Source organism: Micromonospora sp. DT231 (genome assembly GCF_049847025.1).
GTDB lineage: Bacteria > Actinomycetota > Actinomycetes > Mycobacteriales > Micromonosporaceae > Micromonospora.
On sequence record NZ_JBNCNO010000005.1, the window covers coordinates 172633 to 230303 of the forward strand.

The 57671-nt window shown below is 71.4% G+C and carries 46 protein-coding genes (2 of these 46 only partly in view); 14 read left to right on the forward strand and 32 right to left on the reverse strand.

Features of this window, described 5'->3' with window-relative positions; genetic code table 11:
- The 4 genes from ACPXBU_RS15160 to ACPXBU_RS15175 all read left to right on the forward strand — a co-directional run.
- On the forward strand, positions 1–121 hold the end of the coding sequence (locus ACPXBU_RS15160) for a copper chaperone PCu(A)C (protein ID WP_393361290.1). The gene continues 479 nt to the left of window position 1, outside the view; only the last 121 of its 600 coding nucleotides appear in the window; the start codon falls outside the window, past its left edge; its stop codon occupies positions 119–121.
- A 23-nt stretch (positions 122–144) separates the two neighbouring features.
- Complete coding sequence (locus ACPXBU_RS15165) at positions 145–1359, forward strand: Dyp-type peroxidase (protein WP_425758767.1); 1215 nt, start codon at positions 145–147, stop codon at positions 1357–1359.
- The gene (locus ACPXBU_RS15170) at positions 1356–1952 is read left to right on the forward strand and encodes a copper resistance CopC family protein (RefSeq protein ID WP_425758496.1); all 597 of its coding nucleotides are present in this window, start codon (positions 1356–1358) and stop codon (positions 1950–1952) included. The genes ACPXBU_RS15165 and ACPXBU_RS15170 overlap by 4 nt, the downstream gene beginning before the upstream one ends.
- 220 nt (positions 1953–2172) lie before the next feature.
- Entirely contained in the window at positions 2173–3636 is a 1464-nt protein-coding gene (locus tag ACPXBU_RS15175; RefSeq protein WP_425758497.1) for a PepSY-associated TM helix domain-containing protein, read from the forward strand.
- A gap of 9 nt (positions 3637–3645) precedes the next feature.
- Here the strand turns inward: ACPXBU_RS15175 and ACPXBU_RS15180 are convergent, their stop codons facing one another.
- The gene (locus ACPXBU_RS15180; protein WP_425758498.1) at positions 3646–4779 is read right to left on the reverse strand and encodes a cupin domain-containing protein; all 1134 of its coding nucleotides are present in this window, start codon (positions 4777–4779) and stop codon (positions 3646–3648) included.
- 13 nt (positions 4780–4792) lie between these two features.
- Entirely contained in the window at positions 4793–5053 is a 261-nt protein-coding gene (locus ACPXBU_RS15185) for a hypothetical protein (RefSeq protein ID WP_393361302.1), read from the reverse strand.
- A 199-nt stretch (positions 5054–5252) separates the two neighbouring features.
- On the opposite strand from ACPXBU_RS15185, the gene ACPXBU_RS15190 reads away from it, so the two are divergent.
- The gene (locus tag ACPXBU_RS15190; RefSeq protein WP_425758499.1) at positions 5253–6845 is read left to right on the forward strand and encodes a LuxR C-terminal-related transcriptional regulator; all 1593 of its coding nucleotides are present in this window, start codon (positions 5253–5255) and stop codon (positions 6843–6845) included.
- A complete protein-coding gene (locus ACPXBU_RS15195; protein WP_425758500.1) occupies positions 6845–7672 on the forward strand; it encodes a GNAT family N-acetyltransferase in 828 nt (275 codons plus the stop codon). The genes ACPXBU_RS15190 and ACPXBU_RS15195 overlap by 1 nt, the downstream gene beginning before the upstream one ends.
- An 8-nt stretch (positions 7673–7680) precedes the next feature.
- Here ACPXBU_RS15195 and ACPXBU_RS15200 read toward each other — a convergent pair whose 3' ends face one another.
- The gene (locus tag ACPXBU_RS15200) at positions 7681–8691 is read right to left on the reverse strand and encodes an aldo/keto reductase (RefSeq protein ID WP_425758501.1); all 1011 of its coding nucleotides are present in this window, start codon (positions 8689–8691) and stop codon (positions 7681–7683) included.
- Between the two features lie 115 nt (positions 8692–8806).
- Here ACPXBU_RS15200 and ACPXBU_RS15205 point away from each other — a divergent pair, with 115 nt between their 5' ends.
- Together ACPXBU_RS15205 and ACPXBU_RS15210 are read left to right on the forward strand one after the other, a co-directional pair.
- A complete protein-coding gene (locus ACPXBU_RS15205; RefSeq protein WP_425758502.1) occupies positions 8807–9415 on the forward strand; it encodes a TetR-like C-terminal domain-containing protein in 609 nt (202 codons plus the stop codon).
- A 155-nt stretch (positions 9416–9570) separates the two neighbouring features.
- Positions 9571–12381: an AfsR/SARP family transcriptional regulator gene (locus ACPXBU_RS15210; RefSeq protein WP_425758768.1), complete on the forward strand. Its 2811-nt coding sequence runs from the start codon at positions 9571–9573 to the stop codon at positions 12379–12381.
- A 15-nt stretch (positions 12382–12396) separates the two neighbouring features.
- On the opposite strand, the gene ACPXBU_RS15215 is transcribed toward ACPXBU_RS15210, so the two are convergent.
- From ACPXBU_RS15215 to ACPXBU_RS15265, 11 genes are all read right to left on the reverse strand, one after another.
- Positions 12397–14571 (reverse strand): peptidase domain-containing ABC transporter, encoded by a 2175-nt coding sequence (locus ACPXBU_RS15215; RefSeq protein WP_393361329.1) that lies wholly within the window; start codon positions 14569–14571, stop codon positions 12397–12399.
- Positions 14568–15062, reverse strand: coding sequence for a hypothetical protein (locus ACPXBU_RS15220; protein WP_425758503.1), 495 nt, complete (start codon positions 15060–15062; stop codon positions 14568–14570). The genes ACPXBU_RS15215 and ACPXBU_RS15220 overlap by 4 nt, the downstream gene beginning before the upstream one ends.
- Positions 15055–18393: a type 2 lanthipeptide synthetase LanM family protein gene (locus ACPXBU_RS15225; RefSeq protein ID WP_425758504.1), complete on the reverse strand. Its 3339-nt coding sequence runs from the start codon at positions 18391–18393 to the stop codon at positions 15055–15057. Before ACPXBU_RS15225 ends, ACPXBU_RS15220 begins: the two co-directional genes overlap by 8 nt.
- A 92-nt stretch (positions 18394–18485) precedes the next feature.
- Entirely contained in the window at positions 18486–18764 is a 279-nt protein-coding gene (locus tag ACPXBU_RS15230; protein WP_393361338.1) for a mersacidin/lichenicidin family type 2 lantibiotic, read from the reverse strand.
- An 89-nt stretch (positions 18765–18853) separates the two neighbouring features.
- Positions 18854–19105: a mersacidin/lichenicidin family type 2 lantibiotic gene (locus ACPXBU_RS15235; RefSeq protein WP_357177187.1), complete on the reverse strand. Its 252-nt coding sequence runs from the start codon at positions 19103–19105 to the stop codon at positions 18854–18856.
- A gap of 73 nt (positions 19106–19178) precedes the next feature.
- The gene (locus ACPXBU_RS15240; protein ID WP_425758505.1) at positions 19179–22553 is read right to left on the reverse strand and encodes a type 2 lanthipeptide synthetase LanM family protein; all 3375 of its coding nucleotides are present in this window, start codon (positions 22551–22553) and stop codon (positions 19179–19181) included.
- Positions 22554–22586: 33 nt separating this feature from the next.
- Complete coding sequence (locus ACPXBU_RS15245) at positions 22587–23411, reverse strand: AfsR/SARP family transcriptional regulator (RefSeq protein ID WP_425758506.1); 825 nt, start codon at positions 23409–23411, stop codon at positions 22587–22589.
- A 303-nt stretch (positions 23412–23714) separates the two neighbouring features.
- On the reverse strand, positions 23715–24344 hold the full coding sequence (locus ACPXBU_RS15250; RefSeq protein WP_425758507.1) for a VOC family protein: 630 nt from the start codon (positions 24342–24344) through the stop codon (positions 23715–23717).
- Positions 24345–24407: 63 nt separating this feature from the next.
- The gene (locus tag ACPXBU_RS15255; protein ID WP_425758508.1) at positions 24408–25589 is read right to left on the reverse strand and encodes an MFS transporter; all 1182 of its coding nucleotides are present in this window, start codon (positions 25587–25589) and stop codon (positions 24408–24410) included.
- A 134-nt stretch (positions 25590–25723) separates the two neighbouring features.
- Positions 25724–26608, reverse strand: coding sequence for a pyridoxal-phosphate dependent enzyme (locus tag ACPXBU_RS15260; RefSeq protein WP_425758509.1), 885 nt, complete (start codon positions 26606–26608; stop codon positions 25724–25726).
- 194 nt (positions 26609–26802) lie between these two features.
- Positions 26803–27621 carry an SAM-dependent methyltransferase gene (locus ACPXBU_RS15265; RefSeq protein WP_425758769.1) on the reverse strand — a complete coding sequence of 273 codons (819 nt, stop codon included), beginning with the start codon at positions 27619–27621 and terminating at the stop codon, positions 26803–26805.
- A gap of 228 nt (positions 27622–27849) precedes the next feature.
- On the opposite strand from ACPXBU_RS15265, the gene ACPXBU_RS15270 reads away from it, so the two are divergent.
- Together ACPXBU_RS15270 and ACPXBU_RS15275 are read left to right on the forward strand one after the other, a co-directional pair.
- Positions 27850–30642 carry a BTAD domain-containing putative transcriptional regulator gene (locus ACPXBU_RS15270; protein WP_425758510.1) on the forward strand — a complete coding sequence of 931 codons (2793 nt, stop codon included), beginning with the start codon at positions 27850–27852 and terminating at the stop codon, positions 30640–30642.
- A gap of 78 nt (positions 30643–30720) precedes the next feature.
- Complete coding sequence (locus tag ACPXBU_RS15275; protein ID WP_425758511.1) at positions 30721–32289, forward strand: alpha/beta hydrolase; 1569 nt, start codon at positions 30721–30723, stop codon at positions 32287–32289.
- 114 nt (positions 32290–32403) lie between these two features.
- Here ACPXBU_RS15275 and ACPXBU_RS15280 read toward each other — a convergent pair whose 3' ends face one another.
- Positions 32404–33570 carry a hypothetical protein gene (locus ACPXBU_RS15280; protein ID WP_425758512.1) on the reverse strand — a complete coding sequence of 389 codons (1167 nt, stop codon included), beginning with the start codon at positions 33568–33570 and terminating at the stop codon, positions 32404–32406.
- Positions 33567–34079 (reverse strand): SigE family RNA polymerase sigma factor, encoded by a 513-nt coding sequence (locus tag ACPXBU_RS15285; RefSeq protein WP_425758513.1) that lies wholly within the window; start codon positions 34077–34079, stop codon positions 33567–33569. The genes ACPXBU_RS15280 and ACPXBU_RS15285 overlap by 4 nt, the downstream gene beginning before the upstream one ends.
- 205 nt (positions 34080–34284) lie before the next feature.
- Between ACPXBU_RS15285 and ACPXBU_RS15290 the strand changes: the two genes are divergently transcribed.
- Entirely contained in the window at positions 34285–35208 is a 924-nt protein-coding gene (locus ACPXBU_RS15290; RefSeq protein ID WP_425758514.1) for a hypothetical protein, read from the forward strand.
- A gap of 46 nt (positions 35209–35254) precedes the next feature.
- Here ACPXBU_RS15290 and ACPXBU_RS15295 read toward each other — a convergent pair whose 3' ends face one another.
- The 6 genes from ACPXBU_RS15295 to ACPXBU_RS15320 form a co-directional block, all read right to left on the reverse strand.
- Complete coding sequence (locus ACPXBU_RS15295) at positions 35255–36982, reverse strand: IlvD/Edd family dehydratase (protein WP_425758515.1); 1728 nt, start codon at positions 36980–36982, stop codon at positions 35255–35257.
- Positions 36983–37043: 61 nt separating this feature from the next.
- A complete protein-coding gene (locus ACPXBU_RS15300; protein WP_393361377.1) occupies positions 37044–37928 on the reverse strand; it encodes a carbohydrate ABC transporter permease in 885 nt (294 codons plus the stop codon).
- Positions 37928–38869, reverse strand: coding sequence for a carbohydrate ABC transporter permease (locus ACPXBU_RS15305; protein ID WP_425758516.1), 942 nt, complete (start codon positions 38867–38869; stop codon positions 37928–37930). Before ACPXBU_RS15305 ends, ACPXBU_RS15300 begins: the two co-directional genes overlap by 1 nt.
- Before the next feature lie 79 nt (positions 38870–38948).
- Positions 38949–40256 (reverse strand): ABC transporter substrate-binding protein, encoded by a 1308-nt coding sequence (locus tag ACPXBU_RS15310; RefSeq protein ID WP_425758517.1) that lies wholly within the window; start codon positions 40254–40256, stop codon positions 38949–38951.
- Positions 40257–40392: 136 nt separating this feature from the next.
- Positions 40393–42576, reverse strand: a complete 2184-nt coding sequence (locus ACPXBU_RS15315) for an alpha/beta hydrolase (RefSeq protein ID WP_425758518.1) — start codon at positions 42574–42576, stop codon at positions 40393–40395.
- 154 nt (positions 42577–42730) lie between these two features.
- Entirely contained in the window at positions 42731–43747 is a 1017-nt protein-coding gene (locus tag ACPXBU_RS15320) for a LacI family DNA-binding transcriptional regulator (RefSeq protein WP_425758519.1), read from the reverse strand.
- A 691-nt stretch (positions 43748–44438) separates the two neighbouring features.
- Here ACPXBU_RS15320 and ACPXBU_RS15325 point away from each other — a divergent pair.
- Positions 44439–45962: an alpha-N-arabinofuranosidase gene (locus ACPXBU_RS15325; RefSeq protein WP_425758520.1), complete on the forward strand. Its 1524-nt coding sequence runs from the start codon at positions 44439–44441 to the stop codon at positions 45960–45962.
- Between the two features lie 95 nt (positions 45963–46057).
- Here the strand turns inward: ACPXBU_RS15325 and ACPXBU_RS15330 are convergent, their stop codons facing one another.
- The 7 genes from ACPXBU_RS15330 to ACPXBU_RS15360 all read right to left on the reverse strand — a co-directional run bounded on the left by ACPXBU_RS15330 (position 46058) and on the right by ACPXBU_RS15360 (position 54728).
- Complete coding sequence (locus tag ACPXBU_RS15330) at positions 46058–47632, reverse strand: alpha/beta hydrolase-fold protein (protein WP_425758521.1); 1575 nt, start codon at positions 47630–47632, stop codon at positions 46058–46060.
- Between the two features lie 87 nt (positions 47633–47719).
- Positions 47720–49231: an aldehyde dehydrogenase (NADP(+)) gene (locus ACPXBU_RS15335; RefSeq protein ID WP_425758770.1), complete on the reverse strand. Its 1512-nt coding sequence runs from the start codon at positions 49229–49231 to the stop codon at positions 47720–47722.
- Positions 49232–49233: 2 nt separating this feature from the next.
- Positions 49234–50445, reverse strand: a complete 1212-nt coding sequence (locus ACPXBU_RS15340) for a fumarylacetoacetate hydrolase family protein (RefSeq protein ID WP_393361398.1) — start codon at positions 50443–50445, stop codon at positions 49234–49236.
- Entirely contained in the window at positions 50442–51623 is a 1182-nt protein-coding gene (locus tag ACPXBU_RS15345; protein ID WP_393361401.1) for a mandelate racemase/muconate lactonizing enzyme family protein, read from the reverse strand. The genes ACPXBU_RS15340 and ACPXBU_RS15345 overlap by 4 nt, the downstream gene beginning before the upstream one ends.
- An 8-nt stretch (positions 51624–51631) precedes the next feature.
- Positions 51632–52462, reverse strand: coding sequence for a carbohydrate ABC transporter permease (locus tag ACPXBU_RS15350; RefSeq protein ID WP_357369443.1), 831 nt, complete (start codon positions 52460–52462; stop codon positions 51632–51634).
- Positions 52459–53406, reverse strand: coding sequence for a carbohydrate ABC transporter permease (locus ACPXBU_RS15355; protein WP_425758522.1), 948 nt, complete (start codon positions 53404–53406; stop codon positions 52459–52461). Before ACPXBU_RS15355 ends, ACPXBU_RS15350 begins: the two co-directional genes overlap by 4 nt.
- A gap of 74 nt (positions 53407–53480) precedes the next feature.
- Positions 53481–54728: an ABC transporter substrate-binding protein gene (locus ACPXBU_RS15360; protein ID WP_425758523.1), complete on the reverse strand. Its 1248-nt coding sequence runs from the start codon at positions 54726–54728 to the stop codon at positions 53481–53483.
- Between the two features lie 164 nt (positions 54729–54892).
- On the opposite strand from ACPXBU_RS15360, the gene ACPXBU_RS15365 reads away from it, so the two are divergent.
- Positions 54893–55681, forward strand: a complete 789-nt coding sequence (locus ACPXBU_RS15365) for an IclR family transcriptional regulator (protein ID WP_425758524.1) — start codon at positions 54893–54895, stop codon at positions 55679–55681.
- Between the two features lie 24 nt (positions 55682–55705).
- Here ACPXBU_RS15365 and ACPXBU_RS15370 read toward each other — a convergent pair whose 3' ends face one another.
- From ACPXBU_RS15370 to ACPXBU_RS15380, 3 genes are all read right to left on the reverse strand, one after another.
- Positions 55706–56191, reverse strand: coding sequence for a GNAT family N-acetyltransferase (locus ACPXBU_RS15370; protein WP_425758525.1), 486 nt, complete (start codon positions 56189–56191; stop codon positions 55706–55708).
- 165 nt (positions 56192–56356) lie between these two features.
- Positions 56357–56602, reverse strand: coding sequence for a flavin reductase (locus tag ACPXBU_RS15375; protein ID WP_425758526.1), 246 nt, complete (start codon positions 56600–56602; stop codon positions 56357–56359).
- Positions 56602–56883 carry a hypothetical protein gene (locus ACPXBU_RS15380; protein WP_425758771.1) on the reverse strand — a complete coding sequence of 94 codons (282 nt, stop codon included), beginning with the start codon at positions 56881–56883 and terminating at the stop codon, positions 56602–56604. The genes ACPXBU_RS15375 and ACPXBU_RS15380 overlap by 1 nt, the downstream gene beginning before the upstream one ends.
- A 315-nt stretch (positions 56884–57198) precedes the next feature.
- Here ACPXBU_RS15380 and ACPXBU_RS15385 point away from each other — a divergent pair, with 315 nt between their 5' ends.
- Positions 57199–57671, forward strand: the 5' portion of a protein-coding gene (locus ACPXBU_RS15385; RefSeq protein ID WP_393361420.1) for a DUF5753 domain-containing protein. It continues 295 nt past the right edge of the window; only the first 473 of its 768 coding nucleotides appear in the window; the start codon lies at positions 57199–57201; its stop codon lies off the right edge, out of view.

Sequence of the window (57671 nt, forward strand, 5' to 3'; positions counted from 1 at the left end):
GCAGTTCAGCGCGGTGGCCAAGCCGTTCACCGGCGCGCAGGAGAGCTACGCCCCCGGGCACGGCGAGCCCATGCCCGGGATGAGCGCCACGCCGGGGATGAGCATGAGCCCGGCGTCGTGACCGAGACGTCACAGGTCCGGCCGGTGAGCAGGCGTGGCCTGCTCACCGGCGGGGCTCTCGCCGTCGGCGGCGCCGTGGCCGGCGGGGCCACGATCGCCGCGACCCGCGCCGGGCAGCCCGGACCGCAGTCGATGACCGCCGCCGAGACGACGCTCGCGGTGAGCGTGGGCGGCCTGGTCGAGCCGTTTCACGGTGCCCGGCAGGCCGGGGTCGCCACCGAACCGCAGGCGCACGCGGCGTTCGTCGCGCTGACCCTGCGGGCCGGCACCGACCGGGCCGCGCTGGGTCGGATGCTGCGGCTGCTCACCGACGACGCCGCCCGACTCACCCAGGGCCAACCCGCGTTGGCCGACACCGAGGCCGAACTCGGGCTGCTGCCGGCACGGCTGACCGTGACCTTCGGCTTCGGGCCCGGCCTGTACCGGGCCGCCGGTGTCGACGATCGGCGGCCGGCCTCGGTCCGCGACCTGCCCCCGTTCCGCGTCGATCGGCTCCAACCGGCCTGGTCCGGGGGTGACCTGCTGGTGCAGATCTGCGCGGACGACGCGGTCACCGTCGCCCACGCCCAACGAGTCCTGGTCAAGGACAGCCGGCCCTTCGCCGTCGTCCGATGGGTCCAGCAGGGCTTCCGGCGCAGCCCCGGCGTCGAGCCGGGCGGCCACACGCAGCGCAACCTGTTCGGCCAGCTCGACGGCACGGCGAACCCGCGGCCCGGCACCCCGTTGGACACCGCCCTCTGGGTGCCGGACGGCCCGGCGTGGCTTCGCGACAGCACCACACTCGTGGTGCGACGCATCAGCATGAACATGGAGACCTGGGACCTGCTCGGCCGCACCGATCGCGAACTCGCCATCGGGCGGCGGCTCGACACCGGCGCACCCCTCACCGGCACCGCCGAACACGACGAGCCCGACTTCGCCGCCACCGGCCCCGACGGGCTCACCGTCATCCCCGACTTCTCCCACCTCACCCGGGCCCGGGTCACCGACGACCGGCTGAAGATCCTGCGCCGGCCCTACAACTACGACGGTGCGCCGACGGCCGAGGGCCACGCCGACAGCGGGTTGATCTTCACCTCGTACCAGGCCGACATCGCCCGGCAGTACCTGCCGATCCAACGCCGGCTGGCCGACCGGGACCTGCTCAACGAATGGACCACACCGATCGGGTCCGCCGTCTTCGCCATCCCACCCGGATGCGCGCCGGATGGCTGGATCGGCGAGCAGGTGCTCGGATGACCCCGCCGACTTCAGACTCCACGAGGCCCGTGCCGCCGCCCCGCTCCACCGCCGTCCGGCTCGGCGCGGCGGCGCTCGCCGTCCTCGTGGCGCTGTTCATTCCGGCCGCCCCGGCCTGGGCGCACAACTCGCTCACGTCGTCGACGCCGGCCCGGGACGCGACCCTCCCGAGCGCTCCGACCGAGGTCACCCTCGAATTCATGCAGCGGCTCGACCCCACGTTCACCACGATCGTGCTCACCGACGCCGCCAAGCGGAGGATCACCACCGGCGAGCCGGTGGTCGCCGGGGCGACGAGCACGGTCCAGGTGACCGACACACTGCCGAACGGCAAATACACGGTCGCCTACCGGGTCGTCTCCGCCGACGGGCATCCGGTGCAGGGGTCGTACCCGTTCACGGTGGCCGACCCCGCGTCCAGTGCCGCGCCGGTCCCCGACGCCGGTACGCCGGCGGCAACCCCGTCCGCCGCCGCCGCGGTGGAGACCGACGGCGGCCCGGGTGTCGGCATGCTCGTCGCGGGCGCCGCGCTCGCCGTCCTCGTCGTGGTGGCGGCCGGGCTGCTGTGGCGGCGGCGGGCCGCCCGCCGCTGAGCCGACCCGCTCTCGCTGAGCCGACCCGCTCTCGCGCGGTCCCGGCGCCGCGCCGCGACGCCGGGCGCTGACCTCGGCGGATCGACCTTCCACATCGCCGGGAACCGGCGGCGCCGGCGAGCCGACTACCAGACCAGAGCCGACGCGACACACCACCGGGCGACCAGACCAGTACGGGAGACGCCCTCGGGTGCATCCCGACTCTTCCGATCGGATCACCATGTCTCTTACCGAGTTGTCCGGCACGCCGACGCCAGCATCCGCGGAACCCGAGAAACCCGCCCGGCCGGCCCGGCGCCCGTCGCCGTTCGGCGCGCTGCTGCTGCGGCTGCACTTCTACGCCGGCCTCCTCGTCGCCCCGTTCCTGGTGGTCGCCGCGCTGACCGGCCTGGCCTACACCACCACCCCGCAACTCGACTCGATCCTCTACGGCGACAAGCTGACCGTCGCCCAGGTGGGTGACCGTCAGCTCCCGCTGGCCGAGCAGGTGGGGGCCGCCCGAAACGCGCACCCCGCCGGCAGTATCACCGCCGTGCAGCCCGGCGACGGCGATCGGACCACAAAAGTGGTGTTCTCCCTGCCGGAGCTCGGCGAGAACCAGCACACCGTCTACGTCAACCCGTACACCGCCGAGTCCCAGGGGCAGCTCACCACCTGGTTCGGCTCGACGCCGGCCGCGACGTGGCTGGACGACCTGCACCGCCACCTGCACCTGGGCACGGTGGGCGAGCACTACTCCGAGCTGGCCGCGAGCTGGCTGTGGGTGTTGGCGCTCGGCGGGGTGATCCTCTGGTGGCGTCGGCGCGGCGCGGCCCGGGCCACCGCCCGGCACCTGCTCGTGCCGGACCTGTCCACGGGCAGGGGTGTTCGCCGCACCCGGGGTTGGCACGCCACCACAGGTGTCTGGCTGGCCGTCGGTCTGCTCTTCCTGTCGGCCACCGGCCTGACCTGGTCGCGCTACGCGGGCGCGAATTTCGCCTCCGGTCTCGACGCGCTCGATGCCCGCACGCCGGAGATCTCCACAAGCCTCACCGCCGTCCCCGCCGAGCCGGGCGGTGGTCACCACCACGGTGACGCCGGGGAGGGCGGGACAGTCGAGTCGGCGGCCTTCGATCGGGTCCTGACCGTCGCACGCGACGCGGGACTCTCCGGGCCGGTCGAGATCATCCCGGCGGCGGAGCCGGGTTTGGCCTGGACCGTCACGCAGATCGACAACACCTGGCCGGTCGCCAAGGACCGCATAGCCGTCGACCCGGCCGCCAGCACGGTGACCGCCCGCAGTGACTTCGCCGACTGGCCCCTGCTGGCCCAACTCAGCGGCCTGGGCATCCAGGCCCACATGGGACTGCTCTTCGGCCTGGCCAACCAGATCCTGCTCGCCGCGCTGGCCCTCGGGCTGCTCTGCGTCATCGTCTGGGGTTACCGCATGTGGTGGCAACGCCGACCCACCCGCACCGACCGACGCACCCTCGCCGGCACCCCGCCGGCCCGTGGCGGCGTACGGGGCCTGCCGCTCTGGGCGCTGCTGATCGGCGTACCGGTGACCGTGGCGATCGGCTGGGCGCTCCCCCTGTTCGGGCTCACCCTGCTCGCCTTCCTCGTCATCGACGTCGTCGCCGGCGCGGTGTCCCGACGCCGACGACCCGTCCAGGCGCCCGTCTCGCCGGCACCCGTCGGGAGGTGATCCGCCGGGTCAGAGCACCACCTGTTTGCTGGTCGGCAACTCGTCGACAATCGACTTCGGCACGTTTATCGTGTCCGCGATGATCTCGTGGGGTGTGTTGGCCATCCACTGCATCACCGAGATGTCCTCGAAGCGCGGATGCCGGAACATCTCCAGGAACACCAACGGCTCGTCACCGGTGTTCTCGATGTAGTGCCCGTACGCGAACGGCACGTAGCCGACGTCGCCGGCCTGGAAGTCGAACGTCCGGGCGGCTGCCTGCGAGGCGAAGACTCCCATCCGGCCGGTCCCGGAGATGTAGTACTGCCACTCGTCGGTGGTCGGATGCCAGTGCAACTCGCGCATCCCACCGGGCTCGACCTCGACGAGGGCGGCAGCGGTGGTCACGGACGCGGCGAAGTTCGTCGAGTCGGTGACCCGGACCGTCCCGCCCCGGAAACGCTGCGGCGTCTGTGCCGTCATCCGGTGTTTGAAGCTGCGCGGGATGTCGCCGGTGGGGCTGATCACCCGGTCCTGTTGCAAGGACGGTGGGACGTCGCCCTGGAAGATGTACTTCTCCCGTTCGGGCAGGTTCTCCATCTGCTCCATGGTCCAGCCGAAGTTCTTCGCGAGGACGTGCCGAGGTGTGTGGGCGAAGAAGTCGCTGAGCAGGAACGTGTTGTTCTCCGAGAAGGCGCCGTCGTTGAAGACCAGGAGGAACTGCGCGCCGTCGGCGAGCGCCTGGATGTTGTGCGGCACGCCCTGCGGAAAGAACCACAGGTCACCGGCCTTGACGTCCTCGATGAAGTTGCGTCCCTCGTGGTCGACCGCGCTGATCCGGCAACTGCCGCTGAGCATGTACGCCCACTCCGACTGCTGATGCCAGTGGATCTCCCGGTACGCGCCCGGCTCCAGGCCGAACTGGACGCCTGCCAACTGCGTGGCGATGGGCAGGTCGCGAGTGGTGACCTCGCGGGTCCAGCCACCCTTCTCCACCCGGGTGTGCGCCTGCGAGAACGAGAACTTGAGGTTGGGCACCAGCCGGCTGTCGGTCGTGGGCGGCACCAGCAGATCGGGGTTCTGCCGCTCGACCTCGACGTTACGGCCCGCGAAGGGCGGCGCCCCCTGGTCGCCGCGGCGCGGCTGAGGATCGCTGTTCGCCATGATCGCTGTCTCCTTACTCCGGTTGGCCCGGACTGGGCGCGGAAAGGGATCCACCTCGTAGGCGTGGCCGGGACGGCAGCCCCAGGAAGGCGCGCACCGCCGGCCAGCCGTACGTCACCGCGATCGCGGCGGGAACCGCTGCCGCGGTCGCCGCCAGCACCAGGCGGGTCCACGGCGGAGCGTGACCACCCGCCCCGGTGGTGGCGAAGAGGACGAGAGCCAGCAGTACGACCCGGAGTCGGTACCGGCCGGGCAGCTCAGTCGATGGGGTCATACAGTCGATGATCGAGGCCCAGCCGTCGCCGTCGCATCCCGTGATCGCGCCATTACCGCAGGTCAGATAGGGGACGGCGTGGGCCATCAAGCGCAATCGGGCCGGTTCGTCGATCTGGTCGCCCGCTCCGGACGCCGTGGCTAGGCTCGGTCGCAGGACGGCATGTCGACGCGCCGGGTAACCACCGGGGAGAACGCCATTGTCCGAATCATCCCTCGACGCCGGAACATCTCCGGCTGACGACCTCGCCCACGCCGAGCACCGACGGCGTTCGCTGTTCGCCGCGGCGGACCAACTCCGGTTCGCCGGAGGCGGGACGGCGGCACCGCACGCCGTGGCGGCCGAGACTGGCGAGCACCGGCACGGCGAGCGCCGTCGGGCCCAGGTGCTCGGGCACCTGACCCGGCTCGCGGCGCGGGAGCAGCCGTCGATCGCCCTCGCCGGCCTGCGGGAGGCGCTCGACCAGGGCCTGGACGACCGGAGCCGGAGCACACTGCTCGCCATGGTCGCCGCGATCGCGGCGCGCACCGGCCATCCGGACGCCGATGCCCTGCTCCGCGACGCGGGCACCGCGCACGCCGCCGCGGGCGACGATTCGTCCGCTCGCCACCTCGCGCTCGCTCGGGCCGCTCGCTCGCTGTCGCACGGCGATCTACCGGGCGCGGACGCCGTGTTGGCGGCCCTGGACCCCGATGCCTGGGTGGCACGACCGGACGCCACGTCGATCCGGGGCGAACGCATCCTCGTCCATCTCGGCCTGGGCCGGCACCAGGACGCGCGGAGCGCGACGGCGGCGGACGAGGCGGCCTCCCCCGACACCCCGACGAGCGGCAGACTGACCGCCCTGGACTGCCTACGGATGGTCGCGGTGGGAGAGCTGCCCGAGGCTGGCGCGCTGGCGGTCACGGCGCTCGGGTCGGGCTCGACGGATCTCGGCGCGGAGGTGCGTGCCCTGCTGGTCGCGGTGGTCGCCGAGGTCCACTACCGCCGCGGCGACCACGACGCCGCCCGCGCCGTCCTGCGCGGATGCCTGCGGGAGGGACGATGGCCCGACAGTACGATGTGGACTCCGGCGTTCTGTGTCGCGGTCCGCGACCCGGCTCTCCGCGAGCCGGCGCGCCTGCTCGACAGAGTGGTCGCTGACCTGCACCGGTCGGTGCGGTCGCTGTTGCCCGTGCCACAGTTCGGCCCTCGACTGGTGCGCGCGGCGATGGTCGTCGGCGACGACCGGGCTGCCCGCCGGGTCACCGAACTGGTCGAGCTGGTGGCCACCCGTACCCCGGTTCCGCTGTGGCACGCGCTGGCCGCGCAGACCAGGGGTCTGCGCGATCGCGACCCGGACGCGCTGCGCTCGGCTGTCGACGGGCTGCGGACCACCGCCGCCCGACCGGCGCTGGCCGACGCGTTGCTCGACCTCGCGAACAGCCCTCGACTACGCCCGACCGAGGCGTGGGACGCCGCGCACGAGGCGGCAGCCCTCTACGCCCGGATCGGCGCGCCGGGCGACCAGGCGACAGCCGACCGGCGGTGTGTCGAACTCGCCGCCACCCCGCGGCACCGGCCGCCGGTCGACGGTCCGCCGCGGACCGGTGTCGGCGCGCTCACCCCGGCCGAGGAGCGGGTGGCCGAGGTGCTGGCGGGCGGCGCCACGAAGAAGGAGGCGGCCGGCACCCTCTTCGTCTCCTTCCACACGGTGGACACCCAACTCCGGTCCATCTACCAGAAGCTGGGTATCCACAACCGGATGCAGTTGGTGCGGGCCTGGGATCGGTACAGGGCGAGGATCGGCTGATGACCGACACGACCGACCTGACCCCGCTCGCCGAGGGCGTGGAGTGCGAGTTCATGTACGCCTACGAGTCGCGGGCGCCCGAGCCCGCGTACACCGATCTCGGGGTCGTCACCGCGCGCATCGGCGGCGGTGTCGCCCTCGCGATGCGCAACGACCCCTCCGGCGGGTACTGGAGCAAGGCGCTCGGCTTCGGCGTCACCGAGCCGTTCACCGTGCGGGTCCTGGATCGCGTCCTCGACTTCTACCGGGAGCAGGGCGTCGACCAGGCCGTCCTCCAGCTCGTCCCGGCGGTGCTGCCCGACGGCTTCGACGAGATCGCCGCGGCGCGCGGGCTCGAAGCGGGCAGCACCTGGGTCAAGCTCGCCGCCCGGGCGGGCGACGTCGCCGCGGCGCAGACCCGCCTGCGGGTCGGCCCGGTGCCGGGGGCCGAGGCGCGGCGCTGGGCCGACGTGCTGCTCGCCGGCTTCGGCATGCCGGCCGGTGGGCTCACCGACATGCTGGCCGCGACCGTCGGCGAGCCGGCCTGGAGGCCACACGCGGCGTGGGACGGCGACGAGGTCGTGGCCGGCGGCAACCTGTTCCTGCACGGCGAGTCGGCCTCGCTCAACGCCGCCGCGACGGCGCCCGGTCACCGCGGCCTCGGTGCGCAGTCGGCGTTGATCGCCGCCCGCGCCCGAGCCGCGGCGGAGGCCGGATGCCGGTGGCTGTTCGCCGAGACCGGGAAACCCGCACCCGGTACGCGGAACCCGTCGCTGGACAACCTGCGCCGGGCCGGGCTGGTGCCGCTCTACGAGCGCCGCAACTGGGTCTGGCGGTCAACTCCCTGACGTCGCCGTCACTTCTCGCTGTCGAGCAGGTCCATCATCGGCGCGGCGTACCGCTGGCCGGAGGCGGCGCCGGCCGGCACGGCACGCTCGATCTCGTCCAGCGCCTCCCGGTCCAGCACCAGGTGGGCGGCGGCCAGCGACTCGGTCAGCCGGTCTCGCCGCCGCGCACCGACAAGCGGCACGATCTGCTCGCCCTGCGCCGCCACCCAGGCGATCGCCACCTGGCTGGTGGTCGCGCCCAGCCGCTGCGCGACCCGGCCCAGCGCGTCCACGAGGCGCAGGTTCGCGGTCAGGTGTTCGCCCTGGAAACGGGGGCTGTTCGCCCGGAAGTCCGTGCCGGTCAGCTCGCGGTCGGCCGACCAGTGCCCGCTGAGCAGACCTCGGGACAGCACCCCGTACGCGGTCAGCCCGATGCCCAGCTCCCGCAACGCCGGCAGGATCGCGGCCTCCGGGCCACGGGACAGCAGCGAGTACTCGATCTGGACGTCACTGATCGGCGCGACCGCCGCCGCCCGGCGGATGGTGTCCGCGCCCATCTCGGAGAGCCCGATGTGCCGGATGTAGCCGGCCTGCCGCATCTCCAGCAGCGCGCCCACGGTCTCCTCGATCGGCACCTGCGGGTTCAACCGGGAGGGCCGGTAGATGTCGATGTGGTCGGTGCCCAACCGGCGCAGCGAGTACGCCAACCGGTCCTTCACCGCCGCCGCCGACACGTCGTACGGTGCTGCCTGGAACCCGCCGTCAGGTGTCCGGCGCGCACCGAACTTCACACTGAGCACCACCTCGTCCCGCCGGCGCTCGCGCAGCACCCGACCGATCAGCATCTCGTTGTGGCCCGAGCCGTAGAAGTCGGCGGTGTCGACCAGGTTCACGCCGGCGTCGATCGCCGCGTGCAGCGTCGCCAGGCTCTCCGCCTCGTCGGATGGTCCGTACAGGTCCGACATGCCCATCGCGCCCAGCCCGATGATCGACACCTCCGGCCCGGAGGCACCCAGCCGTCGCCGTGGTAGAGCCGTCATGGTCCTCGTCTCCTTCGGTCGCGGTAGCGGCGCGTTCCCCGGTCGGGCACCGCTGTGTACGCTGTGTCCATATAAGCATCCTGTAGACACGCTGTCCATATAACCGGGAGGACCAGTGGCCCAGCTCACGCCGGACGCCCCCACCCCACCGCGCCGTGGTCGCGGCCGTCGCCCCGCCGACCAGGTACGCGCGGAGATCCTCACGGCGGCCGGCGCTCTCCTGCTGGCCGAGGGCATGGCCGGTTTCACCATCGAGAAGGTCGCGGCCCAGGCGGGGGCCAGCCGGATGACGATCTACAAGTGGTGGCCGTCCAGGGGAGCGCTCGCCCTGGACGGCTACTTCACAGTGGTCGCGCCCACGCTTGCCTTTCCCGACACCGCGAACATCGTCGCCGACCTGACCAACCAGCTCGTCGCCTTCGTCCACCTCGTGCGGGACACCTCCGCCGGGCGGGTCATCAGCCAACTCATCGGCCAGGCGCAGACCGACCCGGAGCTGGCCGCCGCCTACCGGGAGCGCTACTCCGGCCCCCGGCGCGCGCTCGCCGTGGAGACCCTCACCAGAGCCATGACCCGCGGGCAGCTCCGCGCCGACATCGACCCGGAATCCGTCGTCGACCAGCTCTGGGGCGCCTGCTACCACCGGCTCCTGGTCCCCGACCTGCCGCTGACCGAGGACTTCGCCCGCACCCTCGTCGACAACCTCGTACGCGGGCTGCGCTGACCGGCGACCTCCCGGACCGCGCCGACCGGTCGACGGTTACCGCCGGAGCCCACCCGGCCAAATATGAAGACCATGTTCAATCGGTGCTAACGTCATTGATCGATGCTTATACGATCGCCAGTCTCGGGCGGCCGGCACCGCGGGCTGAGGTGACGATGCTCCTCCACTTCGACCTGCTCGGGCCGCTGACGGTGTCACGGGACGGCCGACCGGTCGCCCTCGGATCGACGAAACAGCAGGTGGTGCTGGCCGCTCTGCTGCTCCGCCCCGGCGAGGCGATCTCCGCCCACGAGCTGATGACGATGGTGTGGGGCGACCAGCCCCCCGCCTCGGCCGCCGCGAACCTGCGCAGCTACCTGCGGGGGCTGCGCCAGGCACTCGACCGCGCTCCGGACGAGAGCCGTCGAATCCTCACCACACCTGGCGGCTACCTGCTTCGCGTCGAGCCGGACGAGCGGGACCTGGACCGGTTCGACGCGGCGGCGGAACGCGGACGGGCGGCGCTGGCAGCCGGTGACCCGGCGGCGGCGCAGCCGGAACTGGCCGTCGCGCTCGGCATGTGGCGGGGGTCCGTCTTCGCCGGGCTGCCCCTGCCCCGGCTCCTCACCAGCCGGGTCGCGCGGATCACCGAGCGGCGGCTGCTGACCGAGGAGGACCACGCCGCGGCGCGGCTCGCGCTCGGCGAGGCGGCCCAGGTGATCCCCCGGCTGCGCGCGCTACTCGACCGTCACCCGCTGCGCCAGCGGGCCTGGGCCCAGCTCATGACAGGTCTCTACGAGATCGGCGACATCTCCGGGGCGTTGGCGGCGTTTCAGCAGGCCAGACGGGCGCTGGCCGAGGAGACCGGCATGGACCCCGGCCCCGAGCTGACGCGGCTGCACGACGACATCCTGCACCACCGTCTCGGGCAGCGGTCCACGACGACCGGGCCGGCGGACGACGCGGCACCGGGCCGCCCTCGGCAACTGCCACTCGCCCTGCCCGGCTTCGTCGGGCGCAGCGCCGAGCTCGACCTGCTCGACGCGGCCCTCGGCGCCCGGCCCGAGCGGGCCGCCACCGTGGACATCGTCACCATCAGCGGCATGGCCGGCGTGGGCAAGACGACGCTCGCGCTGCACTGGGCCCATCGGGCTGTCGACCGCTTCCCCGACGGCCAGTTGTACGTCAACCTCCGCGGCTACGACGACGCGGACGCGGTCTCCCCCGCCGACGCCCTTGTCGACTTCCTCGATGCGCTCGGCGTGCCGGTCGGCCGTATCCCCAGCAGTGTCGACGCTCGGGCCGGGCTGTACCGCAGCCTGCTGGCCTCGCGCCGGATGCTCGTCGTGCTCGACAACTCGCGCGACGCCGACCAGGTACGGCCGTTGCTGCCCGGCGTGGGCCAGTGCGCGGTCCTGGTGACCAGCCGCGACCAGCTCAGCAGCCTCGCCGTGGCCCAGGGCGCCCGACCGCTGACGCTCGAGGTGCTGACGGCCGCCGAGTCGACGAGGCTGCTCCGCACCCGGCTGGGCGCCGACCGGGTGGCCGCGGAACCGGCGGCGACCAGCGAGATGATCGAATCGACGGGCCGCCTCCCGCTCGCTTTGTCCATCGTGGCGGCCCGGTTGACCGCCCGGCCCACCTTCCCGATCGACGCCGTCGCGGCCCAACTACGCCCGTCCGAATCCCGGTTGGAGCAACTGGCCGACGGAGACGTCCGCCGGGTCTTCTCCTGGTCGTACCGGACGTTGAGCACCGAGGCAGCCCGCCTCCTGCGCCTGCTCGGCCTGCACCCGGGCCCCGACCTCACCGGAGACGCCGCCGCCGCGCTGCTCGGCCGCCCCCGCACGGCCGTCACGCCGCTCCTGCAGGAGCTGACCCGTCTGCACCTGTTGACCGAGCACCTCCCCCAGCGGTACGCCCTGCACGACCTGCTCCGGTCGTACGCGGCCGAACTGGCCCAGGCATCCGACCTGGCCGAGGAGCGACAGGCCGCCGCACGCCGGATGTACGACCACTACCTGCACAGCGCGCACCCCGGCGCGGTGTTGCTCCAGCCGACCTGGGCACCCATCGACCTGGAACCACCGATGCCGGCGAACGTGCACGTGCCGATGCCCGACCGCGTCGTCGCGGCGGCCTGGTTCCACGCCGAGCACCCCGTCCTGCTGCGGGTGCTGCGGCAGGCCGCGGACACCGGCTTCGAGCGGTACGCCTGCCAGCTCGCCTGGACCCTGGCCGCGTACCTCTCGCCCCGGGGCATGTTCCAGGAGCAGCTCGCGGCCCAGCAGGCGGCGCTCGCGGCGGCGCAGCGCATCGGCGACGTCCGGGCGCAGGCGCTGGCCAGCCGGATGCTCGCCCGCGCGCTCATGCGGCTCGGCGACGAGCACGCGGCCGAGCAGCACGTGCGGCGGGCGCTCGAGCTGTACGAGCAACTCGAGGACCTGGACAGCCTGGCGCTGATCCTGCGCCAGTACACCGAGCACTGCACCCAGTACGGCCGGCTGGACGAGGCGCTCAAGCACAGCGCGGAGGCGCTCCGGGTCTCGCAGCTCATCGGCAACAGGTACGCCGAGGCCCGCGCGCTGAACGTCAAGGGTTACCTGCACGCCCTGACCGGTGACTACCACCAGGCCGTCGTCGACTGCGCCGAGGCGCTCACCCAACAGGAGGCGATCGACGATCGCGTCGGGCAGGCCGCGACGTTGGACAGTCTGGGCTTCGCGTACCACCGGCTCGGTGACCCGGCCCGGGCGGCGGTCTGTTACGAGCAGTCCGTCCAGCGCTTCCAGGAGTCGGCCAACCGGTATCACGAGGGGCTGACCCTCGTCCGGCTCGGCGAGGCGCGGGAGGCGATGGCCGACCCTCCCGCCGCCGCCGAGGCCTGGCAGCGGGCGATACGGATCTACGACGACCTGGGCAACCCCGCCGCCGAGGTGGTGCGGCAGCTCCTGGCGCGTGTCGCGCCCGGCCCTCCGGGTCGGTGAACGGGCGACCTCCGGCTACAGCGGCCGGGCCGTCTGGAGCTGGTCGCGGATCAGCGCCTCGTAGTAGCGCCCGTGCGCGATCAACTCCTCGTGCGTGCCCTGCTCCACCAGGGCGCCCTCCTCCATCACGCCGATCAGGTCCGCGTTGAGCACGGTGCTCAACCGGTGCGCGATGACGATCCGGGTGCACGACAGCGCGGAGAGGACCTCGTCCACCCGACGCTCGGTGACCACGTCCAGGTGGCTGGTCGCCTCGTCGAGCAGCAGCAGCGGCGGGTTGTGCACGAGGGCGCGGGCGAGGGCGAGCCGTTGCCGTTGGCCGCCGGACAGCCCACCGCCGCCCTCGGTGAGACGTGTCTCGTACGCCATCGGCATCGCCATGATCTCGTCGTGGATCTGGGCGCGACTGGCGGCGAGGACGACCTCGTCGTAGGTCGCCGACGGGTGGCCGAGGGAGATGTTGTCGCGGACGGATCCGGCGAACAGGGCCGGCTCCTGGTTGACCATGCCACACCAGCGGCGCAGCTCGCGGAAGTCGAGGTCCTGCAGGAGACGCCCGTCGAAGCGGACCTCGCCCTCGCTGGGCACGTACAACCCGATGATCGTCTTGGCGAGTGTCGTCTTGCCCGAACCGGTCCGCCCGACGAGCGCCACCTTCGCGCCGGCCGGAATGGACAGGTCGACCCCGCGTACGGCCCAGGCGGCGTTGGCGCTGTAGCGCATGCCGACCCCGCTCAGCGTCACCTGCCCGGAGATGTCGCCCGGCGGCTGGGAGGTGGAGCGGTCCTGCTCGGCGGCCTCGTCCAGGACGTCCCGGATCCGTTCCAGGTGGGTGCCGACGGTCTGTAGTTGGCGGGCCGTGTTGACGAGTCCCATCAGCGGGGTGAGCACGGCCGCGGCGAGGGCGTTGAGCGCCAGCATGGTGCCCAGCGACATCGCGCCGGCGACGACCTGGTGTGCGCCGACCCACAGCAGGAGCAGCGGCGAACCCATCCGGAACACCCCGAGCATCGCCTCCAACCCGGTCTCCAACTGACGGCGGTGCAGCGAGGCGAACTGCCGGGTCTGGAACAGCCCGGACCAGCGGCCGAGGACCTGCTGCTCGGCGCCCATCGCCTTGACCGTCTCGGCCCCGGCCAGCACCTCGACCGCGTAGTTCTGCTCCTCGGCCTGCGCGGCGATGTCCCGGTGCGTACGTTCCCGCATGGCCCGGTACGTCGCCACGATCGCGCCGAGTTGCAGCAGACCCAGGCCCAGCACCAGCCAGGCGTAGAGCGGCGCGATCGCCAGGAGCATGCCGACGTAGACGACGACGAACAGTCCGTCGAGGACGAGCGACATCGTCTGGCTGGTGACCATGTCGCGGATGACGGTGTTGCTGGACATCCGCATCAGCAGGTCACCGCTGCTGCGCAGTTGGAAGTAGGAGTACGGGAGGGCGAGCAGGTGGTCGAAGAAGCGCCGCATCATGGTGTCGTCCATGCGGGCGTGCAACACGTTGAGGACGGCGCCTCGGGCGTAGGTGCCCACGCCCTGGGTGGCCAACAGCAGGAGCATGCCGAGGCCGAGGACGGTCAGGGCTTCGACCTGCCCCTTGCCGATCACCGTGTCGACCGCGAACTTGGTGATCAGTGCGGGCAGCAACACCGCCAACTGCAGCAGCAGCGAGACGACCAGGACCAGGGCGAGCAGCGGACGGGAGAAGGTCAGCATGCTGCGGGCGAATCGCAGCGAGGCCAGCCGCCCCGGTCGGGGACGTCGCTCGAAGTCCTCGCCCGGGGTGAGTTCGATGGCGATGCCGGTGAACCCCTCGCCGAACTCGTCGCGGCTCAGCCGCCGCCGGCCCATCCCCGGGTCGACGACGACCGCGCCGCGTCGGTCCCACCGTTCCAGCACCACGTAGTGCCGGAAGTTCCAGTGCACGATCGCGGGCAGCCGCAGCTGTGACAGAGCCTCGAGATCGACGCTGACCCCGCGGGCCCGCATGCCCGTCCTGCGGGCGAGTTGGGCCATCTGCAGGGCGGTGGCGCCGTCGCGGCCGATGCCCAACTGCTCCCGGCACTCGGCCACGGAGGTCCACCGCCGGTAGGCGCTGAAGACCATGGCCAGGCACGCGGCACCGCATTCGGTGGCGCTCATCTGGAGCATGATCGGCACCCGGCGGCCCGGTCGCGGCCAGCTCACCGTCATCGCAGGACCCCCTCGATGCCGGGCACCAGCTCCAGCAGGGTGGGTCTGGCGACCACCAGACTGAGCCGGCCGAAGGCCTGCTCCGCGCCGCCGGAGAGCAGGACGACGGTGACCGGCCGGGCCACCTCCGCCGGGAGGTTCCAGCGCCGGGCGGCGGCGTCGTCCACGACGACCTCGGCCCGGACCACCCGCAGGGTCGCGCGCCCGCCCTCCTGCACGAGCGCGACCTCGGCGCCCTGCGCGGGCTCGGGATCGAGGCGCCCGGCGAACATGGAGACCAGATTCGACCCGTCGGCACCGATCAGGACGCCGTCGACAGTGCGCGGCACCCGCATGACCGCCGCGAAGCCCAGGCCGATCAGCAGCAGTACGGCGAGCGCGACAAGTGGCCGTCGGGAGGACCGGATCGGGCTCCGCGCCGGGCCGTCGTGCATACCACCGCGGTAGGTGGCCAACGCCTGCGGGCGGTACGGCCACACCTGCTCAGCCACGCCCGTCACCACCCACCACGGCAACCGGAGGCTCGACGAGCAGGATCGACGGGACCCGGTCCGGCAACGCCAGGCGGAGCAGGTTGTAGCCGATGCCGGCGATGCCGCTCATCAGGCCGGGAGTCTCCACGCCGAGGGGAACCCCGCACAGCCACCCGTCCCGGTCGATGTAGTCGAGGATGCTGGCGGCCACCAGCTCGGCCTGCCGGGCGGCGTCCTCGTCACCGCGGACCCGTGCGGCGGCCAGCAGGGCCTCGACGTTTCCGAGGTCGCCGTGGCAGATGCTGTGGTTGCCGGTGCCCGTGATGACCTCGCCGGTCAGGCCGAAGCGCAGCATGCCGGTGCTGGCGTCGCGGAGGTCGCGGTCGAGCAGGTCGTGGTCGTCGACGTAGCCGGCCAGATCGGCGCGGGCGAGCGCGATGCCGGGCCCGCCGTGGCACCAGGCGACCATCGAGTACCGCTCCGGCGTGGTGTCCCGCAGGTCGAGCCAGCACATGTGCTCCGGGTCGAAGGCGGAGCGCTCGTAGCGCACCGCGCCCTCCACCAACGGCAGGTGGTCACGGTTGCCGAGCGCCCGGTCCAGCCGGGCCAGGGCGACGGCGATGCCGGACCCGCCGTGCGAGAAACCCGCGAGCGGTCGACTCGGGTTCACCGCGCCCGCCCAGCCGATCCCGTCGCCGGCCGGCTCCGCCCGGTCCGCCAGGATCCGGGCGAACGTGCGGGCCGCGTCGAGCACCGGCTCCGACGGCCGCGCCGCGTGCAGCGCCAGGAGCGCGAGGATCGCTCCGGCCGCGCCGCTGATCACGTCGTACGCCTCGTCCTGCGGCGCGAGGTGCAGCAGGACGGGCACGACGCGTTCGGCGGCGTCCACCAGGTCGTCGCGCTGCCACAGGGCGCCCAGGTGGCTCAACGCGTACAGCGGCCCACCCAGCTCGTTGAAGGCCCCGACGGTGAAGTTCTCCAGGCTCTCCGTCGGCGTCTCGTCGAGCAGGTCGATCTGACGCACCAGCATGCCGGCGGCGACCTCGGCCGCGCCGCGGAAGCGCTGCTCGCCGCTGACCTCGCCGAGGTAGCCGAGGAACAACGCGATTCCGGACAGCCCGCTGTAGAGGTCGATCCCGACCGGGCCCAACTGCCAGATCTTGTCGGCCACCAGGGTGTGCCCGAGCCAGGCGATCGAGTCCTCGCCGGTGTCGGCCGACAGCAGCAGCCGGTCGCCGGCGGCGCACGCGGCGGCGACGAACCGGTCCGTGCCGGCGGGAGCGGTGGCGGCGGTGACCTGGTACTCCGACCACTGCCCCTGACTCTCCACACCCATCGTCAGCGCCGCGAGCGAGCTGCGCAGGATCCAGGTCTGCTGGGCCAGGTGCGCGTCGGAGAGGGCGCCGATGCGCTGCCGGGACCGCTCCAGGCCGCTTGTGGGCAGCACCCCGGCGACCACCGAGCCGTCTCCGGCCACGAAGTCGTGCGAGGCGGGCGTCGTGCTGAAGAAGGGGATGTCGCCGCGGCTCAACTGTGCCTGCTCGGCGGTGGCGATCCGGGCCTCGGCACCGGGCCACTCCTCCTGCAGCCAGAGGAAGCTGAAGAACCGCTCCCGGTCCAGCGCGTTGCGCAGCAGGTCGGGGTGGCGGCTTTCCTGCAGCAGCTTGCCGTAGGTGCGGGTGGCGCGCAGGATCACGCGTACCTCGTCGGCGGCGAACGCGGCGACCGGCCCGTCCGGTGCCAGGAGCGCGTCGCGGTGGCGGTGCAGCAGCCGGTAGGTCTGCTCGAACCCGGTCATGATGTCGGCGCTGAAGTCGAGCGTGTGGTGCGTCGCGTCGCTCAGGCTGGGGAGGTTCTGCCCGCCGCCCATCTCGATCCGTTTGCGGACCAGGCGCATCTCGTCGGTGCCGGACTCCTCCCAGGTGGCGACCGGGGTGGGCGTGAGCTGCCCGGCGGTGCCGGCGAGGCCGCTGAAATCGACGCCGCCGATGCCGTCGTCGTCCTGGTAGATGATGGGCCGGGGCAGGAGCCCGACCTCCAGGACCGACTCCCGCATCGTCCGGAACGACTCCGCCGAGACGCCGATCTGCTGGTCGGTCTGCTCACCCTGCGGGTGGAAGAGGGCTTCGAGGTCGACGAGCATCGGGTGCTCGCCGGCGGCGATGATGTTCTCCAGGTGGAAGTCGACGGCCGCGAGGCTGTGCAGCAACGCCAGGTAGCTGCCCTGCCGGGTGTAGAAGCGGCGCAGCGCGTCGTGGTCGGCGCAGGGCCCGGCGGTGACGAACTCCGACCAGCCGTAGTCACCGCGGTCGAGCACCCACATGGTACGCAGCGACGGTTGCGCGCCGCGCGCGTTGAGCCACTCCAGCAGGAGCTGGAAGTGCAGCTCCACCTGCAGGCCCCGGGGCTTGTAGACGGCGCGGGCGCCGTTGGCGAAGCGGACGAACCCGACCGAGCGGCCACCGCGGTGCGAGTCGCCGGCACCGAACGACACATCCGTCACGGTGCCCAGCTCCGCCGGGTCGCCCAGCCTGGCGGCCAACGCGGTCGCGTCCGCGGTGAGGCGCTCGGCGAACTCGACCCGGGCGTCCACCCAGTTGTCGACGAGGATCGTCGCGTCCCGGGCCAGCACCGGGTACTCCATCAGGACGTCGAGTGTGTACTTCGGGTCGCGCAGCCGCCGGGCGAAGTCCTGGAAGCGCTGCTGCGAGGTCTCCCCCGCCAACTGCCCCTGCATCCGCAGGACGTTGAGTTCCAGCACGAGCACCCGCCCGACGAGCAGGTTGATCGCCCCGTAGGGCGGCTCGCAGAGCTGGTCGGCGAGCAGGTCGGCGTCGACGTGTGACCCCGGCGTACGCGCGCAGGCCGCGTGCACCGCCTCGCGTACCCGGCGCACACCGTCGTCCACGAGCGGCCGCACCAGCTCGACGAACGCCGCGTGCGGGTGCGGCTCGTGGTGGTGGTCGTGCTCGTGGTCGTGGTCGTGCCCGTGGTGGTCACTGTCGCCGGTCCCGCCCGGCCGGTGGTCGCGCCAGGCGCGCTCGATGGTGCGCACGTAGTCCGGGATGTCGGCGAATCGGCCGCGGACCGTCTCCGGCGTCTCGCCGAGCACCCCGCTCAACGTCGGCTCGTCGAGGCCGAGGGCGTCGAGCCAGCTCTCGAACAGGTCGGTGTCACCGGCGAAGACCGGCTCGTTCTTCCACCGATCGAGCCGGAGCCGCCCCCGGTCCTCGTCCACCGCGCCGGTCGGCGCCGCACCGCCGAGCCTCTCCGGCAGGGAGTACGCCAGGTACCAGCAGGGGTTCGAAACGTCCACCGGGTCGTGGCCGGGCAGGTGCGACTGCGTCATCGGGGGTGCTCTCTCTCGCGCAGCGGTCGGGTCTCGCGGGGACGGTGCCCGGACACCTCAGGCGTCCGGGCACCGCCGGTCCAGCGGGTGGATCAGGCGGTGCACAGGCCGCAGGTCGACTGCGTCTGGCAGGTGCCACAGGTGGTTCCGCCGCACGTCGCGCCACAGGAACCGCACGGGGTCTCCCGGGCGGTGAAGCCGCCACAGCAGCCGAGGGTCCAGATGCCCTCGGTGCGTGCGCCGGCGATGTGCGCGAGGACGTCGTCACCGAGTTCGACCACGCCGCAGGGGTGCTCCGGGAGCGCGGCCAACTGCTCGGCGGAAAGGCTCGCCCGGTACTCGGGGTCCTTCCAGGCTTGCACAATGTCCATGAAGGGCTCTCCTCAGGGGATTGGGGATGCGCTGGCGAGTGGGCGCAGGTGTGGAGGACGGAGCGCGTCCGCTCGCCGGGGTGGAGCGGTCAGCCGCAGCAGCCGACGGTGAACGCCGCGCAGGTGCCGTTGCAGAAGGTGCCGTTGAAGGAGAAGCAGCCGGCGGCCCCGGTGACCACGGTGATCGTGGGAGTCGGGGTCCACGTGCCGCCGTCGGCCCCGTCGAGCTCCTGGTCGTTCAGCTCGACGAAGCCGGCCGGGTTCGCCGGCAGGCTGGCACGCTCCTCGTCGCTGAGTGACGCCCGGTAGACCGGGTCCTTCCACGCCCTGATGTAGTCCATGTGAAGCTCCGATCTATAGGTGCTGGGGTGTGCTACGTGGATGGGCCTCCACGGGCGGAACCGTAGGTCCGCGCTATGGCAGATCGATGGCAGCGCGATGGTCGGTCGGCGGTTCCAGCAGCAGCACCGACGGCACAGCCGCCGGATCGGCCCACCGCAGGAGCGCGTAGCCGATGCCGGCCAGGCCGCTCATCAGCCCCGGTGTCTCCACGCCCCGGGGCACACCGCACCGCCAGTCGCGGTTCTCGATGTCCGCGACGGCGGCCGCCGCGATCGCGGCGGCACGCTGGGCCGCCCCGTCGTCCCCGAGGGCTCGTGCGGCGGCCAGCGCCGCCTCGGCGTTGCCGAGGTCCCCGTGGCAGATCGAGTGGTTGTGCAGCAGGTTGCTCGGTTCGAGCGTCGCCGTCAGCGCGCGCCGCAGGTCGTCGCGCAGCAGCGCGCCGTCGGTGGCGTAGCCCAGCAGTTCGGCACGTGCCATCGCGACGCCGGCCGCGCCGTGGCACCAGGCGACCATGGAGTCGCCCTGCGGCGTGTCCGGGCGGAGGTCGCGCCAGTTGCCGGTCGCCTCGTCGTACACCGTGCGCTCGTAGCGCAGCGCCGCGTCCACCGTGTCGCGGTGTTCACGCGTCCCGGCGTACCGGTCCCAGCGGGCCAGGGCGGTCGCGATGCCCGACGCCCCGTGGGAGAACCCCGCCAGCGGCGCCTCGGTGTAGAGGGTGCCGCACCACCCGACCCCGTCGCCCACCGGCTGCGCGCCGGTGCGCGCGTGCCGGGCCAGCGTACGGGCGCCGTCGAGCAGGCTCGGGTTGTCGGTGACCCGGTGCAGCGACAGCAGGGCGAGCAGGCCACCGGCGCTGCCGTTGATGATGTCGTACTCGCGGCTGTCGGTGGCGTGCCTGACCATCGACGCGGCCAGGCCCACGGCGGTGTCGACCAGGTCGGCGCGGTCCAGGACTGCGGTGAGGTGGCTCAGGGCGTACACCGAGCCGCCCAGGTGGTCGAAACCGCCGATGCCCGCGGTCCCGGCCGGGCCGGCGAGCCAGCTCTGCGCCTCGCGGAGCATCATCGTGGCGGCCCGGTCGGCGGCCCGCCGGTAGACCGCGTCGCCGGTGACGCTCGCCAGCCGGGCGAGGAACAGGGCGATGCCGCTGATGCCGTTGTAGAGGTCCATGGCGCTCGGGCCGAGCACCCACACCTTGTCGGCGATCAGGCTCAGACCCAGCCAGCAGATCCGGTCGTCCTCGGCGAGCGCGGTCGCCAACAATCGATCCCCGATGATCCGCGCCGCGTCGACGAAGCGCTCAGGCGTGACGGTCGCGGACGCAACCGTCGCGGGCGCAGCCGTCGCGGGCACGGAAGGCGCGGACGCAACCGTCGCGGGCACGAAAGGCGCGGGCACGACGGGCGCGGGCACGACCGGCGGCGGCAGCACCGCGCCCGGCCGGCTCGGTGCACGCCACCGCGACGGATCCCCCATGATCAGCGCGGTGAGGGAGGCTTCGATGATCCAGCTCTGCTGGGCCAGGTGATCCTCGGACATGCCCGCCAGGCGGTCGCGCACCGCGTCCAGGCCGCTCTGGCGCAGCACGCCCGGCAACACGGTGCCGTCGCCCCCGGTGAGGTCGGTCGACGACGGCGTGGTCACGAAGATCGGCACGTCACCGGCGTACATCTGGGCCAGCTCCGCGGCGATCAGGGCGTCGCGGTGCTCGCGGTGCTCGTGCCCCGTCCACAGGTTCTCGAAGTACCGGTCCCGGTCCAACGCGTCCCGCAGCAGGTCCGGGTGCTGCGCCTCGGCGAGCAGCCGAACGTACGACTCGGTGGCGCGCAGGACCACCCGCACCTCGTCGTGCGCGAACGCGGCCAACGGGCCGGACGGCGCCAGCAACTCGTCCCGGTGTCGCAGCAGGATCCGGTAGAGCGTGCGGTATCCGTCGCCGATCTCGGACGCGAACTCCGTCACGTCCAGGCGCTGCTCGCCCAGGGTGGGGAGGTTCCCCGAGCCGGGCAGCGGCACCCGTCGCCGGTCCAGGCGCATCTCGTCGGTGCCGAACCCGTTCCAGACCGTGACCGGCCGAGCCGTCAACTGTCCGCCGGCCCCGGACATCCCGCTCATGTCGAACTGGTTGACCTGGTTACCCTCGGTCCAGACCACGGGCGCGGGCAGCAGCCCCACCGTGAGGACGGACCTGCTCATCAGCTCGACGCCGACGCTCTGCAGGTAGCCCGCCTGGTCGCCGACCGGCCGTTCCCACTGCCAGTGGTGCAGCATCGCCTCCAGATCGATGAGCATCGGGTGCTCACCGGAGGCGATCACGTTCTCCAGGTGGAAGTCCGTCGCGCCGAGGGTCTGTAGCAGGGCCAGCAGCGCGCCCTGCCGCTGATAGAACCGGTCGAGGGCGTCCCGGTCGGCGCAGGGTCCACTCTCGACGAACTCGGTCCACCCGTACACCTCGCGGTCGAGCACCCAGAACGTCCGCAGCGTGGGGTGCGCGCCGCGCTCGTTGAGCCAGGCCAACAGGTGTTGGAAGTGGCCGTCGACCTGGAGACGCCGGGGTTTGTACATCACCCGCGCGCCGGTCGCGAAGCGGACGACCGCCACCGAGCGTCCACCCCGGTGGTTGTCGCCCGCCCCGAAGCTGACCTCGGCCAGGTCCCCGAGCGCGTCCGGCCCGCCGCACCTGTCGGCCAGGTCGGCGTAGTCGGCGACGAGGCGCTCGGCGAACTCCAGGCGGCTGGCCTCCCAGTTGTCGACGACCCGCACCAGGTCCCGGGCCAGCACCGGATATTCGCGCAGCAGCCGCAGCGCGTGCTGCGGCTGCCCCAACCGGTGCAGGAAGTCGTGGAAGCGCTCGTGCGGGCTGCTCCCGGACAGCTCGCCCAGGATCCGCAGGACGTTGAGCTCCAACGCCATCGTCCGGGCCACGAGCATGTTGACGGTGTCGATCGGGCCCGGACCCAGCCGCGTGATCAGCGCCTCGGCCGACAGGTGCGGGTGGCCGTCGACAAGCGCCGCCACCAGCGCGCCCGTCCGTTCCACCGCGGCGGCGATCAGTGGCGCGACGAGCACCGCGAATCCCGCGGCCCCATCGTGTCCCGCCGTGCCGTGGCCGGGTGCCACCGCGGCGGCCGGATCTCGCCGCGCGGCCTCGACCAGCCGGCGGGCGTAGTCCGGCGCGCTGTCGAACCGGGCGCGAACCGCCTCGGGTGGCTCGCCCAGGATCCGGATCAGACCGGCCTCGTCGAGCCCGTGCTCGGCCAGCCGCCGCGGGATCAGGTCGGGCCGCCTCGCGTGGACCGGCTCGTTCTGCCACATCTTCAGCCGGGCCCGGCCGAGATCCTCGTCGGCGGGGCCGGTCGGCACCGCGCCGGTCAGCCGCTCCCGCAGGGAGTGACCCAGAAACCATCCGGCGTCCCCCGGCCGCACCGGGGCAAGGCCGTCGTCCATCTGCTCCGCCTCACCGCGCGGCGTCGCCGCGCATCACGTGGTGGTGGCCGCCCGTGCCCGGGCGGGTCCTTCGGGAAGAGGGCCGGGCGCCGCAGGCGGGCCCAGGTCGCCGCGCAACATCGAGGTGTACGCGGCGAGCAGCGCGGGGGTCGGCTCGACGCCCAACTCGGTCGCCAGGCGGGTACGGAACGCGCCGTACACGTCCATCGCCTCGCCCTGCCTGCCGGTCTGGTACAGGGCGGTCATCAGCATGATCGTCAGCCGTTCCCGCAGGGGATACTCCGTCTGCAACGCGATGAGCGCGGGGATCGCCCGGTGGCAGTCGCCCAGCCGCAGGTGCAGCTCCAGTCGGTGTTCCAGGCAGACGACGCGGCGTTCGAGCAGGTGCTGGCGCCGGCTCTCCGCGTACGGACCGGTCAGGCCCGCCAACGGTTCGCCCGCCCAACTCCGCTCGGCCTGGGCCAGGAGCGCCACGGCCCCGGCGAGGTCGCCGGCCGTCTCGGCGGCAGCCGCCCGTTCCACCGCCTCGTCGAAGTCCGCGACGTCGGTCCGGGCCGAACCGAGGCGCAGCCGGTAGCCGATCCGGGAGCTGTCGATCGAGGGGCCGTCGTGGCCGACGCACGCCGCCTGGAGTGTGCGTCGCAGTCGATAGATGTACGGCGGAATCAGCTTCGTGCCGGTCGCCGGGGCCCGGCCGCCCCAGACTCCCTGCAGGATCGACGCCGGTGTGACCACGCGGTCCGCGTTGAACAGCAGGATCGCGAAGACCGCCTGTTGCCGGACGGGCCCGAGGTCGAGCCACTCGCTGCCCACCTCGGCGTGCAGCGGGCCCAGGGCGAGAAACCGTACCCGCGTCACGGCATCGCACCGCCCGCACCAGGACTCGTCATCGAGGTCTCCTCCCTACCGGCGGCCGGGGAACCGCGCACAGGCGACGAGGCACGGCACGCCGCCGGAGTCGGCTCTGAGGCCGGCGGTGCCGCTTGGATCGAAGAAGATCATCGTGTCGGGGGGATGGTAGGGCGCTCGGCGTACAACCCGCGTACATCGCCCGTACGAACCGCGCGCAGCGGGAGGCACCCGCTCACCGCGCAGCGGAGACGGTGCTGCCGGTGAGTCGTCACGAGGACTCACCGGCAGCGGGCTGGGCCTACCGCGGGCTCACTCGGGCGGCGTGGCCCCGGACTGCTCGCTCACCAGGTACGCCGCGTACCAGTCGGGCCAGTTGTCGTCATGCTCGCCCGTACGTTTCTCGTGCTCGCCGTGCGCGGCGGCCGCGCGCCGCAGCGCGCTCGCCAGGTCGCTCGCGGAGCCGAACGACGTGAGACCGCCCTCGATGCGCCCGGGAAGCCTGGTGGTGATCTCCTGCATCAGCCAGGTGTTGCCGTCCGGATCACGCAGCGTGGCGCGCGAGACGTAGCTGCGCCGCTCGGGGTCCAGCCCGTCGACCGGTCCGTCCGGGGTGACGTGGAAGACGTCGCCGACCTCGACGCCCGCGGAGACCAGGGCGTCGTGGGCCGCCTCGATGTCGGAGACGATCAGGTACGCCGAGGCCGAGCCGGGCGCCGCCGACGTGAGCCCGGCGCCGAACTGCACCGAGCAGTCGGAGCCGTGCGGGGTGAGTTGGACGATGCCGGGCGGCGTCTGGTCGAGCCGCCACCCGAGGCGCTCGTAGAACGCCTTCGCCCGGTCGACATCCGACACCGGGATGACGATCACCTCAAGCTTCAGGTCCAGGCTCTCGACGCGCGAGGTCGTGCTCGCGTCGCCCTGGGCAACCTTCGGGCTCATCGCCGCCCCCTTCCTGATCAGCACGCTACTGGTTGGGCCCCTGCTCGACCCGGCTTTCCGGCATCAGCCCGGCGTGGTCCTGGTGGCCCCGCGCAGCCCCAGCAGGGCGACCAGGGCGAGGAGGATGACGGCGACGGAGTACTCGTCCGCGGTCCGCGGCAGGCCGCCGGCGTAGACCACGAGGAAGCCGGCGATCACGGTGGGGAGACCGAAGCCGACGTAGCAGACGACGTAGAGCACGGACAGCACGCTGGCGCGTTGGTGCGCCTCGACAAGTGGCAGGACCGTCTTGAGGCTGCCCTGGAAGCCGCTGCCGAAGCCGACACCCCCGAGCGCGAGGCCGACGAAGAAGACCGGGATGGACTGCGCCGTGACCGCCACCAACGTGACGATCATGCCGAGGATGAGCGTGACGATCCCGGTCAGGATCACGGTTCGGGCGGCGGTGTCGCGCTGGAGCAGAACGGCGACCGAGCCGAAGACGGCGAAGACGAAGAGGACCAGACCGCCGACCACGATCGACGTGTTCATGAGGCTGCGGACCAGCGCCGGGCCGAGCGCGCCGAAGAACCCGGCGAGCGCCCAGACCGCGAACAGCACCGGGATGACGACCAGGACCGGTTGGCGCACCGAGCGGGGCAGTGTGATGTCCGGCCGCAGGCTGCGTCGGGCTCCGGCCATCGGCGTGACCGTCTCCGGCATCAGCGCGACCCCGACGGCCTGGATCAGCAGGATCACGAGCAGCACGACGTACACCAGTCGCGTCGGCGCGGGCAGGAACTGGATGAGCAGCGCCGAGAGCAGGGCTCCGCTTCCGGTCCCGATACCGGGTGCGATCGAGTTCGCGAGCGTGCCCCGGGCACGGTCGATGTCGAGCATGGCGGCGCCCACGGCGCCGGTGGCGGCACCGGCGGCCAACCCCTGGACGAGACGGGCGACCAGCAGGGCGGGAACGCCGTTGGCGACGATGAAGACGACAAGCGCGAGCATCTGCACCGCGATCGCGACGGCCAGGACCGGCCGCCGACCGACGTGGTCGGACAACCTACCGAACGTGAGCAGCGATACCAGCACCGCGAGCGCGTAGACGGCGAACACCACTGTGGTCGTGACCGGGGAGAAGTGCCAGCGTTCCTGGTACACACCGTAGAGCGGGGTCGGTGCCGCCGACGCGGCCAGGAACGAGACGAGGATCGACGCCAGCAGCACCAGGGAGACGGACGGTGCGAGTCGAGCCCGTCCCATCGCGGCATGTCGATGCTCCTCGGCGGCGTGGAAAGCGGTCAGCCTGGGCGTTCCGCCGGCCCCTGGGGCCACGACGGCCTACCCGGTTGACGCCGGCACATGCCAGCTCAGCCGGGTGCCGCCGCTCGTTGCCCCTACAGCTCCGGGTGGCCGAAGAGTCCCGGCAGCCCCCCGCTGTGCAGGAAGACGACCTTGTCGCCGCGCGGGAAGCTGCCGGCCAGCAACGCCGCCATCGCCCGACCGGTGTACGTCGGATCCAGGAAGACGCCCTCCTCGCGCGCGGTCGTCTCCAGCGCCGCCCGAGCGCCGTCGGTGAGCGTGCGGTACCCGGTGCCCACCTGGGAACCGTCGATCCGCAGCGCGTCCGGCTCGACCTCGCCGTCGAGCAGCCCGGCGACTGTCGTCCGAGGGTCCGGCAGGGCACCGACGTCCACGCCGACCACCCGCTCGGCACCCAACTCCCGCACCAGGCCGGCCATCGTGCCACCCGAGCCGAGCGCCACCACGACGTCGGTCCCGTCGAGGTCCGGCGCCTGGGCCCGCAACTCCCGAGCACAGTCCACGTAGCCGTGGACCGACGCGGGCGAGGTGCCGCCGAACGGGATGAGGTAGGCCGATCGTCGCTCCGCCTCGGCCGCCACCACCTCGGCGAGCGGACGATCATCACTCCAGACGATCTCCGCGCCGGCGAGCCCGTCGAGCAGCAGGTTGCCTCGCCGGCTCTCCGGACGCGAGCCGGCGAGCACCAGCACGCAGGAGAGGCCGAGCCGCGCGGCCGCCGCCGCGGTGAGCCGCGCGTGGTTGCTCTGCTGCGCACCCGAGGTGACAAGCGTCGTGGCGCCGGCGGCGATCGCCTGGGCGCAGGTGTATTCCAACTTGCGGATCTTGTTGCCGCCTCCCCCGAGGCCGCCGAGGTCGTCGCGCTTGAACCAGAGCTCGGCCAACCCCAGCCGGGCCGCGAGCCGGGGCGCGGCCTCCAGGGGTGTCGGCCACGTGCCGAGGGAAACGGGAGTGATCACCCGTGCAGCTAATCACCCCCAAGCCTCGGTCGCTGCTGACCTTCACGAAGCGTGACGGTGACAACTGCCCGGAGTAGCCTGCCAGTGGCGGCCGGCCCGGATAGAGGCCAGCGGGCCGCCAATCGGGTCCTCTACCCCCGAAGGCAGGCTCACTCCCCGCCCGGACTCGACGACCTCGCGGGCGTCCGAGAGTGCTAGCGCTTGCGGCCCACCCCGCCGAAGGCGTCGATGTCGGCGGGCGTGTCGACCCCGTTGTCGGGTCGCCACTGCGGGCACGGCACGACGCCCGGCTCCACCAGCTCCAGGCCGTCGAAGAAGCCGGCGATCTGGTCCGGCGAGCGAAGCGTGTACGGAACCGCCCCGCTGTCGTTGTAGTCGTCCTGCGCCTGCTGTATCTCGGCGCTGATCAGGCTCGTGCCGTCGTTGAGGGAGAGGTAGCTGCCGCCGGGCAGCGACGCCAGCAACTGCCGCGTGATCGCGCGGGCCGCCTCGTAGTCGGGCACGTGGCCCAGCACCCCGCTGAGGATGAGGCCGATCGGTTGCCCGAAGTCGAGCGTCTTGCCGGCCTCGGCGACGACCGCGGCCGGGTCGTGCAGGTCGCCGTCGATGTACGCGGTCCTGCCCTCGGCCGTGCCGACGAGCAACGCACGGGCGTGGGCCAACACCAGTGGATCGCTGTCCACGTAGACGATCCGCGCGTCCGGTGCGATCCGCTGCGCCACCTCGTGGGTGTTGTCGGCCGTCGGCAACCCCGTGCCGACGTCGAGGAACTGCCGGACGCCCGCCTCGCCGGCGAGAAACATGATCGAGCGGACCAGGAACTGCCGGGAGGCGCGGGCGACGTCGACGACGCCGGGGAAGACCTGCCGGTACTGGTCGCCGGCTTCGCGGTCGACCGCGAAGTTGTCCTTGCCGCCGAGCCAGTAGTTCCAGATCCGGGCCGAATGCGGCACCGACGTGTCGATCTTCTGCACCGCTCCGGCCTCGGGCCGGTCGGTCGCCTGCGAGTCCATGGTCACGACGAATCCCTCTTCCGAATCGCGGGCGCGATGTCGTAGCGGGGACAGCCTCGTCGAGGACACGGTCGCCCCGCGACCGTGCCACCGTATATAAGGCAACGAATCGATGCCACCCCGAGGCGGCGCCACACGGGAGCGGCCGCACCCGTCGCCGGTCGACATCGGGCGGAGGTCAGGCCGTACGGTGGGGTGATGGCCCGGCGTGACGGGGGGAGGCCAGCGATGCGATATCACCTGCTCGGGTCGGTCGAGGTGTGCTCCCCTGCCGGGCAACGGCTGGCGCTCGGCACGCCGATGCAGGTGCGCCTACTGGCCGTCCTGCTGTCGCAGCCGGGCAGCGCGTGGTCCATCGACCAACTCGTCGACGAGCTGTGGCAGGGCCGTCCGCCGAAGACGGCAGCCGGCAACGTGAAGACCTACGTCTGGGCGTTACGCCGCGCGTTGCGGTCCCCGGGCGCACCGGACCCCGCCATCGAGGCCGGAGCCACCGGTTATCGTCTCGTCCTCGAGGAACAGACGTTGGACAGCGTCGCCTTCGACGACCTGGCCCAGCGCGGCTATCACGCGTTGCGGCAGGACCGCTGCGCGGATGCCCTGCGGGCGTTCGAGGCGGCGCTGGCGCTGTGGCGGGGCGAACCGTTCGCGGGCCTCCCCGGCACGGGCGTGTTGCTCGCCGTCCGGACCCGGCTCGAGGAGCAGCGGTCGAGTCTGTTGGAGGAGGTCGCGGACCTCCACCTGCGCGCCGGCCGGCACAACGAGCTGATCGAGCCGCTCCGCAGGCAGATCGACGGGGATCCGCTGCGCGAGCGCCCCTGGGGGCAACTCATGGTGGCCCTGGCCCGGGCCGGACGGCGGGCGGACGCGCTGACGACGTACCGGCGGCTACGCCGACTCCTGGCCGAGGAGGTGGGAGTCGAGCCCGGCGCCGATCTGCAACGGCTGCACACGAGCATCCTGCGGGCCGACCGGGAGGTGTCCACCTCCGGGGCACGGCCGCCGGAGGGACAGCCGCCACGGATCGTTCCCCGGCAGTTGCCCGCCCCGCCGACGTTGTTCACCGGCCGGACCCGCGAGCTGGCCCGACTCACGACGCTGCTGCTCGACGACGCCGACCCGGCCGGCACCGTCGTCGTCACCGGCACCGGCGGCGTCGGGAAGACCTGGCTGGCGCTGCGCTGGGCGCACGACAGCCTGCACCACTATCCGGACGGCCAACTCCACGTCGACCTGGGCGGTTTCGGCACGGCGACACGGGAGGCCGCACCGTCCGCCGTCGTCGTCCGGTCGTTGCTGCCCGCCCTGGGCGTCAAACCCCTGGAGATACCCGCCGAACCGGCGGCCCAGTTCGCCCTGTACCGGAGCCTGACCGCGGACCGACGGCTGCTCGTGCTGCTCGACAACGCGCGCGACGCCGAACAGGTCCGGCCGCTGCTTCCCGGGTCCCGCCGGTGCGGCGTGATCGTGACGAGCCGCCACACGCTGCCCGGCCTGGTCGCCGCCGAGGGCGCCCACACCGTCGCACTGGACCTGCCCAGCACCTCCGAAGCACGCCAGTTGCTCGTGCGGCGGCTGGGTGCGCGGGCCGCCGCCCAGCCGGCCGCCGTGGACGAGCTGGTCAGCCGTACCGCGCGGTTGCCCCTCGCGCTGTCCATCGTGGCGGCGCGGGCCGCCGCCCGCCCCACGTTCCCACTCCAGGCCATCGCGGATGATCTGGCCGCGCCCAGGGGCGGGCTCACGGCCCTGGCCACCGACGACGCCGCCACCGACCTGCGTACGGTGCTCTCCTGGTCGTACCGTCTGCTCGGTCCGGACGCGGCCCGGCTGTTCCGGCAGCTCAGCCTGCACCCCACGGCGGACCTCAGCGCGGCGGCGGCGGCCAGCCTCGCCGGGGAGCCGCCGCACCGGATCCGGCCGGCGCTCGACGAGCTGACCCGCGCGAACCTGCTGTCCGAGCAGTCCCCCGGCCGCTTCCGCTGTCACGATCTGCTCCGGGCCTACGGCGAGGAGTTGACGGACACCCACGACTCCGCGGCCGGCCGCAGAGCCGCCCGCACGCGCGTGTTCGACCACTACCTGCGCGCCGTCCGTGCCGCGGCGAGCCTTGTCGATGCCAGCCACCAGCCGACCGATCCGCTGCCCGCCGACGTGGCGCCGCCGGCGTTCACCGACCACCGGTCGGCGCTGGCCTGGTTCACCATCGAGCAGGAGGTGCTGCTGGCCGCCGTCGACGAAGCGGGCGCCCACCGCTTCGACGCCCACGCGGGGCAGCTCGCCCAGGCCCTCACCCCCCTGCTCAGCCGGTTGTCGCGGTGGCACGACCTGAGCGTCGTACAGACGGTCGCGGTCGCCGTCGCCCGACGCCGGGGCGAGCCGCGCGCCGAGGCGGTGGCGCACCGGGACCTCGCGCTGGCACACCTCCAGCTCCGCCGGTACGCTGCCGCCCGCCGCCACCTGCGCAGCGCGATGGCGCGGTACGACACGATCGGTGACCGGCCCGGGCAGGCGAGCATCCACCTGTACCTCGCCTGGGTGTACGACATCGAGGGCAACCCGCGGGAATCGCTGGCGCACGCCGAGGCGGCGCTGGCGCTGTCCAGCGACGGCGACGACAAACGCGGCGCGGCCGCCGCGCTCAACGCGATCGGGTGGGGCCACGCCCGGCTGGACGAGCACGTCCGCGCCATCGCCTACTGTGAGCAGGCGCTGGCACTCCACGCCGAGGTGCAGGACCGGGTGGGCGAGGCCCACACCTGGGACAGTCTCGGCTTCGCCCATCAGGGTCTCGGGGCGCACCCGACTGCGGCGGACTGCTATCGACGTGCCCTCGCGCTGTATTCCGACGCTCAGGACCAGTGCGGACGGGCCGAGACACTCGTGCGGCTCGGCGACAGCCATCGGGCGGTGGGTGACCACGACACGTCGGTAGACCTCTGGGGCCAGGCGCTGGCGATCTTCGACCGGCTCGGTCACCCGGACGCCGAGGAGCTGTCCGAGCGGTTGGCGACCGCGCGCTGAGCGTCGCCCGTGGACCGCATCCGGACCGGCATGGATCCGGCATGGATCGGTCGTCGGCAGGCTGGGCGAATGCTGACCATGAAGAGACCAATCCTCTGGCGACGCGGCGGGGTCGACAATCGACGCCCACCACGTGTCCGTCGCCTGTCGGCCGCCGCCGCGGTCCTCGTCGCCCTGTCGCTGAACGCCCCACCGGCGTTCGCGGTCGCCACGCCCGCGTCGTCCGGCGGCACCGGCCCGGCCACCGGTTCGGTCGTCGGCAGCACCACCGGCGGGTGGAACGGCCGCATCGACTGGCGGGTGTGCGCGGACCCCGCCGACGATCCGGGTACGCGATGCGGGACCCTGCGCCTGCCTGTCGACTGGGCGCGGCCGGGAGGGGAGACCTTCGAGCTGGCCCTGGCCCGCCGTCCCGCCGCCGACCCGGCCGCCCGCATCGGCGCCCTGGTCTTCAACCCCGGTGGCCCCGGCCTGTCCGGGGTGGACGTGGCGCTGACGGCCGCCGGCCAGCTCGGGCCGGACGTGCTGCGCCGCTTCGACATCATCGGCTTCGACCCCAGGGGTACGGTCCGTAGCGCGCCGGTGCGCTGCTCGTCGGCGTTGCTGGCCCGGCACCCCTCCCTGGCGCCCGCCACCGCGGTGGAGTTCGAGCGACTCCGCGCCTACAACCGTCAGTTGCGCGAGGACTGCCGCGCGCAGAGTGGCCCACTGTTCGACCACCTCGACAGCGTGAGCGTCGCCCGCGACACGGACGCCATCCGGGCGGCACTCGGTGAGCGCCAGCTCAGCTTCTACGAGTGGTCCTACGGCACCCTGATCGGGCAGGCCTACGCCGAGCTGTTTCCCGACCGCGTCCGCGCACTGGCCATGGACAGCGTGATGGACCACAGCCAGGGGGTCCGGGAGTACTTCCGCGGCGGGGCAGCCAGTAACGAGGCCCTGTTCCACGAGTTCGTGAGCTGGTGCGAACGGACCCCGAGCTGCGCGCTGCACGGCCGCGACGTGCCGGCGCTGTACGACCGACTGATGCGCCGCGCCGACGCCGGCACGCTCGTCGACGCGGGCACCGGCGACACGCTCACCTGGTTCGAGCTCGGGTTCGCGACGTTCGTCAACTTCTTCGACGCGACCTGGACGGACCTCGCGAACATGCTTCTCGCGTTGGAGCGGGGCGAGCCCGCCGCACTCGCGTCCCCGATGGTGCCGGCCGAGGGCGAGGGCCTGACCGAGTACGCGCTACCCGCGTTCTGCCAGGACTGGTCGCTGCCCGTCGACGGGTTCGCCGAGTGGAACCGGTATCTCGGGCTGTCCCGTGCCGAGGCGCCGCACCTGCGGGCCTCCCCGCTGGCCGTCCGCTTCGCCGCGATCTGCCTGGGCTGGACGGCGGTCAACCCGCAACATCCGCTGCGGGTGCGGACGAGCACTCCGGTGCTCCTGCTCAACGGGCGCTACGATCCGGCCACCCCGTACGACGGGGCGCAGCGGGTGGCGCGCCAACTCGGCGCGTACGGCCGCCTCCTCACCTACGAGGGGTCGGGCCACGCCAGCTACCCACGCACGGAGTGCACCCGCAGGAGCGTCGACAGGTACCTTGTCGATCGAGTCCTGCCGCCGGTCGGCGCGAGCTGTCCGGCCGCCCCGGCCTGACACGTCGGGTCGTCCGGGCGAGTGTCGCCGACGACGTGACACCAGGGTCGGCGTCGAGGCTGCGGGCCTCGGCGCCGACCCGGTGTTCGCGGGGGCGGGTCGTCTGCGCGGGCCTCAGGCGCAGCGCCACACCAGCGGCCGGTGCTCCTCGTTCTCGTAGACAGAACCGACCACGGTCCGGCCGTCGTCACTGATCCCGTTGGCCGAGTACGTGCCCGCCTCGGTCGAGGAGACCTCGGGCCGTCCCGGCAACCGGAGCGACGTGCCGTCCGCCGCGACGATCACCGGCGCGCCGTCGTCGACCAGCAGGTCGCCGTTGCCGGCGATCCCGTTCGCCGACGGGTACGGCAGCAGGCTCGCCGCCCCGGTCGTGAGGTTCCACCGCACCGGCAGCATCTGCACGCTCCCGCCCTGCTTGGCGCCGGGGACCATGCCGACCGCCCAGGTGCCGTGTGCGGAGTCGACCGAGGCGTGCTGGGAGCCCTCCGGCAGCGCCATCACGGCCCCGGCACCCTGCGGCGTCCACCGGTAGGGCACGTCGCCCATCGTGCCGACGACAGTGCCGTCCTCGGTGATCCCGGTCGCCGTGGATCCCGGCCGGCCGAGGAACCGGTACTGCTTCGGGCGGTTCACGGACCACAGCACGGCACGGTGCGAGTCGTTGGCTCCCCGGGCGGTGCCGACGATGTCACCCCGGCCGTTCACCGCGTGCACCAGGACCCCGTCGTAGCCGGGCGGGGTGGTCAGGAAGGCCAGCGTCCCACCCCGGTATACCCAGCCGGTGCCGTCGCCGTTGGTGCCGACCACGTACCCGTCGGCGTTGACCGCGGCCCCGTGCTCGGCGGCGGCCGGCAGGACCGCGGCCCGGCCGTCGGTCCACAGCACGACCCGCCCGTCCTCGTTGCCCGTGCCGATGTCACCGACGATGTGCCGCCCGGTGGGGTCGACACCTGTCGCCACCGCCACCGGACCGTTCATCGGCCGCGGCAGCACGGACGCCGCGCAGGTGGGCGACCTGGCCGGCGTGGTCGACACGGACACGGTCGGGGACGCCGCGAGGGCCGGCGGGACCGGAGCGGGCTCGTCGGCGGCCCCGCCGAACTGGACGGTGCCCACGGCGCCGAGCCCCGCCAGCACCGTCACCGTGGCGAAGGCGCCGGCCCGGCGGCGCTGTCGGCGACGCCGGCCGTCGCGGATCGCGCGGTCCAGGTCGACGCGCGGCTCGGGGACCGGCGCCGATCGCAGCAGCGCGGCGATGCGCTCGTCGTCCAACGTGGTCATCTCGAATTCCCTCCGGCCATCTCGGTGACGTCGAGCACCTGGCGGATCGCCGCGAGCGCCCGAGCCGTCTGCGACTTCACGTTGCCTTCGGAGCAGCCCATCGCGGCGGCCGTGTCGGCAAGCGACAGGTCGCCCAGGAACCGCAGGACCAGCACGGTGCGCTGGCCGCGGGGCAGGTGGGCGAGCGCGGCGACCAGGCTGTCCCGCTCGGCCACCTCGTCGTGCGGCAGGACCTGGCGCTCCGGCTCGGGCGTCGACCCCAACAACCGGACCTTCGACCAGCTCAACCGCTTCTCGTCGACGAGCTTGTGGACGAGCATCCGGTGCACGTACGCGTCGACGTTGTCGGCTCGGCTGACCTTGCGCCAGTGCACGTACAACGCCGTGATCGTCTGCTGCACCACGTCGTCGGCCAGATGGGCATCGCCGCACATCAGGAACGCGGTCCGATGCAGGCTCGGCAGTCGCGCGGACACGTACTCCACGAACTCCCGCTCGGCATCAATCATCGAGGCTCCCTCCTCCACACGCTCGACGGGTTCGGACGACCGCCGGGTTGCGTCCGGGCCGAGGTGCGGCGGGATGCCAGGTCAGCGGCGGTGACCGTAGCAGCGCGTGTGGCCATCGGCGTAAGGCTCGGCTCCCCCTGGCGAGGGAGCACCCTCCCCTGTCGGCGGGGTTCTCCCCCGCCGTGGCAGCGGCAGGATCGGACGCATGGCGACATCACTCGCCCGCAGGACGGGCCACGGCCTGACGTACGCGGTGCTCGGCTGGGCTGTGGCATACGGGGGCGTGCGTCTGGCCTGGGCCGTCGGCGAGACGCCGGAGTTCCGGCAGTTCGGCTCGGACCTGCTGGTGTTCACCGGTTGGCGGTCGGTGGCGTTGTGTCTCGCCGCCGCCGTCGTGGCGGTCGCGCTGGATCGGGTGCCGACGTGGCGGCCGGTGCTCGCGGGAGCCGCCTGGGCGGTCACCGGGGCGCTTGTCGCGGCCGCCGCGATCCTGCTGCCGGAGCTTGTGGGTTTCCTGCTGTTCACGGTCGGCCCGCACTTCGACCCGACGGCGTTCGCCAGCCGGCTGGGTTGTGTGACCGGAGCGGCCCTGCTCGGCCTGGCCACCGCCCGCTATCAGCGGCGCACCCGGGGCGACTGCCCGCAGTGCTGCCGGACCGTCCGGCCCGGTCACCGACGCGCGGCGCCCGCGCGGTGGGCACGCTGGGCCGCGTACGTGGCGGTGGCCGGTCTCGGGACGCGCTTCGCGGCACAGGGCATGGTGGGCGGCCTCGCCCAGAACGCCGCCGTGATCGGGCTGGAGGTCGGCCTGTTGCTGGCGGGAGGGCTGTTGCCGCTGGCGCTCGTCCACCGCTGGGGTGAGGTCTGGCCGGGGTGGGTGCCGCTGCTCGCCGGCCGCACGATCCCCCGTCTGCTGCTGCTGGTGCCCGGCTTCGGGCTGGGGGCGGGCATCGTGGCGTACTTCGGCATGGGACTTGTGCAGTTGGTGTCCGGCTCGGCCAGCGAGTTCTCCGACACGTTCCTCTGGGTGGCGATGTCGGCGTACTGGGTCCTGGGGCTCGGTCTCGTCGTGGCGTCCGGCGACTACCACCTGCGTACCCGCGGGGCGTGTGCGGCCTGCGGACGGTGACGGGAGCCCCGGCCGCGCGCCGGGGCTCCCGTTTCGCCTGGAACGGTCAGTGCGAGTGGCGGGGTACGGCGCTGCCGCTGCCACCGACCAGAAAGTCGAGGTCCGCGCCCTGGTCGGCCTGGAGAACGTGCTCGCTGTAGAGCCGTGACCACCCCCGGTCGGCCGTGCGCGGCGGCGGCTGCCAGGCGGCCCGGCGTTGGGTGAGTGTCGCGTCGTCGACCAGGAGGTCCAGTCGCCGCGTCGGGACGTCGACGCGGACCAGGTCGCCGGTGCGCACCAGCGCGAGCGGACCACCCACGGCGGCCTCCGGTGCCACGTGCAGGACACAGGTGCCGTACCCGGTGCCGCTCATCCGGGCGTCGGAGATCCGCACCATGTCCGTGATGCCGGCGGCGAGCAGCCGTCGTGGCATGGGCACGTTGCCCACCTCCGGGAAACCGGGATAGCCGCGTGGGCCGGCGTTGCGGACCACGATCACCGTGTCCGGGGTGACGTCGAGGTCGGGATCGTCGGCGGCGACGACGTAGTCCTCGATCCGGTCGAAGACGAGCGCCGGCCCGGTGTGTTGGAGAAGGTGCGCGGAGGCGGCGGAGACCTTCAGCACGGCCCCGGACGGCGCGAGTGACCCGCGCAGCACCACGGTGCCCGAGCCGGCGGGTTGGAACGGCTCCGCCAGGGTGCCGATGACCTGCCGGTTCCAACACCGCACGCCGCTGATGTTGTCGGCGACGCTCTTGCCGCTGACGGTGACGTGGTCCATGTTGAGCAGGGCGGCGATCTCGTTCATCACCGCGGGAACGCCGCCGGCGTAGGCGAAGTCCTCCATCAGGTACGCCCCGGACGGCATCAGGTTGACGAGCATGGGCACGTCGGCGGTGAGGGTGTCGAAGTCCTCCAGGGTCAGCGGGACGCCGAGGCGTCCGGCGATCGCCAGCAGGTGGACGACGGCGTTCGTGGAACCGCCGATCGCGGCGTTCACCCGGATCGCGTTCTCGAACGCCTCCCGGGTCAGCACCGTGGACAACCGTTGGTCCTGCGCGACCATGTCGACGATCCGGCGGCCGGCGGCCTGCGCGAGCGCGTATCTGCGCGAGTCGACAGCCGGCACGGCCGCCGCTCCCGGCAGTTGCACGCCGAGCGCCTCGGTCACGCAGGCCATCGTGGAGGCGGTGCCCATGGTCATGCAGTGGCCCCGGCTGCGGGACATGCCGACCTCCGCCTCCGCGCAGTCGGCCGCGGTCATCCGGCCGGCGCGCTGCTCCTCGGTGAAGCGCCAGACGACGGTCCCCGACCCGATGTCCTGACCCCGGAACTTGCCGTTCAGCATCGGACCGCCGGTGATCATCAGGGTGGGCAGGTCGACGCTCGCCGCGCCCATCAGCAGGCCGGGGGTGGTCTTGTCGCAGCCGGAGAGCAGCACCACTCCGTCGAGGGGGTTGGCGCGGACCGACTCCTCCAACTCCATGGCCAGCAGGTTGCGGTAGAGCATTGTCGTGGGCCGCATCAGGGGCTCGCCCAGGCTCATGGCGGGGAACTCCAGCGGCAGGCCGCCGCTCTCCCACACGCCGCGCTTCACCGATTCGGCCAGGTCGCGCAGGTGGGCGTTGCAGGGTGTCAGCTCCGACCAGGTGGTGGCGATGCCGATGACCGGACGACCGTCGAAGACGTCGTCCGCGAAACCCTGGTTGCGCATCCAGGAGCGATGGATGAACCCGTTGCGGCCCTCCGCACCGAACCACTGCCCGCTGCGCAGCGGACGATCCGTCGTCGACATCAGCTCACCTTCCTGTCATCCGTGCGGCCGCGTGGGGTGCGCGGCGATCGAGGGGTGGCACCTACCGGAGGCCGCCGACGGACAGGCCGCCGCGCCAGTGCCGTTGCAGGCTGAAGAACGCGATGATCAGTGGGATCACGGAGACCAGCGAGCCCAGGATGATGAGGCTCCACAGCGAGGTGCCTCCGGAGTTGTTGGCGGAGGCGATGCCCTGCCAGAGGCCGAGGCCGACGGTCACCGGGAACAGCCGGTTGTCGGAGAGCATGGCCAGTGGCAGGAAGTAGTTGTTCCAGGACGCCACGGCCGACAGCAGGAGCACGGTGACCACCGCGGGGCGCATCAGCGGGAGGGCGATCTGGACGAAGGTGCGCACCTCCCCCGCGCCGTCGACACGCGCCGCGTCCAGCAGCTCGTCGGGTACGGCGTCGCGCGCGTACACGTGCATCAGGTAGACGCCGAACGGATTGAGCAGCGACGGGAGGATCACCGCCCAGACCGTGTTGGTCAGGCCCAGCCGGGAGAACATGATGAAGGTCGGGATGACCAGGGCGGTCGCGGGCACCATCAACGCGCCGAGCACGACGGCGAAGCTGAAGCGCCGGGCGGCGAAACGGTACTTGGCGAAGCCGTAGCCGGCCATCACCGACAGGACCGTGGCGCCGATTCCGCCGGCTATCGCGTACAACGTGGAGTTGAGGATCCACCGCAGGTAGATGCCGCCGTCGTAGGTGAAGAGCTGCCGGAGGTTGCCGACATAGTCGATCTGGTCGGAGAACCACATGGTGTTGCCGCCGCCGAACAGGCCCGGCGCGTCCTTGGAGCTGTTGACGACGACCCACCAGAAGGGTACGAGGAAGTAGATCACCATGAAGCCGAGGAGGATCTGCAGAGGCAGGTAGCGCTGCGGTCGGCGGGGGCCGGCGCTGACGCTTGTGCGGTTGGCCATCAGAGGAAGCTCCTCCGCTTGCGGGTGAAGAACAGGAACGCGTACACGCAGATGAACACGATGCCGCCGAGGGCGAACGAGATCGCCGATCCGTAGTTGAAGTTGGCGAGCGCGAATGCCTGCTGGTACGCGTACATGTTGGGGGTGAAGTCCGTCCCGATCGTGCCGGCGGCGAGGTACCGCAGGATCTGCGGTTCGTTGAAGAACTGCAGGGTGCCGATGAGCGCGAAGACCAGGATGAGGATCAGCGCGGGCGCGATCAGCGGGATCTTGATCCGCAGCGCGACCTGCCATCGCCCGGCGCCGTCCATCCGGGCGGCCTCGTAGAGCGTCGGGTCGACGCCCTGCAACGCCGCGTACAGGATGATCATGTAGTAGCCGACCCACTGCCAGGTCACGACGTTGAGCAGGCCGTAGAAGATCAGGTTGCTGCTCAGGAAGTCGGGTGCGGTCGCGCCGAACAACCCGAAGATGTCGGTGAGCGGGCCGAAGCCCTTGCTGTAGAGGAACCCCCACATCACCGCGCCGATCACCGTGGGGATCGCGTACGGCAGGAAGATCATGAGGCGGGAGAAGCGCGCGAACAGGGACGTCACCGAATCCAGGATGAGCGCCATCGCCAGCGCGATGGCGATCTGCACCGGGATGGCGACAAGGGAGAAGCGGATGACGAACCACGCCCCGGACAGGAAGCTCGGGTCGGTGAACGCCTTCACGTAGTTGTCGAAGAGGACGAAGCTGGTGCCGCCGATCAGCTTCTTCTGAAAGAGGCTGAGGTAGAGCGCGTAGCCCAGCGGCGCGATGAGGAACGCCAGGAAGACGATCGCGAACGGCCCGACGAAGAGCCACCCCATCAGGTGTTCGCGGAGGTGCACCTTGCCACGGATCTTGCGCTTCTCGGTGCGGGTACGCGGTGTGCGCTGCTCGGTCAGGAGTGTCATCTTTGGTCTCCGGGACGTGGACGCTGCGGGAGTCGCGGGTGGGCCGGCCGTCGAGCGGCGGCACGGCCCACCCGTCCGGTCACTGAACGGTGAAGCCCTGCTCCTTGGCGTACTTCGCCACGTCCTCCTGGAGCCTGTCGGCGGCCTGCGAACCGGTGACGGAGCCCTTGATGATCTCGCTGATCTGCTTGGTCATGGCATCGAGGTAGTACTGACCGAAGGGTGCGTAGGCCACGCCCTTGTAGGCCTGGGCGGCGGGAAGGTAGACCTCCTTGTTCGCCTGCTGGCCGTCGAAGAACGCCACCTTCAGGTCGACGAACGCGGGATCCTTGAGCGCCGTGAGGTTCAGCGGGAAGATGATCTGGTTGGTCCAGCCGTCGGTGAGCGACTCCTTGTCGGCGTAGAGGCCGTAGGCGACCTTCGCCGCCAACTCCGGCTTCTTCGCCTGCTTGGTCACCGAGAAGGCCGACCCGCCCCAGTTGACCTGCACCGGGTTGTTCGCGTCCCACTGCGGCAGCGGCGCCACCGCGAACTTGCCGGTGTCCTGACCCTTGCCGACGCCCGCGCCGGTGAGATAGCCCGGCGCCCACGCCGCCGAGATGTACGTCGCGTAGTTGCCGTTGATCACGCCGGAGATGTACTCCGGGACGAACTGGTCCTGCGTCCCGACCAGGCCCTTCTTGGCGAGGCCACCCCAGTAGTCCAGCACGTCCTTGGACGCCTGGTCGTTGAGCTTCACGCCGATCGACTTCGGCTGCGCCGGATCGAAGGTGAAGGGCACGGCGCCCTTCTGGATCTGCAGCGCCATCAGGACCGCCGGGACGTTCGCGCCGAAGTCCCCGAACAGCGGGCCACCGGCGTCCTTCACCTTCTGCGCGGCCTGCTCGTACTCGGCCCAGGTCTTCGGTGGGGTGATCTTGTACTTGTCGAAGACGTCCTTCCGGTAGATCATGCCCATCGGGCCACCGTCGACCGGGACGCCGTAGACCGCGTCGCCGACCGACACGTCCTTCCAGGCGCCCTCGCCGTAGTTGGCCTTGACCGCGTCGAAGCCGTACTTCTTGATGTCGACGAGCGCGCCCTGGATCTGGAAGGTCGGGATCCGGTCCGCCTCGACCATGATCACGTCGGGCGCGCCGGTGCCCGCCGAGATGGCCGTCTGGAACTTGTCGTACTCGTCGCCGCCCTGCCCGACGTTCGTCCAGCAGACCTGCACGTCGTCGTGCTGCTTGTTGAAGTTGTCGACGACGAGCTGGGTGTTGGGGTACCAACCCCACATCGTCACCACCGGCACGTCCTTCTTGGTGATGGTGTTCGTGCAGTTGCTCGCGTCGCTACCCCCCTCGTCGGAGGAACAGCCGACGAGCCCGGCCCCGGCCGCGAGCATGGTTACCGTGGCGAGTATTCGTTTCGTCCTCAAAGACGTTCTTCCCTTCGGCGATGGCGGTGCGACAGTTTCCTGCTCGGCGGGCGCCACCGGGGCAGGAGGCCCTCCCCCGGGTGACGCCGCCGAAGACGTGCTCCTAGCGCTTGAACAGCCGCGGCGCCAGGTCGATGAGGTTCTTCTGCCACACGTCCCAGCCGTGCGGCCCGGGGGTCACCCCGTCGAACTCGTAGCGGATACCGAGGTTGTCGAGCGTGGTCAGGGACGCCATGAAGCTCGGGTAGACGAAGTCGGTCTGGTCGCCGACGTACAGGCGCAGCATCTTCGTGCCGCTGTTGATCGCCTCGACGTCGACGCCGGTGCCGCTGCCGAACCCGGCCGAGAGCGCCGCGACGTAGGCGAACTCGCCCGGGTAGGCCCGCAGCACGCCCAGCGCCTGCCCACCGCCCATCGACAACCCGGCGATGGCCTGCTGGGACGACTCACTGGAGATGTGGTAGCGGGCGCGGGCCGCCGGCACGATGTTCTCCAACAACTCCCGGTTGAAGTTGGACGAGTTGCCGTTGCCCATCACGACGACCATGGGCGTCAGGTCACCGTCGAGGAACTGGTGGTCGAGGATCTGCTTGGCGCGCCCCATCTCGACCCAGTCGGTGTAGTTCTGACCGCCGCCGTGCTGGAGGTAGAGAACGGGGTACGGCTCGGCCCGATCCGGGTCGTACCCGGGTGGTGTCCACACCAGAGCCGCGCGGTCCTGGCCGGCCACCGTGCTGGGATAGGTCATGCTCTCGACGGTCCCGCCCCGCCCGGCGGGCACGTCGGTCAGCAGACGGGCGCCCGGCCCGGGGACGAGGAAGGTGCTCCACGTCGGTTCCGTGGTCACAGTGGTCGGGTTCGAGGTGTCCTTGACCGCGACCCGGTCCACGATCAGCCGGTAGTAGTAGAACCAGGGCTTCAGGGGGCCCACCGTCGCCCGCCACCGGTCACCGTCGCGGCTCAGCGGCACGCGCAGCCAACTGCCGCCCGGCGCGATGTTCGCCCACACGATGACGTGCTGGGCGTCGGTGAAGTCCGGGCCGGTCTCGAACGTGACGAACCCGTCCTTGGTGACGAAGGGCGTCGGCGTGGTGCCGGCCGGCGGCGGAGCGAACTCCCCCCTCAGCGGCCGGTGACCGGGGCTCGGACCGTGGTCCGACACGGGCTGGAACAGCCGCGGCGCGAAGTCGACGAGATTGTCCTGCCACGTCGTCCAGTTCGCGCCGCCGTCCGGGTCGACCCCGTCGAACTCGAACCTGACGTCGGCTCGGTCCAACGCCCTCATCAGTCGATAGGTGGTGTTGTACGCGGGATCCGTCACGTTCCCCGTGTAGAGCCGCAGCATCTTCACGGTGCGGTTGACAGTCGTGGCGTCCTTGCGGTCGATCCGGGGGACCGACCGGCCCGAGAACCAGCCGACGTGGCCGAACTGACCGGGCTTGGCCAACGCCGCCCCGACCGCCGTCGTCGCGCCGTCGGACACTCCCGCGATCGCCTGGTGCGCCGGATCGCGGAGGATCCGGTAGCTGTCGGCGACCGCCTTCCGGAGATCCTTCAACTCCCTGCCGTCCGCGCCGTTGGCATCGTTGATCACGACCACCATCGGCGTGATGACGCCCTCGGCCGAGAGGTTGTCGAGAATCTGCCTGGTGCGGCCGAGGTCGAGCCAGTCGGTGGCGGTCGCGCCGTCGCCCGACTGGAGGTAGAGCACCGGGTAACCCTTCGGACCCTTGGCCGCGTACCCCGGTGGTGTCCACACCAGGGCCGACCGCTGCCCGCTCCTGGTCCGGTAGCTGAGAGTCTCCACTGTGCCGCCGCTGCCCGGCGGCGCGTCGGCCAGCCACCGCGCCGAGTCACCCGCGACGAGGAAGGTGCTCAGGAGCGGATCGGACGCCACGGTTGTGCTGTTCGTCGGGTCCTTGAGGCTCAAGGTGTCGTCGGCGGTGAGCTGGTACTGGTAGAGCCCCGGCTTGAGCGGGCCGAGGATGCCCGACCAGACGTCGCCGCGCCGGGTCAGCCCGAACTCCGCCCAGGCCGCGGAGGGGCCGAGGTTGCCTTCGACGACGACCTGCGACACCGAGCCCAGGCGCTCCTGGACGTACGCGGCCGGGACGGTGAACGAGGCGTAGCGGTCCGGGGAGACCTGCAGCCACGGTGTTTCCGCCGCCGCCGCCGGTTGCGGCACGAACAGGACGGCCGCGGCCGCCAGGACTCCGGCGGTGAGGACCGCCGAGAGCCGACGCACGCCCGGTCGGCGTAGACGCCAGTGGTACGTTGCGGTTGTCACGCTCCACTCCTTTCCTGCGCCGACAGCGGATGCGACCCGCGGCCGGCTCAACTCGTCGGCGGATCTCGCCGTGGGGCTGCGTACACACCTCCTTCGCGGTCCTGCCACCACCGCACCCGAGCGGATCGCGCGGCGCGCCTGGTGTCTGTCACGCTCATGCCGTGCCTCGTGGTGGCGCGCTCGAGCCGCGGACGACGAGGTTTGTCGGCAGCACGACCTGGCGCGGCCCCTCCCACTCGCCGGTCACCAGCGACTTCAACATGCGCGCGGCCTCGTACCCGAGCTGGTACATCGACTGGTCCACGGTGGTCAGGCCCGGCTCGGTCAGCGCCGACTCCGGGATGTTGTCGAACCCGACGACGGACAGGTCCCCGGGGACCGAGAGCCCCAACTCCGCGGCGACCTCCAGCACCTTGAGCGCCATCCCGTCGCTCGCCGCGAAGATCGCCGTCGGCGGGTCCGTCCGGTCCAACAACGCACGCGCCAACGGGGTGGCCGACTCGGGGTTGAAATCCCCCTCGCCGATGAGCGTCGGATCGACCGGGATGCCGGCGTCGGCAAGCGCCGCCCGGTAGCCCTCCTCCCGCGACCACGCCGCCGCCAGGCTGGAGCGGCCCGCGATGAACCCGATGCGCCGGTGACCCAGACCCAGCAGGTGCTCGACCGCAGTGGTGGCGCCCGCGAGGTTGTCGGCCGTCACCGAGGGCGCCGTCGAGCCGCGCACCGGGTCGATGGCCACGATCGGCGTACGGCTCTGCACCTCGCCCCACGGCGTGACGACGATGCAGCCGTCGGTGAGGGTGCCGGACAGGCGGGTGACGTGCCGCTTCTCCCACCCCTCCGAATACGATCCGTAGAGGTCGCTGTTGGCGTAGATGATCAGGTCGAAGCCGGAGCGGCTCAACGCCTTCATCGCCCCCTTGAGCACCTCGGCCGTGTACGACTGGAAGCTGTGCGTCACGAGGCCCAGGACGTTCGTGCGGCTGCGCCGGAGGCTGCTGGCCACCAGACTCGACTCGTAGCCGAGTTGCTCGATGGCCGAGCGGACCTGAGCGATCGTGCGGGCACTGACGCCGTAGTGTCCGTTGACCACCCGCGAGACGGTGGCTGTGGAAACACCGGCAACCCGCGCGACATCACTCATTGTGGCCGGCGCATTGACCTCAATCATGCCGCTCCCTCTGGACTGCAATCGTTATCGGTTACGTTTCCAGGGTGTTGCCAACGTAACCGACAGGGGTTTCGAGCACAAGACCTCCGCGCCTTGCACGACGCCTGGAACACCGTCCTACCAGGACAGTTGGACGGACGCGGCGAGCCGCCGGAGACGCGCACGGATAAGCAGACACCTGTCACTCTCGGTGCCCGAGGAGAACTGCCGATATCTGCGGTGAGCGGCCGGCAGAACGGGGCGCAAAGGACCGTCGGATTCCATTTCACACCACAGCACGGAATGCGCTTGACCCGATAACCGACACAATGCGCGGCGGCCGGGACGCACCCACGCCCGTCGCGTTCGGCCGGGCGTCGCCGGCTCGGCGGCGGCGGCCACCCGGATCGTCGAACATTGATCGCAGGCGGCTGTTCCCTACCGTAAACGTAATCGGTAACGTTTACATAGATCGAGAACGTAGTCCACCACCACCGCGATGTCCAGACCGCACACGGACCCCACCACCCTCGGTTCCGCGCCGCGGCAGCGATCCCCGGCGTCGGGACCTCGCACGAAGGGAGCCCGTCCTGAACCCCCACCTCGACACGACGCCGGCGCACCTGGCCGGCGCCGGACGTCCACTCCCCGACCGTTACGCCTCGCCGGACCGGCCTGCCGCGATCGGGCCGACGCACACCGGGGAGGCGTCGTGAACACCGCACACCTGAGCCTGGACCCGCGTCGACGCGTGGCCCCGGTGCCACCCCGGCTCTTCGGCTCGTTCGTGGAGCACCTCGGTCGCAGTGTCTACACGGGCATCTACGAGCCGGGACACCCGACGGCCGATGCCGACGGCTTCCGGGGCGACGTCCTGGCTCTCGTCCGGGAGCTGGGCGTGACGACGATCCGCTATCCGGGTGGCAACTTCGTCTCCTCCTACCGGTGGGAGGACGGCGTCGGGCCCGTCGACAAGCGACCGGCGCGCCTCGACCTCGCCTGGCACAGCCTGGAGACGAACGCGTTCGGGCTGGACGAGTTCATGCGCTGGCTCGGCAAGGCCGACGTCGAACCGATCATGGCGGTCAACCTCGGCACACGCGGCACCGCCGAGGCTGTCGACCTGCTGGAGTACGCCAATCACCGCGGCGGCAGTCACCTCGCCGACAGGCGTCGCGCCAACGGGGCGACCGACCCGTACGGCATCCGGCTGTGGTGCCTGGGCAACGAGATGGACGGCCCGTGGCAGGTGGGCCAGCGGAGCGCGACCGAGTACGGGCGCCTCGCGGCGCAGACCGCGAAGGCCATGCGCCGCTTCGATCCCGATCTCGAACTCGTCGCCTGCGGCTCGTCACACCTCGGCATGCCCACGTTCGGCAGTTGGGAACGCGACGTGCTCACCGAGGCGTACGACGACGTCGACCTGATCTCGCTGCACGCCTACTACCAGCCGGTCGACGACGACCTGCCCAGCTTCCTCGCCTCCGCCGAGGACATGGACAGATACATCGACGCCGTCACCGCCATCGCCGACTCGGTCGGGGCGATCCGCCGCTCCACCAAGAAGATCATGATCGCGTTCGACGAGTGGAACGTCTGGTACCAGTCCGCCACCCCGTCCACCCCGCCCAGCGGCGAGGACTGGCCGGTCGCGCCGCGGCTGTTGGAGGATCACTACAGCGTGGCCGACGCCGTCGTCGTCGGTGGCCTGCTGATCAGCCTGCTCCGGCACAGCGACCGGGTGACGGCGGCCTGCCAGGCCCAGTTGGTGAACGTCATCGCACCGATCATGACCGAGCCCGGCGGATCGGCCTGGCGGCAGACCATCTTCCACCCGTTCGCCCGCACCGCCCGGCACGCCCGGGGAGCGGTGCTCGACGTGCTCCGCCACGGCAGCACGACGACCACCGACCGCTACGGCGCGGTGGCGGCCGTCGACGCGGTCTCCACCTGGGACGACAGCACCGGAGAGATGACCGTGTTCCTCGTCAACCGCGTCACCGACACCCCGGCCGAGGTGACCGTCGACGTCAGCGGCGCCCACCTGACCGGGATCGTCGAGTGCGTCACCGTCGGCGGCACCGACCTGGACGCCAAGAACACCGCCGACGGCCCGGACCACGCCGCACCGCGACCGAACGACACCGCGCAGAGCGACGCTGCCACCGTCCGGCTGACGCTGCCGCCCGCGTCCTGGACCATGCTGCGGATGCGTGCCGAGCAAGCGACCCCGTGACCGGCTGAGCCGGACGCGCCCCGGCCGCCACTCCTGTCAGCAGGGGTGGCGGCCGGGGTCTTTCCCACCGCACCGGGGAGGCGTCGAGCCCGGTGTTACCGGACGTCGACCGGTGCGCTCCGCGAGGCGTTGAAAAGCTTGTCACCCCGATAGTGGGCGACCACCGGAGCATCGAGTCCACCGCGGACGGTCTTCGTCAGGCGGGCGACACCGTTGTGCACCGGGGCCGACCCGAGGCGGGTGTCACCCGCGTAAAAGTCGACGCGGCCGGAGGGCGCCCTGGTGGTGGTGCTGACGGCGGCGACCGTCGCGGTGGCGGTGACCCTGGTGTGGTGCGAGGCGCCGGCGGGTGCCGACCTGACGTCGAGGCCGGTCGTGGTGGCGCGGAACGTCAGGGTACGCAGGTAGTGGTCCAGCAGCGGACGCCAGACGTGCCAGGTGTGCACGCCCGGCACGTTGTACTCGTCGAGGTCGACGCCGGCAGCCCGCAGGGCCGCCGCGTTGCGCTGCGAGTTCTCGGCGATGTTGCCCAGGCGGTCCTGGAGACCGGTGCCGATCATGATGCCGCCGGCCACCGCCCTCATCCGGTCGACCTGTGCCGGGGTGGCGGCCGGCCCGCCCGCGCTCCAGGCCGCGTGGTAGCCGAACAGGTCGGTGTGGTCGTACATGAGGGTGTAGGCCCGGCTGCCACCCGCCGAGAAGCCGACGAAGGCGCGGTCCTGCGCGCGGGTGGAGACGCGGTAGTTCTGCTCGACGAACGGGAAGATGTTGTTCCGCAGCTCGTCGACGTAGCCCTCGTTGCCGCCGGGCAGGCCGTTGAAGTCGGTGGACACGATCACCATCGGCTCCACGGCGCGATCTCGGATCGCGTTCTCCAGGATCAGGTGGGCCACGCCCTGCATCGTCCAGGCGGTCGAGTGGTCACCGCTGCCGTGACTCAGATACAGGGTCGGGTACGGCGTGGCCCGGTGGGGGTCGTAGCCGTGCGGCAGGTAGACGACGATGTCGTGCACGCCGGGCGGGTTCGTCGACAGCGGCGAGGTGTACCGCCGCGACTCCAACCGGCCGATCCTGGCCACCGGCGCCTGGTAGCCGGTGTCGTACGTCGGGAACCTCCTGCTGGCCGGGACGTAGATCGTGCTGCGAACGGCGCCCGGCGCGCCCGGGTACTGCGGCTGGATCTGCCACCGGTTCGCCGGGTCGTCGTGCAGGGCGCAGCCGGTGGCCAGCTCGTTGGCGCAGTCGTGGGTGAACGCGTAGCGGAACGTGCCGGCGGGCAGCGGCGTGGTGATGGTCCACACCCCGTCGGAACCCTTGCGCAGGGGCAGGATGTGCCACGGGGTCGCCGCGACGTCGCCGGGCTGCCACTCGGCGGGTGGCCGGGCGTCGCCGCAGTCCTGGCAGGAGATGCTCTCCGGCCGGGAGTAGAACCAGTCGCCGTAGATGTGGACCTGCTGGACGTCCTCGGGCGCCCGGTACCGGAAGGTGACCTCGTACCCGGTCGGTGGTGTGTCGGTGCGGGTGACGGTCGGGCCCAGCCGCGCCGGTGGCGCGGCCGACGCCGCCGGGGCGACGACAGTCGTGGCCGCGACGGCGACGGCGGCGAGCAGTGCGAGCAGCGGCCGGCGCCTCGGCGGCGTCGGCAGGGGACGGGGGACTGCGACGGGCATGTTCCTACTCCCTCTTCGGCGTGTGGCAGACCGCGGCGAGCGGCCGGCCGACGATTCGACGGGTGTGGTGAACGAATACCGGCGCGGCTATTCCACCGCTGGCTCCAACCTCCCGTCGACTCGCCGGGGAATGGCGGTATAGCCGTCCTGTAGTTCCTCGGGAAGGATCCAGACCGGGGCGTCCTGCCAGGCCAGCGGGCGCAGGAAGCGCCGGATCGAGGTGGCGCCGACGGAGGTGTGCACGGCGTTCGTCGAGGGCCAGGGCCCGCCGTGGTGCTGGGCCCACGACACTCGGACGCCGGTGGGGTAGCCGTCGAAGACGATGCGACCCGATCGGCCGGCGAACCCGTCGACAAGCCGGCGTACGGCGTCGGCGTCGTCGTCCGGTCCACTGTGGATCGAGCCGGTCAGCGACGGTGGGACGGTCGCCAACACCGCGTCGAGGTCGGCGACGTCGTCGTAGCGGACCACGACCAGGAGCGGGCCGAAGCACTCGTCGGTGAGCGCGGCGGTGAGGCCCGACAGATCGACCTCCAGGAGCGTCGGCGCGACGCGGAAACCCGCCTCGGCGTCGATCTTCGGCCGCGCCGAGACACGAGCGCCGGCCTGCTCGAACGCCGACGCCTGCTGCTCGTACGCGGCCCGGATGCGGTCGTTGAGCAGGACCGCACCGTCGGTGGCGGCGACCCTCTCCCGCAACGAGTCGACCAGGCGCGCACCGCTCGGATCGGACGGGACGAAGGCCAGCCCGGGCTTCGTGCACAGTTGGCCGCCGGAGTTGGTGAAGGAGGCGAACAACCCCTCGGCGATCTGCTCCCCCCGGTCGGCTGCCGCGCCGGGCAGGACGACGATCGGGTTCACGCTGCTCAGCTCGGCGTACAGGGGGATGGGGTCAGGTCGCTCGTCGATGGCCGCCTGGATGCCACGGGCGGCGCCGACGGAGCCCGTCAACGCGGCGGCACGGATCGCGGGGTGGCGTACCAGTGAGCGGCCGGCCTGCTCGCCGTACACGGTCGCGATCACACCGTCGGGCCCGCCCAGGTCGCGAACGGCCGCCGCGATGGCCTCGGCCGAGGCGTGTGAGGTCAACGGGTGCGACGGGTGGGCCTTCAGGACCGTGGGACATCCCGCGGCGAGCGCCGCGGCGGTGTCCCCTCCCGCGACCGAGAAGGCGAACGGGAAGTTGCTGGCGCCGAAGACGGCCACCGGCCCGAGGGGTACGAGCATCCGCCGCAGGTCCGGGCCGCGCCCGAGCGGTGTGTCGGCGGCGTGGTCGATGGCGGCCTCGAGGTAGCCCCCGTCGCGCAGCACGGCACCGAACATCCGGAACTGGATCGCCGCCCGGTTGAGTTCCCCGTCGAGTCGCGCGTTACTGAGACCGGTCTCCGCCTCCGCCGCCGCGACCAGGTCCCCGCGACGGGCCTCCAGCGACGCGGCGATCGCGTCCAGCAGATCCGCTCTGCCGAGTCTGCCCAGGTCGGACAGCCACCGCGCCGCCTGCGACGCCTGGTCGGTGATCGCCTCCAGCCGCGGCTCGTCGGTCTCGCTGAGATCCGTCGTACGAGTTCGGCCGTCGCGCGGGTCGACAGTGCTGACCATGTTCACAGCAGTCCTCTCCTCACCAGATTGCCCATCAGATCCCGGACGCCGAACTGCCAGGGCTCACACTCCTGGGCGTGGCGCACCCGGTTGACAAGGGTGCCCAGAGCCGGGCAGCCGATCCGTACCACATCGTCGATCTTGTGGGTGAAGCCCTCGCCGGGGCGGTCCCGGTCCTGGGTGGGCGCGAACATCGTGCCGAGCATCAGCGCGGCGCCGTCGGGATAGCTGTGGTGTGGGCCGATCAACTGCCGCACCAGTTCCGCCGGGTCGCGCGACATCCGCGTCATCTCCGAGACCGCCTCCAGGTGGAAGCCGTCCACGCCGCTGATGTCCAGGCTCACCTCGAGCTCGCGCACCCGTTCCAGGTCGAACCGTTCGTCGAACAGCCGGATCAGGGGACCGAGGGCGCACGAGGCGTTGTTGTCCTTCGCCAGGGGAAGCAGGAGCGCCGAGCGGCCCTCGACGTCCCGCAGGTTCACGTCGTTGCCGAGGGTGGCGCCGACGATCCGGCCGCTGGACTGGATTATCAGCGTGACCTCGGGTTCCGGGTTGTTCCAGGTCGACGCGGCGAGCACCCCCACCGGGACGGCGGTGCCGACGGCGGAGAGCACCTGGCCCTTGGTGAAGATCTCGGCGTCCGGTCCGATCCCCACCTCCAGGTACTGGCTCCAGATGCCCTCGGCGACGAGCAGGCTCTTGAGCCGGTCGGCCTCGGCCGAGCCCGGGGTCAGGCTGTCCAGGTCGGCACCGATGTCGGCGAGCATCCGCTGCCGGATGTCGGCCGCGAGCGCCAGGTCGCCGCGGGCCCGTTCCTCGATGACGCGTTCGACGAGCGAGACGGCGAATGTCACGCCCGCGGCCTTGAGCGCCTGAAGGTCGACCGGGGCGAGCAACCAGGGCCGGGTGCGGTCGCGGGTCACGGCAGCCGTGTTGGCGAGTATCTCGGCGAAGTCGCCCAGCCGCGGACCGTCGAGCCCGGCCACCGTCGCGGCCGGGTCGGGCAGTTCGCAGATGTCCCGGACGGTGGGGAACCGCTGGCTGAGGTCGATGACCTGACCGTCGCGGACGGTCACGGGTGACGGGCCGTCGCCGACCGGGTCCCAGATCCGGCCGATGAGGACACTGTCGTCGACGTCGTCCGGCAGCGCCTCGGCGGCGGTCCCGCACCAGTCCGCGCCGTCGGGCTGTCGCCGGGGCTGGGGCACCGTCATGAGCCGCTCTCCAGGTTGAAGAAGGATCGCTCGTCGCGCGGACGGATGTCGTACACGGCGTCCTGGAACATCCGGAGCGGGTGCGGTGTGAACGGGTGCCGCTCGATCGCGGCGAGGTCCAGCTCGATGCCCAGTCCGACCCCGGTCGGGATGAGCACGTCGCCGTCGGCGGTCAGCACCAGCCGCTCGTTGGTGATCTCGGGTCGCCACGGCACGTCCGTCGCCATGATCTCCAGGTACCGGAAGCTGGGCAGCGTCGCCCCGAGTTGCAGCGTCGCGGCCGTGCTGAGGGGGCCGCTCGGGTTGTGCGGCGCGAACCCCACGTAGCTGGTCGCCGCGAGCGTCGCGATGAAGGCCAACTCGGCGATCCCGCCGGCGTGTGTCACATCGGGTTGGACGAAGTCGACGGCCTGGCGGGCGAGCGCGGGCGCGAAGCCCTGTCGGCCGTACCACCGCTCCCCCGCCGCGATCGGCACCGGCGACGCGCGGCGGATGTCGACGAGCGCGTCGAGGTTGTCCGGCGGGCACGGCTCCTCGAACCACACCGGGTCGAACTGGGCGATCTCCTTCGCGACCTTTATCGCGTGGCGGACGTCGAAGCGGCCGTGCCCCTCGACGAACAGCTCGACGTCCCGGCCCACCGCGCCCCGGACGGCGTCGATCTGGGCGAGCACCCGATCCAACTGCGCGGTGCTGATGGTGAGGTCGTAGTTTTCGAACGGGTCCCACTTGAGGCCGCGGAAGCCGGATTCCACGGTCCGGCGCGCGGCGGCCGCGTAGTCCTCCGGCGTGACGGCGCCGGAGAACCAGCCGTTGGCGTACGCGCGCACCCGGTCGCGGGTCGCGCCGCCAAGCAGCCGCGAGACCGGGACGCCGAGGTCGCGCGCCGAGATGTCCCACAGGGCCATCTCCAGCGAGCTCAACGCGGTCATGATGACCGGCCCGCCACGCCAGTACCAGTCCCGCGCCAGGTCGTAGAGGATCTTCGAGATTCGGGTGGGGTCCAGACCCACGACCGCCTCGGCCAGCTCGGCGATGGCGCCCTGGACGGCCCGTTCCTTCCCTTCCAGGGTGGCCTCACCGAGCCCGATGATCCCCGCGTCGGTGTGCACGCGCACGATGACGAGGTTCGTGCGGTAGAAGTCGACGACAAGCGTGTCGATGGAGACGATCTTCATTTTTCGGCTCAACCCTTCACCGCGCCGGCGGTCATGCCGGACACCACGTACTTCTGCACCAGCAGGTAGAAGGCGACGGCGGGCAGCGTGAACAGGAAGGCGACGGCCATCACCGTCTGGATCGGCGTACCCAGCTCACCGATGAAGTTCGCGATGCCCACGGAGGCCGGCTGCAGGTCCGGGTTGAAGATGAACGTCACCGCGAACACGTACTCGTTCCAGGCGTGGAAGAACGCGATGACCGCGGTCGCCGCGATCGACGGCGCGATCAGCGGCACGTTGATCCGGGTCAGGGTGGTGAAGGGCCGCGCGCCGTCGGCGCGCGCCGCCTCCTCCAACTCCTTCGGGATGCCGTCGATCGCCCCCTTGAGAATCAGCGCCACGATCGGCAGGACGAAGGCGGAGTTCACGAGGATGAGGCCGGTCAACGAGTCGAGCAACTCGAACCGGCGGAACAGCGCGAACAGCGGCACGACCATGAGCGCCTCGGGCAACATCTGGGTGAACAGCAGCACGACGGTCAGCACGGCCTTGCCCCCGAACGAGAACCGGGACAGCGCGTAGCCGAGCGGGATGCCCAGGCCGACCGAGAGGACCATCGTGCCCACGGCGATGATCAGGCTGTTCAACAGCCACCCGGCCGCCTTGCCCTCGGCCAGCGCGTCGACGAACACCCCGAACTGGCCGAGGTCCGGCGTGAGCCGGGGCTGCTCGGCGAAGAGGTCGCTGTTGCTCGACAGCGCCGTGACGAACATCCAGTAGAGCGGGAACACCGCGACACCGAGTACGACGAGCACGGCGACGATCCGTGCGGTGACACCGAAACGGAAGCGCCTCATCGGGCGTGCTCCTTCTCCACGGCACGGGCGACCAGTCGGCTGCCGATGACGACGATGAGTGAGATGACGACGCCGACCATCCCGATGGCGGCCGCCGAGCCGAGTTCCTTCGAGTCGAACGCCTGTGAGTAGAGGTCGATGACGAGCGTCTCGGTGGCGCCGACCGGCCCGCCCTTGGTCATCAGCCAGATCAGCTCGAACCGCCGCAGCGACCAGATCGTCATCAGCAGCGCCAGGAGCCCCACGGTGGGCTTGATGACCTGCCAGGTGACGGCGCGGAAGGTGGCCCATCGCCCCGCGCCGTCCACGGTCGCGGCCTCGTTGAGATCCTGCGGTACGGACTGCAGCGCGGAGAGCAGCACCACCGAGGTGAACGGGAACAACTGCCAGATGGTCGTCGCGAGCACCGCCGGGAGGGCGTAGCGCGAGCTGTCCAGGATCGCGCCGCCCGGGACACCGAGTCCCACCGCGTCGAGGAACCGGTTCACGATCCCGTACTGGGCGTTGAGCATCCAGGTGGCGATGAGCGCGACGGCGATGCCGGGAGCGGCCCACGGGACGGTGATCAGCGCCCGCGCCACACCACGGCCCCGGAACCTCCCGTTGAGCAGGAGCGCGACGCCGAGCCCGGCGCCGATCGCGACCACGACGCAGGTGATCACGTAGACGACGGTGATCAGCAGGGTGTGGCGGAACTCCGGGTCGCCGAAGATCCGGTTGAAGTTGTCGAAGCCGACCCACTCGCTCTTGGTCGGGTTGAGCAGTCTCGTCCGGGTGAAGCTCAGGTACACCTCCTGGACGAGAGGCACCGCCTGGAAGACGAGGATGAACAGCGCGGCGGGTGCCAGGAACAGGTACGGCGTCCACTTGCTCCCCAGCGGGCTGGGCCGACGCCGGGCTCGGGGTGTTGTCTTCGGTGCTCCGGTCTGCTCGACCACAGTCATCGGGTTCGATCCTTCTGGGGAAGGACGCTGCCGGCGCACGTCCGTCGCGCCGGCAGCGTCGCCGTGTCGAGCGGTCAGCGGACCAGGTCGGTCGCCTGCTGCTGGGCGCGGTCCAGTGCCGACTTCAGGTCGGTCTTACCCTGCAGTGCCGCGACCACGTTCTGCACGACCACCTTGCGGATGTCCGGCGTCTTGGCTTCGAACCCGAGGACGATCTGCGGCAGGCTGGTCTCGGTGAGCCCGTCGAAGACGGGGAGGAACGGGGTCGCCTTGAGCGTCTCCGGGCTGCGCTGCGTGGTGGTGGCGACGCTGCTCGCGCCGAGGATCTCCTGCAGCTTGACCTGGTTCTGCGGCTCCAGCGCCCACTTGATGAAGGTGCCGGCCTCGTCCTTGCCCTCGCTCGCCTCGTTGATCACGATCGGCGCGAGGATCGCGCCCTGCTTGCGAACCGGGAACGGGATGGGCGCGACGCTGAAGTTCAGCTTGGCGTTCTGGCCGCGCGTGGCGGTCACGTACCCCCCGTTGTTGAGCTCCATCCCGACCTTGCCCTCGGCGAACATCCGCCGGAACGTCGCCGCGTCCGCGCCGCGCGGGATCACGTTCGCGTCGTACAGGTCCTTGAACGCCTGCAGACCCTTCTGGTTCTCCGGCGAGTTGATCGTCAGGTTCTTGCCGTCGGACCACGCGCCGCCGAAGCCGTAGACGTAGTTGAAGATGTCCTGCCACACGCCGGCCTCCTCGGCCTCCGTCTGGCGGAACGCCAGGCCGAAGACGTCGCCCTTGGTCAGCGACTTCGCGGTGGAGGTGAACTGCTCGTAGGTGGTCGGCGGCGTCGGGATCAGGTCCGCGTTGTAGAACATCGCGTAGTTCGACGCCTCGAAGATGACGCCGTGCCGGACGCCGTCGTGGACCATGAACTGGTCCGGCTGCTTGAGCAGGTCGTACTTGCCGGCGTCGATCACCTTGTCCAGCGGTGCGACGAGGCCGGCGTCCGAGGCGGCCTCGAACTCGGGCATGTCGAAGCGGACCAGGTCGGGGCCCTTGCCACTGCCCATCTGCGTGAGCACCGTCTGACCGAAGGTCGGGTACGGAACCGCAGCGGCGGAGACCTGGACCTTGGTCTGGCTCTGGTTGAACTCGTCGAGCCACTTGGTCAGCAGAGGCCCGCGGCCCGGGTCGCCGAAGGTCGAGGCGGCGAAGGTCAGTTTGGTGACCCCGTCGCCCGAGCCGCCGTCGGAGCCGCAGCCGGTCAGAAGAGTGGCGACCAAGCCGAGGGCACATGTCGCCCCCGCGATGCCGAAACGAGCGCGCTGGTTACCCATCGTTACTCCAGTGTTACGAGTCAGAGTCTTCGGGATGAAATTGCAACGATCGTAGCGCCATGCGCAACGGTGTCAAGTGGCGGTTGCGCATGGCGTCGTCTACATTGCACATATTGCAACGCAAGCGATGGGCTCGCCCCTCGCTTCGAGGGGGAGGCTTAGCCTTGGCGCAATCGATTCGCCGTGCGATCGACCTCATCCGTCGGTCGGCGGAGCACCCGCTGTCGCTCACCGAGGCGGCGGACGTGCTCGGCGTGCACAAGTCCACGGCCCTGCGGATCCTGCAGACACTGGAATCCGCGCGCTTCGTCCGCCGGACCGGCGCGGGCACCTACGTGCTCGGCAGCGGACTGATCGAGCTGTCCGAGCTCGCGCTCGGCTCGATGGACCTGCGTCAGTTCGCGGCCGCGCACCTGCGCGCACTACAGCGCGAGACCAGCCACACCGTGCACCTGGCGCAACTGACCGGCGACGAGATCATCTACATCGACAAGGTCGACAGCCCGGCGTTCGACGCCGTCAAGCTGCCGTCCCGGGTGGGCCGGGCGGTGTCGATCTACGCGAGCGCCGTCGGCAAGACGATCCTGGCGTACCTGCCGTCGGAGGAACGCGACCGCCTGCTCTCCCACGTCGTCTTCGAGAGATTCACCGACACCACCTTCGCCGACCACGAGGCCCTCGAAGCCGAACTCGTCCGCATCCGCGAGAACGGCTGGGCCACCGACAACGGCGAGCACGACGCCTACGTCATGTGCGTCGCCGCGCCGATCAGGGATTCCCGAGGCCAGGTCATCGCCGCCGCCTCGATCACGGCGATCGAGGTCATCGCCAGCCTCGACCAACTGAAGAGCAACCTGCCGCGCCTGCTGGAGACCGCGAACCAGATCTCGGCCGAACTCGGCTACACGCCCCCGTCCGCCCCGAGCCCGGACGCTGCGCAGGTCGGCGGATAGCCGGGGACGTCGCGCCCCGCGCCCTCAGCGTCCGGTCGAGCCGGGCGCGGTCCACCACCAGGTTTCGAGCAGCTTCGACTCCCCCAGCCCGTTGACCCTCTCGACCAGGGCGTCGTCGCCCCGGACATATCCGGCGGACCGGGCGACCCCCTGCGAGGGCACATTGCCCCGCACGATGGCTAGCCGCAGCCGGGAGAAAGCCAGTTCCTCGTGGCAGAACTCCGTCATCCGTCGCAGCGACCGCGACGCCAGGCCCCGACCACGGTGCGCCGGGCCGATGGCGTACCCCAGGACGCCGCCTGCCAGGTGCAGGGCGACGAGGCCGAGCGGCTCCCCGCCGTCGCGCGTCACGGCCAGATCGACGACGCGCTGTGCGCGACGCCGCCGGATCCTGGCCAGGAACGCCTCCGCGTCGAACGGAGAGGGAATGTCGGTGTTCGCGGCCACGTCGGCCGCGTCGAAGAGCCCTCGCAGGTACGGCACATCGGAGTCGGCCCATTCGCGCAACACCACCCTCTCCCCGATCAGCCGGAGCGGAGAATCGGTCGGATCGACGGCGGACGAAATTGTCGAAGCGCAGCTCACAGGACATCTTTACACGGATCCGATCGCATTCGTAATTGCGCCCGTTTCGTCAATGATTCCGCCCGAGTCTCTCAGTGCGGACTTACTCGCCTAACGGCGCTCGGCCCAGCCGACGAAGCGTGGCGCCAGGTCGGGCAGCATGGCGTCCGGGTTGAGCCGAGCGAGGTCGGCCTCGGCCTCCTTCTGGACCCCCGCGAGGTGAAGCAGCAGGCCCGGCCGATTCTCGCGGAACTCGCCCAGCAGGCGCAGCTTTGCTGCCGAGCAGGGCCACAGGATGCCGCAGTTCGGGCAGCGCCACGACGGGCGAAGCGGCTTGTGCTCCGGCTCGCCGCGCATCAGCCGACCCTCACGGAGCCGCGACGGATGACCTGCCGGTGAGCGGACCTGGGCTTTCTGGGTGCGGAGGGGTGGGCCTCCCACCGCACACCGTCGCGCATCACGAACAGCTCGCGCCGCGCCACCGCGTCGCCCGCCGCGCTCAGCTCATAGCCATCGATCCACAGCCATCCGTCGTACGTGTGCCGATCAGGCAACTCGCGAATCACTCGGACCGTGACCGGGCGCAGGAACTGCACGCTCGCGGCGGTCGTCAGGCGGATTACGTCACCGGCCCTCATCTGCCCGATCACTGCGTCACGGGCCAAATCGGAACCACGATCCCCAGCGGCCACGGAACGGGCGGCCGCCCAGGTTTGGGCTTGCTGTCGTGCTTGGAGTCGTCGGGCACAGTTTCCTCCTGCTGCCGGTCGGGAAGGAGCCGCCCCTGTGGATGCTCGCCCGCCAGGAGCGGCCCCTCTTACGAACGCGGCCGCCGAGTCTCGAGTCCTCCACCGGCCGCGCCGCCTATCGCCACCTTGCCGACTGTTGCGTCACGAACACACTGCGTTGTACTACCTTCGGTAGACGATCGCGACGATCTGAGGAGGTAAAGGATGAACCACGCGGTTATCGAAGCCATGTCGGCGGTGGGCGAGACGGCGGACAGCCTCGCAGGTCAAATCGGCGTTGACCCCAAGACAGCAGCCAAGTGGGCGAACCCTGGAAGCATCCCGCAGACTCGGCACCGCTCGAAGGTCGCCGCCTTGTTGGGTCGAGAAGAAACCGAACTATGGCCGGACGTTTTGAAACGTCGAGAACCTTCCTGGTTTCGTCGATGGGTCGACATCGAGCGGGAGGCGCTCGCGCTGCGCGCATTCCAACTCGCGTGGGTGCCGGGCCTGCTACAGACCGAGGCGTACGCGCGAGCCACGCTCGCGTGGGAGGCGCTGACACCGGCTGAGATAGACGAGTTGGTGTCCGCACGCATAGACCGGCAGGCGGTCCTGACCCGGGAGCGCGGCCCGCTGTTCGTCGCCGTCGTGGACCAGGCCGTGTTGGAACGCCCCATCACCGCGGACCGATCGGT

Coding starts and splice junctions, on each gene's coding strand:
- ACPXBU_RS15340 (WP_393361398.1), bottom strand. CDS start 50,445: ATGACGGTGCCCCAGCCCCGGCGACAGCCCGACGGCGCGGACTGGTGC.
- ACPXBU_RS15270 (WP_425758510.1), top strand. CDS start 27,850: ATGCGATATCACCTGCTCGGGTCGGTCGAGGTGTGCTCCCCTGCCGGG.
- ACPXBU_RS15240 (WP_425758505.1), bottom strand. CDS start 22,553: ATGGACGACGGCCTTGCCCCGGTGCGGCCGGGGGACGCCGGATGGTTT.
- ACPXBU_RS15280 (WP_425758512.1), bottom strand. CDS start 33,570: ATGACCACGTTGGACGACGAGCGCATCGCCGCGCTGCTGCGATCGGCG.
- ACPXBU_RS15170 (WP_425758496.1), top strand. CDS start 1,356: ATGACCCCGCCGACTTCAGACTCCACGAGGCCCGTGCCGCCGCCCCGC.
- ACPXBU_RS15195 (WP_425758500.1), top strand. CDS start 6,845: ATGACCGACACGACCGACCTGACCCCGCTCGCCGAGGGCGTGGAGTGC.
- ACPXBU_RS15180 (WP_425758498.1), bottom strand. CDS start 4,779: ATGGCGAACAGCGATCCTCAGCCGCGCCGCGGCGACCAGGGGGCGCCG.
- ACPXBU_RS15320 (WP_425758519.1), bottom strand. CDS start 43,747: ATGATTGAGGTCAATGCGCCGGCCACAATGAGTGATGTCGCGCGGGTT.
- ACPXBU_RS15200 (WP_425758501.1), bottom strand. CDS start 8,691: ATGACGGCTCTACCACGGCGACGGCTGGGTGCCTCCGGGCCGGAGGTG.
- ACPXBU_RS15185 (WP_393361302.1), bottom strand. CDS start 5,053: ATGACCCCATCGACTGAGCTGCCCGGCCGGTACCGACTCCGGGTCGTA.
- ACPXBU_RS15350 (WP_357369443.1), bottom strand. CDS start 52,462: ATGAGGCGCTTCCGTTTCGGTGTCACCGCACGGATCGTCGCCGTGCTC.
- ACPXBU_RS15380 (WP_425758771.1), bottom strand. CDS start 56,883: ATGAGGGCCGGTGACGTAATCCGCCTGACGACCGCCGCGAGCGTGCAG.
- ACPXBU_RS15235 (WP_357177187.1), bottom strand. CDS start 19,105: ATGGACTACATCAGGGCGTGGAAGGACCCGGTCTACCGGGCGTCACTC.
- ACPXBU_RS15305 (WP_425758516.1), bottom strand. CDS start 38,869: ATGACACTCCTGACCGAGCAGCGCACACCGCGTACCCGCACCGAGAAG.
- ACPXBU_RS15230 (WP_393361338.1), bottom strand. CDS start 18,764: ATGGACATTGTGCAAGCCTGGAAGGACCCCGAGTACCGGGCGAGCCTT.
- ACPXBU_RS15225 (WP_425758504.1), bottom strand. CDS start 18,393: ATGACGCAGTCGCACCTGCCCGGCCACGACCCGGTGGACGTTTCGAAC.
- ACPXBU_RS15210 (WP_425758768.1), top strand. CDS start 9,571: ATGCTCCTCCACTTCGACCTGCTCGGGCCGCTGACGGTGTCACGGGAC.
- ACPXBU_RS15255 (WP_425758508.1), bottom strand. CDS start 25,589: ATGGGACGGGCTCGACTCGCACCGTCCGTCTCCCTGGTGCTGCTGGCG.
- ACPXBU_RS15360 (WP_425758523.1), bottom strand. CDS start 54,728: ATGGGTAACCAGCGCGCTCGTTTCGGCATCGCGGGGGCGACATGTGCC.
- ACPXBU_RS15265 (WP_425758769.1), bottom strand. CDS start 27,621: ATGGACTCGCAGGCGACCGACCGGCCCGAGGCCGGAGCGGTGCAGAAG.
- ACPXBU_RS15330 (WP_425758521.1), bottom strand. CDS start 47,632: ATGCCCGTCGCAGTCCCCCGTCCCCTGCCGACGCCGCCGAGGCGCCGG.
- ACPXBU_RS15295 (WP_425758515.1), bottom strand. CDS start 36,982: ATGTCGACGACGGATCGTCCGCTGCGCAGCGGGCAGTGGTTCGGTGCG.
- ACPXBU_RS15250 (WP_425758507.1), bottom strand. CDS start 24,344: ATGAGCCCGAAGGTTGCCCAGGGCGACGCGAGCACGACCTCGCGCGTC.
- ACPXBU_RS15215 (WP_393361329.1), bottom strand. CDS start 14,571: ATGACGGTGAGCTGGCCGCGACCGGGCCGCCGGGTGCCGATCATGCTC.
- ACPXBU_RS15175 (WP_425758497.1), top strand. CDS start 2,173: ATGTCTCTTACCGAGTTGTCCGGCACGCCGACGCCAGCATCCGCGGAA.
- ACPXBU_RS15335 (WP_425758770.1), bottom strand. CDS start 49,231: ATGGTCAGCACTGTCGACCCGCGCGACGGCCGAACTCGTACGACGGAT.
- ACPXBU_RS15285 (WP_425758513.1), bottom strand. CDS start 34,079: ATGATTGATGCCGAGCGGGAGTTCGTGGAGTACGTGTCCGCGCGACTG.
- ACPXBU_RS15275 (WP_425758511.1), top strand. CDS start 30,721: ATGAAGAGACCAATCCTCTGGCGACGCGGCGGGGTCGACAATCGACGC.
- ACPXBU_RS15355 (WP_425758522.1), bottom strand. CDS start 53,406: ATGACTGTGGTCGAGCAGACCGGAGCACCGAAGACAACACCCCGAGCC.
- ACPXBU_RS15300 (WP_393361377.1), bottom strand. CDS start 37,928: ATGGCCAACCGCACAAGCGTCAGCGCCGGCCCCCGCCGACCGCAGCGC.
- ACPXBU_RS15310 (WP_425758517.1), bottom strand. CDS start 40,256: ATGCTCGCGGCCGGGGCCGGGCTCGTCGGCTGTTCCTCCGACGAGGGG.
- ACPXBU_RS15290 (WP_425758514.1), top strand. CDS start 34,285: ATGGCGACATCACTCGCCCGCAGGACGGGCCACGGCCTGACGTACGCG.
- ACPXBU_RS15345 (WP_393361401.1), bottom strand. CDS start 51,623: ATGAAGATCGTCTCCATCGACACGCTTGTCGTCGACTTCTACCGCACG.
- ACPXBU_RS15375 (WP_425758526.1), bottom strand. CDS start 56,602: ATGCGCGGCGAGCCGGAGCACAAGCCGCTTCGCCCGTCGTGGCGCTGC.